The following is a 56,284-nucleotide window of genomic DNA, read 5'->3' on the forward strand; positions in this document are numbered from 1 at the left end:
GTGGGCTGGCGCGGCATCTGCGCTGTTTTGCAACGGCTAAGTCAGAAGCTCGCTACGCTCGCGCCCACCCCTAACCCCTCCCGTTTACGGGAGGGGAAAGTCCTGAATTGACCATTTCCCGACATTCCGAATTTGTCCACGCGGCATAGTTTGAACCGCGTTCCTGTGTAGGAGCAAGTCGCGCTTCAATCAAAGCATCGCTGACTGAGAGAGGCGGCGACGCCAATCCTATCAGCTTTCGGCAAGGATCAGGTCGGAACCCTTCTCCGCAATCATCATCGTCGCCGCATTGGTGTTGCCCGACACGACGGCGGGCATGACCGAGGCGTCGACGACGCGCAGGCCTTCCACGCCATTGACCTTCAGCGTGCCGGATACGACCGCATCCGGGCCGACGCCCATGGCGCAGGTGGAGGTGTGATGATAACCGGTCGACCCGCTCGCCCGCGCAAAGGCCAGCAATTCCTCATCGCTCTGAAGCGCTGCCCCCGGCGTCAGTTCATGGTCGAAATAGGGCGCGAGCGCGGGGCTTTCCATCACGCGGCGCGCCCAGCGCAGCCCGCCGACCTGAGCGCGGCAGTCCGCCTCCGCCGACAGGAAGTTGGGCTTGATCGAGGGCGCATCATGGAAGTCGCCGCTCATCACATGGATGGAGCCCTTCGACTGCGGCCGCATCACATAACCGCCCACCGTCATCCCCGGCAGCTTTTCCATCGTCATGGCGCCATTTTTGGCCAGCGCCTCGAAATCCACCGTGGCGGGGCTGGCGAAGAATTGCAGGTCCGGCAGGTCGAGCGCCGGATCGGACTTGAGGAAAGCCGTCAGGTTCGACCCGCCCAGCGCCAGCAGTCCGGTACGGCTCGCGGCGAAACGGATCATCTGCCCCACCAGCGGCAGGCCGCGCGACATGGCGTTGAAGCTGGAAGCACCCGGCTTGAGGCGAGCGCGGACCATCGATGCATAATGATCCTGCAAATTCTCACCGACGTTCGGGCTGTCCACCAGCGTCGTGATGCCCAGCGCCCGCAGACGTTCGCCCTGGCCGATGCCGGACAGTTCCAGCAATTGGGGCGAATTGATCGTGCCGCCCGAAAGGATGACTTCGCGGCGGGCGCGCACCTGCCGCAGCCGGCCGCCCTTCCAATATTCGACGCCCACGGCCTTCCTGCCTTCGAACAGGATGCGCGTGGCGTGGGCATGGATGATGACCTGGAGGTTAGGCCGCTTCATCGCCGGGTGCAGATAGGCGACCGCCGCCGATACGCGCAGGCCCTTATGGGCGTTGAGCCGGACCCGCGCCACGCCCTCCCGCGTGGTGCCGTTCAGGTCTTTGGCGACCGGGGCGCCCGCTTCCTCGAACGCTTTCGTCATGATGTCCAGCATCGGGTGCCGCATCGGCACGTCGCTGATCTTGAGCGGGCCTTCCTGCTGGTCGCGGCTGGCGCCTTCGCCCTGCTGGTTCTCGATCCGGCGGAAATAGGTTTCCGCTTCGTCCCAGCCCCAGCCGGTCAGCCCCCTTTGCCGCCAGCCGTCATAATCTTCCGGCAAGCCGCGCACCCAAAGGATGCCGTTGATGGAGGAGGAGCCGCCCAGAACCTTGCCGCGCGGGAAGAAATGCTGCCGGCCGTCCGAACCCGGATCGGGATCGGTCATGTAATTCCAGTTTATGCGCGGGTCTTTCAGCATCCTGGTGAAACCGGCGGGCACATGAATGTTCATCGTGCTCATCGCCTGCGCGGGATTGAAGATATTCTGCAACGGCCGGTCGTCGCCGCCCGCCTCCAGCAGCGCGACCTTGTGGCGGCCGTTGGCGCTCAGCCGGTTGGCGAGCACGCAGCCGGCCGATCCCGCGCCGACGATGACATAATCGGCTTCCGCCTCCACGCTGCTCTGCGCCTCGACCATGCTGCCTTTCTCCTTATCCTCAGCACCGTGCATAGCGGGGAGGGATGAAGGGTGCGCAAGCCTTATGTCGGACTTTACCGACGAACATCGCCCTTATGATGGCTTGGCGGATGCCATCGAAATCCGGGGGTCGCCAGCGCTATGACTGCATCGGAACGCAGTCTTGGCCAAGGATGAGGATAAGAATGACGGGGCTTTTCTCGCTCGCGGGACGCACGGCGATGGTCACGGGAGCCTCCCGCGGCCTGGGCAGGGCGATCGCGCTGGGGCTGGCGGACGCGGGAGCATCGCTGATCCTCGCGGCGCGGGACGGCGCGAAGCTGGAGGAAACCGCCGAGGAAATCCGGGCGGCTGGCGGGCGGGCGCAAACCATCGCGTTCGACCTGGCTGATCTGGATGCGGTGCAGGCGGCGACGGACAGGCTGAACGCCGACGGCGCGGCCATCGACATATTGGTCAATAATGGCGCCATCGGCGGATGGGGACCGCTCCACGAGTCCACCCTCGCCCATTGGGAGAATATGTTCGATGTGAACGTATCGTCCATGTATCTGCTGTGCCGCGACCTGTCGAAAGGCATGGCGGCGCGCAAATGGGGGCGGATCATCAACTTCGCCTCCTATGTCTCCGACACCGGGCGGCCGAACCTGTCCGCCTATGTCGCCAGCAAACATGCGGTGCTGGGCCTGACGCGATCCATCGCGGCCGACCTGGCGCCCCATGGCGTCACCTGCAACGCCATCGCGCCCGGATTCTTCGACACGGACATGGCCGCGCCCACCGTCGGCCATCCGGAGCGGGCGAAGATCTTCCGCAGCGCCATAGCGCTCCACCGCTTTGGCGATCCGAAGGAGATGGTCGGCCCCGTCCAGTTCCTGGCATCCGACGCATCGGCCTATATCACGGGCCACATGCTGCCGGTCGACGGCGGCGTCGCCAATATCCTGTCGCTGCCTGTCGTGGTCGAGACCTAAGCAGCCCCCTTTCTTTGCCGAATCCAGAAGGAAAATCGCGCATGACCGATACGCTTCTCCACCTCGCGAACCCCGAAAAGCTGTTCATCGGCGGCGACTGGTCCCCTTCTTCGGGATCGGACGGTATCGAGATCATCTCGCCCGCCACCGAGGAGAAAGTGGGCCGCGTCGCCAAGGCGACCACCGCCGACATGGACCGCGCCATCGCGGCGGCGCGCAATGCCTTCGACAACGGCCCCTGGCCCCGCATGACCGGGCCGGAGCGCGCCGTCTATCTGCGCCGCATCGCTGAGGAAATGGCCAGGCGCAACGACGATTTCGCCCGCGCCTGGTCGCTGCAGGTGGGCATGCCCTATTCGCAATCGTCGATGACGGCCCCCTTCATGGGCGGCTATTACACCTATGCCGCGGACCTTGCCGAAAAGGGGTTTGAGGAGGTGCGCCCCGCCCTGGCCGGCGGGCATGCCATCGTCGTGCGCGAGCCGGTGGGCGTCGTCGCCGCCGTGGTGCCGTGGAACGCGCCGCTGGCCACGCTCTCCTTGAAGGTCGCCTTCGCGCTGGCGGCAGGCTGCACGATCATCGCCAAGCCTTCGCCCGAAACGCCTCTGGAAGCGCTGATCCTGGCCGAATGCATCGCGGCGGCGGGCGTGCCCGACGGCGTCTTTTCCGTCCTGACGGCGGATCGCGAAGTGTCCGATTATCTGATCCGCCATGAAGGGGTGGACAAGGTCAGCTTCACCGGTTCGACCGCCGCCGGCCTGCACATCGCCTCGGTCGTCAGCGCCCGGTCGGGACGCATCACGACGGAACTGGGCGGCAAGTCCGCCGCCATCATCCTGGACGATGCCGACATCGGCAAGGTCGTGGAAGGGATCATGCCGAACCTGGTCGGGCTGTGCGGCCAGCAATGCGCCGCCTTCAGCCGGATATTGGTCCCCGCCTCGCTGAAGGGCGCGGTGGAGGAAGCGCTCGCCGCCGCCATGCAATATGTGCAGGTGGGCGATCCTTTCACCGAAACGACGCAGATGGGCCCGCTCGTCACCCAGCGCCAGCACGGCCGCGTCTTCGACTATATCCAGCAGGGCAAGGCGCAGGGCGCCCGCATCGTCACTGGCGGCAACCGCCCGGCGCATCTCGACAAGGGCTGGTTCGTGGAGCCGACCCTGTTCACCGACGCCAGCAACGACATGACCATCGCCCGCGAGGAGATTTTCGGACCCGTCGGCACGATCATCGCCTATGGCAGCGAGGAAGAGGCGATCGCTATCGCCAACGACAATATCTACGGCCTGTCGGGCGGCGTGTTCACGCAGGATGTAGAGCGCGCCTACAAGGTCGCCCGCCGCATCCGTACCGGCAATTTCGGCCATAATGGCCGCGTCATCGACTACACCATCCCCTATGGCGGCTTCAAACAGTCCGGCGTGGGCCGCGAGGGCGGTGAGGAAGGGTTGCACGGCTTCACCGAGATCAAGGCCGTCTTCATGCAGGACCTGCCTGCCCATCTGAAGGGCTGACCCCTTGCACGCGCGCGTGGATGACCCCGCCGACGCCCCCGCCCAGACCAGTCACTGGCCGGACAATTATGGTCCGGCCAGCGCCTGGTGGACCGTCTTCATCCTGATGATCTTCCAGATCGTGTCGATGATCGACCGGCAGGTCATATCGGTGCTGATCCCGGAGATGCGGGCGGAGCTTGGCCTCAACGATTTCCAGATCAGCCTGGTGCAAGGCCTGTCCTTCGCGCTCTTCTACGGACTGATGGGGCTGGTGATCGGCGGGCTGGTCGACCGTTATTCGCGGCGCGCGATCATGTTCACCGGCATCGTGGTCTGGTCGCTGGCGGCGGCGGGCACAGGGCTGGCGCGCAGCTACAGCCAACTCTTCGCCGGCCGGTTGCTGGTGGGCGCGGGCGAGGCGGCGGTATCCCCCGCCGGGCAGTCGCTCCTTGCCTCCATCTTCCCCCGTCATCGGCTGACGACGCCGATCGCCTGCCTTTCCGTGTCCGGCGTCATCGGCATATCGCTGTCCTACGCGCTGGGCGGCAACCTGCTCGCGCTGTTCAGCGCGGAGCCGTTGAGCGGTCCGTTCGCGGGACTTGCCCCTTGGCGGCAAGTGCTGGTGGTGACGGGCCTGCCCGGCGTGGCGGTCGCGTTCCTGGCCTTCGCCTTTCGCGAGCCGAAGCGCCGCAGCCAGCCTCCGCCCGACCGGCAGGCGGCAAGCTGGGGCGCCTTCTTCCGCCATATCGGCGCGCATCCCCGGCTGATGCTGGGGCTGATCCTGGGATCGGCGGTGATGGCCGTCGCCATTCAGGGGACGATGGTATGGACGCCGACCTATGCCCGCCGCGTGCTGGGCGTCAGCGCGGCGGAGGTGGGAACGATGATGTCGGTCGCGGTCGCGCTGGGCGGCATCGTCGGCGGCCTGTCGCTGGGCGTGCTGATCGACCATCGCTTCGCGCGCGGCACCCGCGACATGGCGCTGCGGTTGCTGTGCGGCTTCTGCATCGCGATTCCCCCGGTTCTGGCGGCGGCCTTCGCAGCCGGCAATTTCGCCCTGCTGTTCGGCGCGATCACGCTGATGATGATGACCATGGGGTCGAGCTACGGGCCGACCATGGCCGCCGTGCAGATGATCGCGCCCATCGAGATGCGCGGACGCTTCGCCGCGCTGATGGTTTTGGCGTCCAATTTGTGCGGCTATGCGCTGGGACCGATGCTGATCGGTTTCCTGACGGATTATGTCTATGGCGATCCCATGAAGCTGGGCTGGGCGATCATCACCGGCCTGCTGACCGCCGGACCGCTCGCGGCCTGGATGGTCTGGTCGGCGCGGGGCGATTTCCTGCGCCATCTGGATCGATGAAGCCAGCCATCACAACCACGGTGATGCCAAGCTTGTCCTTCCTTCGAAGGCGAGTTCGGCCCATGCTGCAACATGGCATCGGCACCAGAATCCTGACGAAAAGGCCATCATGACGACGACTATTCCCGCCCTCATGCGCAGCGCCGCCGCGCGTCACGGGGACCGCCCGGCCCTGGTTTCGCAGACTGACGGGGCGATCAGCTATCGCGAACTCGACCGCCAGGCCGATCTGGTCGCCAAGGCCCTGATCGCGGACGGCGCCCGGCCGGGCGACCGGGCCGCCATCTGGGCGCCCAATATGTGGGAATGGGTCGCCATCGCCATCGGCATCCAGCGCGCCGCCGGCGTGATGGTGCCGCTCAACACGCGCCTGAAGGGCGGCGAGGTGTCGGACATCGTGCGGCGGGGACAGATTGTCCGCCTGTTTTCCATCGGCAGTTTCCTGGGCCGCTATTATCCGGCCATGCTGAAGGACGAGCCGATGCCCGGCCTGCGCCGCCGCATCGTGTTGCGCGCCGAACCGCAGGAACTGGGCGAGGGCGAAATCGGTTTCGAGGATTTCGTCGCGCTGGCCGCAAACAGCAGCGACGCGCAGCTTGCCGAGCGCGAGGCGATGGTGAAGCCCGACACGCTGGCCGACCTCATGTTCACGTCCGGCACGACGGGAGCGCCCAAGGGCGCGCTGTTCGATCATCGCCGGTCGCTGGGCGGCGGTCAGGCATGGGTCGACATCGCCCGGCAGACGGCGGACGACCGCTATGCCGCCTTCGGTCCCTTCTCGCACAATGCATCCTATAAGGCGGGCTGGGTCGCATCGCTGATCGCGGGCAGCACGCTCTATTGGCCCGAAGCCTATGATCCGGCAAGCGTGCTCGACCTGGTGGCGAAGAACCGGATCACCGTTATGCCCGCGCCGCCGACCGTGTTCCAGGAAATGCTCGCCTTTCCCAACTGGCGCGACTGGGACATTTCGAGCTGGCGCTTCATGTCGACGGGATCGACCGTCGTGCCGATCGAACTGATGAAACGGCTCCAGGCCGAAACCCCGATCCAGGAGATCAGCACCGGCTATGGCATGACCGAATGCTGCGGCTCCGCCACGCACACCCGGCCGGGCGATCCCATGGAACGCATCGCCTATACGGTCGGCACGGCGATCCCCGGCACCGAAATCCGCGTCGCCGGGCCGGATGGCCGCTCGCTGGGGGTGGGAGAGCCGGGCGAAGTGCTGATCCGCGACGACAAGCTGCTGATCGAATATCTCGACAATCCGGAGGCGACCCGCGCCACGCTCGACGCCGATGGCTGGCTGCATTCGGGCGATGTCGGCTGTCTGGATGCGGACGGGTATCTGAAGCTCACCGACCGGCTGAAGGACATGTATATCGTCGGCGGATTCAACGTCTATCCGGCGGAGATCGAGAAGCAGATGACCGGCCTGCCGGGCATCCACCAGTCCGCCATCATCGGCGTGCCCGACCAGCGGCTGGGCGAAGTGGGCCATGCCTTCATCGTCCGGGCCGCCGGTTCCTCCATCACGGCGGAGGAGGTGATCGGCTGGGCGAAGGCCAATCTCGCCAATTACAAGATTCCTCGCGGCGTCACCTTCCTCGACGCGCTGCCGATGAATTCGACGGGGAAAGTGATCAAGTTCGCGCTGAAGGAATTGTATAAAAGCGCGTGACCGGGAAGAAGAGGCGTCAGCGCCGCGCGCCCCGTCATTTCTGGCGAACCGTCAGCTCAGGCCTCCGCCGGTCCCGATTTTTCGAACTGGCGGAGAAAATCGAACAGCCCGGGCGGGGTTGGCTTTTTCCCCGGATCGTACCAGGGCAGCAAGTTCTTGAGCAGTTGTGGGAAAAAGACACTGAGCTGGAAATTGTTGAGCGCCTTGATGTCGCGATCAAGCGCGGCTTGTTCGGCACGCGTCATGCTTTTCTTGTCCTGCTCGATCAGGTAGGAAAACATGCGGTCCATGAAACCCCGCAAATGAACCATGGCATAGAGGCAGCCATAGACACGGTAGAAATAGCCGTTCCAGATCCTGCCCCACAGGCCGCGGCTGTAAATCCGGTGATAGATCTGGAAGCAGACCTCCCGATGTTCGAACTCTTCGGCCATATGCCATTTCCAGAATGCCACGGCATTGGGGTCGGCGCCTTCGATCAGCGCATCCATCCGCTCGAACCAGATGCCGCCCTGCACCGCGCCCAGCGATTCGAAGCCGTCGGCATAGGCGAGCATGAATTTGAGCGAGCGGTTCTTCAGGAAAGCGTCCAGATCGTCGGCCAGCTTCTTCTCGAACTCGGCCAGCCGGGGATAGCCTTGCGCCGCGATCACCTTGTTGAACTTCTGATGCTGGCGGTAATGCTGCGATTCCTGGCCGATGAAGGCGGCCATGTCCTCGCGCAGTTGCTCCGAACCGGCGGGCAGGCGCTCCATCGCGATGTTCAGCACCTTGATCAGCCAGGGTTCGACCGGGGCGGGAATGATCGACGTCGCGTTTTGAAACTGGGCGAAGGCGATATTGGGCGCCCAATGCGCGCGCACCTTCGAAAAATCGATACGTGGATAGCGTATGATGATGCCCACGGACATCCCCTCTTTCTTTCGTTGTCATCAAGGATACGCCATCGTACCATCGGCCCGTTCTCCCGTCATGACTGCCCGGGAGTCCGATCATGACTGTGATGCATCCGCCCATGGATATTCGGTCAGGGGATGGAAGCATTATGAATCGGCCGATCATTGAGGAGAGGCCCTTTGACTCCCACCCCCTTCTGCATCGACGTGCCGCAGTCCGTGCTCGATCATATCCGGCACCGACTGGCGGACAGTCGCATCGGCTATATGCCCGACGATCCCGACCAGTGGAAATATGGCATGGATGCGCGCTATCTGGCCGAGCTGGTCGATTATTGGCGTTCGGCATATGACTGGCGCGCGGAGGAGGAGAAGCTCAACCGCTGGCCCCAGTTCATGGTCGAGATCGACGGCATCCCCATTCATTTCTATCATGTGCGGGGCAGTGACCCGCACAGGCCGCCGATCCTGCTGACGCATGGATGGCCGGGATCGGTGGTGGAGTTCCAGGAGGCGATCCCGCTGCTGGTGGAGGCGGGCTTTTCCGTCGTCGTGCCGTCGCTGCCCGGCTATGGCTGGTCGGGCCGGCCGCCGCGGCCGATCGGCCCCGCCCGCGTCGCCGCCTTGTGGCGCGTCTTGATGGTGGACGTGCTGGGCTATGCGCGCTTCTTCGCGCAGGGGGGCGACTGGGGATCGGCGGTGACGACGCAGTTGGGCATCAGCCATGCCGATGTCGTGGCGGCGATCCATCTCAATTTCTTCATGGCGCCGCCGCCGCATGCCGATGCCGATGCGGAACTGCTCGACTATTGGGCGCTGGTCCGCACGGTGATGGAGGCGGAAAGCGGCTATCATCACCAACAGGCCACCAAACCGCAGACCATCGGCCTTGCGCTGCACGACAATCCGGTCGGCTGGGCGGCCTGGGTGGTCGAGAAATTCTGGCGCTGGGGCGACACCAAGGGCGATATAGAGAGCCGGTTCAGCAAGGACCATCTGATCACCAACCTCATGTCCTATCTGGTCACCGACAATGTGATGTCGTCGATCTGGATGTATTACGGCCTGAACGGCGACGCGCTGGCGGCCGGCCCGGTGACAGTGCCCACCGCGCTCGCCCATTTTCCCGGCGAATTCTATCCCATGCCCAGCCACGCCCTGGCCAAGCGGCAATATCATGTGGTCCGCATGACGAAGATGGACGCGGGCGGGCATTTCGCCGCGATGGAGGAACCCCAGACGTTCGCCCGCGACGTCATCGCATTTTTCGAGAGCCGGATATGACGCTGGAACGGAATGACGTGCTGCTGGCCGAGGAAGCCGGCGAAGGCATAATGTTGCTGACGATGAACCGGCCGGCGCAACGCAATGCGATCGATCCCGCGCTGCTCGACGCCATGAACGCGGCATTCGATGCTTTCGTGCAGGACGACCGCTGGCGGGTGGGCGTGTTGACGGGCGCGCCGCCGGCCTTCTGCGCCGGGCTGGACCTCAAGACCTTCTCCGCCCCCGATGCGCCGCGCCAGGGCGTGACGGCGCTGATCCAGCGCGTACCGCGCCTGGGCAAGCCCATGATCGCCGCCGTCGGCGGTGCGGCCTATACTGGCGGGCTTGAGCTGGCGCTGGGTTGCGACTTCATTCTGGCCAGCGAGAATGCCCGGTTTGCCGATACGCATGCGAAGATCGGCGCATTGTCGGGCAGCGGCATGGGGTCGCGCCTGCCCCGCGCCGTAGGCGCGCGCTTCGCCCGCCAGATGATATTGAGCTGCCAGCCGGTCGATGCCGCCACGGCCTTGCGCGTGGGCCTGGCCAATGAGCTTCTGCCGGCTGAGCAATTGCTGCCCAGAGCCATCGAGATCGCCGGGGCGATCGCCGCGCACGATCCCGGCCTGATCCGCATGTCCAAGAGCGTGATCGATCGCGGAACGGAAGGCACGCTGGCCGACGCGCTGGCGATCGAGACGGAGGCGCTGCAACAGCGCAAGGCCATGGGCGCCATGGCGTGGAGCAGCGCGACGCCCGGCTGAAAGAAAGGGGAGCGAACCAAAGATCCGCTCCCCTTCCCTTACCCCTTATCCGATCAGATGCCCCAGAGCTGGGCCGCCGTTTCGCCCAGCACCTTGCGCGCGGCGGGCTCGCCCACCGTATCGAAGATGCGCTTCATGATGGCGTCGCTGCTGCCCATCACGCCTTCCGGATGCGGATAGTCGGTCGACCACATCACCCGGCCATCCCCGATGCGCGCGATATTCTCCATCGCGACATCGTCTTCCATGAAAGTGGTGTAGCAGTGGTTATGCCAGTACCAGCTCGGCTTCTGCGCCAGCTTGGGCCGCAATTCGGTCGCATAGTCGCGTGCGACCTTGTCGGCATTTTCCAGCGTGCCGGGCACCCAGCTCGCGCCGCCTTCGGTGAAGACGACGCGCAGGCCGGGGAAACGGTCGAACAGGCCGGAGAAAACCAACTGCCCGAACAGCCCGGTGAAGGGCATCAGATTGGCGTTCAGGTTCGCGCCCAATGAGCCCCGGCCGCTATATTGCAGATAGGCGCCGATATGGAAGGAGACGGGAAAGCCGCTTTCCTGGATCGCTTCCCAGAACGGGTCCATATCCTTGCTGTTGTAGCGCACGCCCTTGGGACTGACGGGAATGTCGATCGCCTTGTAGCCGAGCTGCTTCAGCTTCTGGAGATAATCCTTCGTTCGTTCCGGCCACAGGAATGTGGGCAGCAGCGCGACGGGGAACAGCCGGTCGGGCGCCGCTTCCTTCCATTCCGCGGCCCATTCATTGCAGACATCGACGCAGCGATACCAGAATTCCTTGTCCGGCATGCGGATCAGGCTGTTGAGGCGGCCATGATAGATGATGGCGGCGTCAATGCCCTCCGCATCCATGTCCGCCAGGCGCTTGTCGACATCCCAAAAGCCCTCGCGCCCTTCGGGGAAGGTCGGCGGCAGGCCGGGGACGTCATAATTCTGCCCGTCGACTTCGAGATGGAAGCCCGTCTCGTCCTTCCAATATTTAGGCGCGCGATCCTTGTCCGCGCCCTTCAGCCGGTTTTCCCACAGCCCCGGTTCCTCGATCAGATGATCGTCGCTGGAAATGACGCGCATGCCGGCGGGCCTCTCCCACGATCGGGCCGGCATGACGCGGTCCTTGGGCCACGGGGTCGCGGTGAAACTATTCATCCTTTTCCATTCCTTCTTGGGGATCTCGTCCGACACGGGGCTGCCGTCCGCCACCCCCGTCTTGCTCGCCCTTATAGCATGGCCGAAGGAATAGGCTCCGGTGTGGGCGGGTTCCGGGCGATGTCATCAGACTTCTGATGAGTTGTCGAAAGTCCATTCAAGATCATTGTTCAATGATATTGAATAGTTTTTTCGAAAATTGCCCGATTATAGGGGCAATGGATAAGGTTTAACATGAGCGCACTGGTCCGCCGTTATGGCCCGGCCGCATGCGCGAGGAGAGAATGATGCTGAAAGAAGACGAGGTTCAGGAAAGGGCCGGGCTCAAGGTCCGCGCGCTCAGCCCCGGTTTCGGTGCGGAGATCATCGGCGTCGATCTGTCGCGCCCGCTGGACGACAACATGGCAAACGCAATCCGCGACATATGGATCGAGGCCGGACTGCTGCTGTTCCGCGATCCCGATGCCGATGACGAAGCGCAGATGCGGCTGAGCCGCCTGTTCGGGGAGATGGAGCCGGCTGCGACCGCCGATATGAACGATCCCAATAACCAGTTCATGATGACGCTGAAATATGACCCGGCGGACGACAAGCCCCGCTTCCAGACCGATTATCATTTCGGCGGGCATGACCGGGCGGGCTATATCCCGTGGCATTGGGACCAGAGCTTCATGCCGACGATCGTGCGCGGCGCGGTGCTCCGCATGGAGAAGCCGGCGACGCAGCTTGGCCGGACCGGGTTCATCGATGCGATCGAAGCCTATGAGCGGCTGTCGCCCGGAATGAAGGAGAAGATCGACGGCATGGAGGTCGTCTATCATTTCGTGACGGACTTCATGCAGTGCAAATATGGCGTCCCGGCCGATCTCCGTGCCTTGGCGCGCGACACGCCTTCTGGCGGAACGAAATATGATTTCCCGCCCGTCGTCCACCCGATGGTCATCACCCAGCGGGAGACCGGGCGCAAGGCGCTGAAGATTTCGCCGCTGCAGGCGCAGTATATTCTGGGCATGGATCGGGCCGAAAGCGATTCGCTGCTCGCCGAACTGGCGGGGCATCTGACCGATGAGCGACATGCCTATTTCCACGACTGGCAGAAGAACGACATGCTGGTATGGGACAATTGGCGGATGATCCACCATGCGGAGGGCGTGCCATTGAACGTCCCACGCAGCGCCCGACGCACCACGATCATGGGCGACTATGCGGTGGGCCGCTATCTCGATCCCACGCTCGACCGCAACCGGGCCGTCAAGCGGATCGTGGATTGACAATCAGGGAAGCGCCTTGTCACCGCCTTCGGGCCGTGATGGGGCGCCTTTGTCCTATCGTCCCGAAAAATGCGGCGGCCGCTTTTCCATGAAAGCGGCGGTCGCCTCGCTATAATCCTCGGTCATCGTGCCCAGTATCTGCGCCCGGTTTTCCGCCTGGATCGCGGCTTCATAGCTGTTGGCGTCCAGATTGGCCCACATCAGCGCCTTGGTATGGGCGACCGAATAGGGGCTGTTCGCCAGAACGGAGCGCGCATAGGCGATGGCGTCATCGATCAGCGACCGCGGATCGGACAGCGATCGCACAAGGCCGATGCGCTCGGCTTCCTCCGCCTCGATCGCGCGGCCGGTCAGCAATATGTCGAAGGCTCGCGCCGCGCCGATCATGCGCGGCAGCAGATAGGAGATGCCGCTTTCGCCGCCGGTCAGCCCGATCCGCACCGCCGCCACCAGAAATTTCGCGGCGGGGGTCGCGATCCGTACATCGGCGCTGAGCGCGATCGCCATGCCCGCACCCACAGCCGGGCCGTTGACAGCCGCGATCACCAGTTTCGGCATGGACCGGATGCGTCCGCCCATGCCGGCGAACTGTTGTTGCCAGTGAAGTTTCTCGATGACGCCGCTGCTGCCCGTCTGGTTACGCTGGTTGGACGCCGCGAGATCCTGCCCTGAACAGAAGCCTCGCCCGGCGCCGGTGATGATGACGGCCCGGCAGGCGGCGTCGGCCGCCAGTTCGTCCATCAGCCCGTTGAAGCGGGCGACCGTCTCCCGAAGCAGGGCGTTCATGCGCGCGGGCCGATTGAGCGTTACGAGCGCGATTCCCTGGCCGTCCGTCAGCCGTTCGACGACAATATCCTCGGCCATCATCCTCTCCCCAACATGGCCATGACGGTGCCGCCGCCGTCGACCCGCTGGCAAGCCATGGCCATGGTCTCTACACATATGCGTAGAAATGGAATGCGGCTGTTCCCATCGCCCGCTTTCGCGCAGGAATGGGGCATGAGCCCGCACCCGCCCCCTAACGCCGCCGGTACATCCCAATTGCATCTGATCGCGCAGGAATGGAGGCGCGCCTGGCGTCCCGGCGTCGCGGCGCTGTTCGCAGGATCGCTGGGCTATTCCCTCTATTCTGCGGTTTCCAGCCTGTTCGTGGAACCCTTGCAGCAGCAGTTCGGCTGGTCGCGCGGGGACATCGCCTTCGTCCACAGCTTCGGCCTGATCATCGCTTTCATCGCGCCGGTCATCGGCCGAATGACGGATCGTCACGGCGTCAGACCGATATTGTCGGCGGGCCTGCTGCTGACCGCCATCGGTTATGGGCTGCTCGCTTCCATGGGCGGATCGCTCGGCTATTTCTACGCGGTGCATTTCGGCTTTGCGCTCGTCGGCATGGCGACGACCGGCATCACCGTCACGCGCATCCTGAGCGGCGCGTTCGAGCGGACGCGGGGGACCGCGCTCGCCATAGGCCGGTCGGGGCTGGCGGTCGCGGGCGCGTTGATGCCGATGGCGCTATACCCGATGATCCTGCGCTTCGGATCGTCGGGCGGCTATCTGCTGCTTGCCGCCTTCATCCTGTTGATCGCGCTGCCTCTCATCTGGTTCTGGGTGCCCTCACGCGCTGCGGAGCTGCGGTCCGGACGCACCGCGCTGCCCCGTGCTGACAGCGCGCTGTCGCTGCTGGCCAATGGCAAGGTCCGCATCCTCATCGCGGCGTCCGTTCTCAACTATGTGCCGGTGGTGGCGTTGCTCTCCCAGATGAAGCCACTTGGCGTGGAAAAGGGGCTCGATGCCGTCGCCGCCGTGGGCGCGGTATCGATGATGGGCGCGGCTGCCGCCATGGGCGCATTGCTCAGCGGTGTCCTGGTCGATCGCTTCTGGGCGCCCGCAATTGCCTTCATCCTGAATTTCGCGCCTGCGGTCGGTTGCCTGCTGCTGCTCCAGCACGATGTACCGCCCGCGCTTTTCTATGGCGCGGTGCTGATGATCGGCCTTGGCCAGGGGGCGGAGATCGACATCGTCGCCTTCATGATCGCGCGCTATTTCGGGCTGCGCAGCTATGCCACCATCTACAGCCTGTCGACGCTGGGCATCGCGCTTGGCGTCGCGGTAGGCGCCAGCCTGATCGGCATGGCCTATGATCGTTTCGGCAGTTACGACATTGCCCTGCTGGCTTGTTCAAGCAGCTTCTTTCTCGCCGCCTTGTTCTACCTGATGATGGGGCGTTATCCGGAGGGCGGCCAACCGGACTAGAGCCAATCGACATTCAGCCCTGACGGCCTGTAAATGACGCTTTTCCGTGCTTCCGGTGCTCACCTGCTTTGAGTAGGCTGCGCTCCGGGCCACGGAAAACCACTATTTTCGGCTCGTCATCTTCTGAATGTCGATTGGCTCTAAGCTCGCCTCAAGTCCGGAGGCGGCGCATCAGGCATTCCTGGGCGGTCGACGCGATCAGACGGCCATCGCGGTCGAAAATCCGCCCCGTCGTGAGGCCCAGGCCATCACCTGCCGACGGGCTGGACGTATGATGCAGCATCCATGCCTCGCAGCGGGCAGGGCGGTGGAACCACATCGCATGATCCATGCTGGTGATCAGGAATTCGCCGCTGTTGGTGGGCAGGAAATGCGGGATCGCCGCGGCGCCGCCCAGCCAGTAATCGCTGGCGAAGGCGAGCAGACACTGCTGCAACCGGCTGTCCTCCACAGTGGCGGCGCCGGACTGGCGGAACCAGAATGATCGCGCCGCTTCGGTCGGCCGTGCGAGGAAATAGTCTTCCGGCGCGATCGGGCGCATCTCTATCGCCAGGGCGGCGGCGAAGTTGTGCGTCACCGCCTGTTCCAACTCCGCCGCCCGTTCGCGCACGAAATGCTGGATCGGCGCGACCCGCTCGGGCGGCGGCACGACAGGCATCGCTGCGTTCTGATGGACGAATCCCTCCTCTGGCGCATGGAATTCGGCCATCATCGTGAAGATCGCCCGCCCATCCTGACAGGCGGTGATCTGACGGTTCGCGAAGCGACGGCTGTCGCGCAGGCGCGCAACCTGATAGTCGAGCCGCCGATCCGTGCGCCCGGCGGCGAGGAAATAGGCGTGGAAAGAGCTTGCGGGCAGCGCTTCCACCGTCTTCATCCCTGCCAGCAAGGCCTGGGCCAGCAATCGCCCGCCGAACACCGACCCGATGTGATTGTGCGCTCCGGCCGATCCGGTGAACCGGTCCGGTCCCGTTTGCGTGACATCGAGGATGTCGGAAATGGCATCCCGCGTCGGCAGGGGTCTATCGTCATGGAACGGCCCATCCGCCGCGATCATGCATCGAGTCCCAGAGCGCGCCGCACCGACAGGACCGTATCCATCTCGTCCAGACCGCTCAACGGCAGGTCATATTCCGAGCGGTCGTCGATCTCGCTGATATGGGCCGCGATGTCGTCGCAGCTCGGCGCGTCCGGGCCGGGGCTGTACCAGCCCCGCGTCAGGCCGACGAACAGCCGCGAATATTTGCCGCCCAGCACCGAATACATATGCTGGGAGGAGGTGCAGTCCCGGCTGGCCATATAGCAGGCCAGGGCGGCGACGAATTCCGGCTTCATCCCTTCGATGAAATGACGGGTCCGCGCGCCTGCGGCCTTGAGGAAAGCGATGTCCGGGCGCTGCTCGACGGGGGTGCCGCCCAGCCGCCCGCCCTGCGCATTGGGGAAGAGCGTGTTGACGACGATCCCTGCGGGAGCCTCCTGCGCGATGACGTTCATCAGGCCGATCAGCGCCGTCTTGGCGGCCCCATAATTGGCGCGATAGGGGTTGCCGAATACGCCCGATTGCGAACTGACCAGCACGATCCGGCCATAGCCCTGCTCCGTCATGGCGCGATAGGCGGGCTGGCATATGTTGAACGCGCCCTTCACATGAACGGCCAGCACGGATTCGATGTCCTCCCCGGTCAGTGCGCCGAAAGCTCCATTCCGCTGATTGCCGGCATTGGAGATGACGATGTCGACCCGGCCGAAGGCGGCCATCGCGGCATCGACGACGGCCTGTCCTCCCGTCTCGGTCGCCACCGTGTCGTAATTGGCGATGGCGCGCGCGCCCAGATTCCTGAGTTCTTCCACGACGGCATCGGCATAGCCGGTCGATCCGCCCCGCCCCGTCGGATCTCCACCCAGGTCATTGGCGACCACAGCTGCCCCTCTGCGCGCCAGTTCCCGGCAGAAGGCCGAACCAAGCGCGCCGCCCGCACCCGTCACCACAGCCACTTGCCCGTTGAAATCGATCGCCATCCGCGCCTCCATCAGGCGCTGACCATGGCGGCAGCCCGGCCGGCCGCCAAGCCGGGCGATGGAATTTCGGCCATGTGATGAATGGCGGCGCCGTAACTCAAAGCTGTTTGGGTTCGCTCGCCTTGAAAAGCATGCGCGCCAGAACGCTTTCCTCGACGTCCGGGTCCGGTCCGCCCTCGGGAAAGAACCAGTCGCCCAGCAGGACCGATCCGGCCAGCATGCCGAATCCATAGCGGACCATCAGTTCCGGCGGCACGTCGAATTCCAGCCCCGCCTGCTCATATTGCGATCGCATGCGGGCGACGGCACGCGTGAAATAGTCGTCCAGACCATGAATGGCCGCCGCATCCACGTCCCCCCTGGACTTGACCATCGCCAGCAACAGATCGGCATGGTCGCGCAGAAAGGGATACAGCGCCTGGACGAAGCGCATGCTGCGTTCCTCACGGTCGGGTGGCAGCGTGTCGCTATAGTCCAGGAATTCGCGGAAACGGGCATTGAACGGCTCGGTCACCGCTTCGGTGAACAAAGCCTCCTTGCTGCCGAAATTGTTGAAGATCAAAGGCTCCGCCACCTCCGCGCGGGCAGCGATATGGCGCGTCGTCGCGCCGGCAAAGCCCCGCTCCGCGAAGACCGCGCGGGCAGCGTCGAGAATGAGCGCCCGAATTTCCGCCGTCGACCGCCGGGCGCGGCGACGAGGAACGGCAACGTCCTGGGGACGATCGGAAATATCATGCATGCGTCACTAGGCCATTGTCCTGTCTTCATTGATGCTATAAATAGCACATACTATTTATATACGCGACTCCATTGCGTGGCGATTCTGAAAGGAGAGGCATGAGCAGTCAATTCGATGTGGTGATCCGCGGTGGCACGATCGTGGACGGCACCGGCGCCCAGCCCTATGTCGCGGATGTCGGCGTGAAGGACGGCGTGATCGCTGAAATCGGCAGGATCGAGGCTTCGGCTCCGGAGGAAATCGATGCGCGCGGCCTGACGGTGACGCCCGGCTTCGTCGATGTCCACACCCATTATGACGGCCAGATCACCTGGGAAAACCGCATGGCTCCTTCGTCCAATCACGGCGTCACCACCGTCGTCATGGGCAATTGCGGCGTCGGCTTCGCGCCGGTGCGGGACGGCGATCATCAATTGATGATCAAGCTGATGGAGGGGGTCGAGGATATTCCCGAAGTCGTCATGGCCGAAGGCGTGCCGTTCAACTGGAACAGCTTTCCCGACTATCTCGACGCGCTGGAACAGCGCGTGTCCGACGTCGATTTCGCCGCGCAAATCCCCCACAGCCCCTTGCGCGTCTTCGTCATGGGTGAGCGCGGCGCCAATCTGGAGCCTCCAACGCTGGAGGATCTGGTCGAAATGCGCCGCTGCGTCAGCGAGGCAGTGAAGGCCGGTGCGCTGGGCGTCGCCAGTTCGCGCAATCTGTTCCACCGTTTCCGTTCCGGCGAACTCGCGCCTTCGGTCACGACGGAACTGGACGAGGTATTGGCCCTGGCCGAGGGCCTGAAGGATGCGGGCGCTGGCACGTTCCAGTGCAACCCCAATCTCGACAATGATGCCGAGGTGGAACTGAAGATTTTCCGCACCATCGCCCAGCAGGCGGGCGTTCCCGTGACATTCAGCCTGATCGCCATGCCGACGCGGCCGGACAATTGGGGCCGCTATGTCGAAGGCGTGCGCCAGGCGGCGGCCGATGGCCTGACCATCCGCTGCCAGTTCATGCCGCGTCCGATGGGCGTCATGTACGGGCTGGAGCTCAGCTACCACCCCTTCTCGCTCAACCCCAGCTTCCGCCCGCTGGCCAAGCTGCCGCTGGAGGAAAAGGTGGCGCGGATGCGCGACCCGGAACTGCGCGCGCGCCTGATCGCGGAGGAGCCGGACGATCCCAACCCCGCCTTCGTCGGGCTGATCAAGTCGATCAAGGCGCTGTTCCGCATCAGCGATCCGGCCGATTACAATTTCGCGGCCGAGGACAGCATCCAGGCGGAAGCGGCGCGTCGCGGCGTCGATCCGCGCGAAATGATCTACGACGCGCTGCTGGAGGATGACGGCCGGGCGATCCTCTGTTCCTATTCCTCCGACGTGCCTGAATATCTCGCCCAGAGCCGCGACCTCATCGGGCAGGACAATATGATCGTCGCGCTGGGCGATGGCGGAGCGCATTACGGCATGATCTGCGACGCGGCCTATACCACCTATCTGCTGACCGGGCGGCTGGGCCGGGACGGTCTGGACCTGCCGACCGCGATCAAGGCGTTGACCAGCCAGCCCGCAAACTCCGTGGGCCTGTGCGATCGTGGCGTGCTGGGCGTGGGTTACAAGGCGGACATCAATGTCCTCGACATCCCCAACATGATCCTGCACCGGCCGCAGGTGATCGCGGACCTGCCGGCGGGCGGCAAGCGCCTGTCGCAAAAGTCGAAGGGCTATGTCGCGACCCTCGTCAGCGGCGCCGTGACCTACCGCAATGGCGAAGCGACCGACGCGCTTCCGGGCCGGCTGGTGCGCGGCGTCCGTGGCGCTCCGGCAACCGCGCAGGTGAGGCAGCATGAAACAGCCTGATAAGGCGTGCCCGCGCGGATAAGGGGCGCGTGGGCCCTCTGGGAGACCGGCACGGTTCTATCCGTGCCGGTCTTTTTCATTGCGGGCGGAGGAAGGGCCGCAGCAATGCGACCGCTGAGGCAATCCGTTTTCCCGTCTCCTGTTCGGAGCATTGCAGCAGGCCGTCATGGCCGCCGGTCACGAGCGCGCCGAATTGCCGCGCCAGCAAAGCCGGATCATGGCTGGCAAGCCGCCCCTCCCGCGCTAGCCCCTCCAGCCAGACGACGAGCGGCGCGGCCACGTCGCGGCTCTCGAGCAATATCTGCTCCGCCAGTTCGGGAAATCGAGGCGCTTCGAAAATGACTAGGCGAAGGAAGCGGTCGGCGGCAGGGTCGGCGGTCGCTTCGGCAATCGCGACGGCAAAATCGGCCAGCACATCGTCCGGCTCACGCCCCTCTGTCGCGACCGCCGCGAAACGATAGGCCGGGACGCGGCAGGCATAGCTGCATATCGCGCGGAACAACGTGGGCTTGTCGGGGTAGCGGGCGTAGAGCGTCGTCTTGCTGATGCGGGCGCGGCGCGCCACCTCCGCCATCGTCACGCCGGCAAAGCCATGCTGTTCGAACAGTGCCGCAGCGACCTCCATGACGGCCTGCTCGCGCGCCTGGGTCTCGTCCGCCGTGGGACGCCCCCGCCGCCGTCGGGCCTGGTGCCCAATCATCATATTCCTGATCCCCTTCCCGCTTGCGCGGGCTTCTTTTTAATTGGACACATAGGTTCAATTAAATCAAGGCGAAGGTGCAAGGCAATGGCGGATACACTCAGAGTCGGGATCATCAGCGCCAACTGGAGCCTCAAGGTCCATGGCGCGGCCTGGCGGCGGATCGACGGCGTGGAAGTCGCGGCCATCTGCACCTCCCGCCAGGAAACGGCGGAACGGGCGGCCCGGGAATATGACATTCCCAAAGCCTATTGGAATCATGAGGAGATGTCGGCCGATCCGGACCTGCACATCATCGATGTCGGCACGCGCCCGTCCTTCCGCTTTCCCATGGTCATGGCGGCGCTGAAGAACGGCAAGCATGTCTATGACGCCCTGCCCTTCGCGGTCAGCCTGTCCGATGCCGAAGCGATGCGCGACGCGCAGCTGGCCGCTGGCGTCGTCGGCGTGGTGGACGCGCAATTCCGCTGGTCGCCGCATGCGCAGAAGATGAAGCGCATGATCGATGAAGGCTTCATCGGCCGCCCGCTGGGCTTCAATGTTCAGTTGATGCTGCCGCTGATCGTCGCCAACGACAAGCCCTATGCCTATTGCGCCTATTCGGAACATACCGACCCCTATTATTGGCTGGCGGAAAAGAGCAGCGGCGGCAGCGCGTGGCGCAATTTCGCCACCCATTCGCTGCTGTTCCTGACGCATCTGATCGGCCCGGTGGCGGAGGCGACCGGCATGTTGACGACCGGCGTGCCCGAATGGTTCCTGCCCAATGGCGAAGTGCTGCGGCCGGAGACGCACGATCTGGGCAGCGCGGTGCTGAGCATGGAAAATGGCGCGATCGGCAGCCTGCAGGCGGGCTGGTGCGTGCCCGACACCGAAGGCTGGCGGGTGGAGGTGTGGGGCGACAGGGGCCGGTTGCTGCTGGTCGACGACAGCTTCGGCAATTTCCCCTCGGCAAAGCTCTATGCCGGCGATGCGCGGTTGTTGACCTATGGCCAGCGCACCTGCGAAGAGGTGACGGTGGACGACTATTATGCCGTTCCCGGCGTCGCGGGCGCCACGGCGGAGCCGCGTCCCTTCGCCGCGATGGACTGGATGTTCCGGCATATGGTCGATGCCATTCGCAACGGGACGGAAGGATCGCCCAGCTTCACCGAGGCGGCAGCCGTACATCGGGTGGTCGAGGCGGTCGAGCGCGCCAATGCCGAGAGGCGCTGGATCGCCATGAAGGACATGGGCTGAACCGGCGCGATCCAATAAACGAAACGATCCGCCTGCCCGGCCAGGGGATATTTGCAGGGAGAGAAGCATATGCTGAGAGTGCATAAGCGCATTGATGTCACTACGGCCGCCCCACAATTGGGAGACAGGGTCGAAATGGCCGTCACGCTGACATTGCCCGATCCGTCCGCGATGCCGGACCGGCCCGTCGCGATCTTCGCCTGTCCGGGCGGCGGATATTCGCGCCATTATTTCATGATGCGCTTCGAGGGTCATGAAGGCTATGACGAGGCGGAATGGCAAGCGCGGCACGGCCTGATCCACGTCGCCATCGACCATGTGGGCGTCGGGGAAAGCAGCATCCCGGACCTCTCCAGCATCGATTTCCAGACGATGGCGGCGACCCATGACGCCTGCGTGCGGCAGGTTGCCGCTTCCCTGCGCGACGGCACGGCGGCGGAGGGTTTTCCCGGCTTGCCGTCGCTCTTCCTGGTGGGCATGGGGCAGTCCATGGGCGGCGGCGTCAGCATATTGACGCAGGGCCGCTTCGCCACCTTCGACGCGATTGCGCCTTTCGGCGTCAGCGCGATCCACACCGCCTTGCCCCAGCGCGACAAGGCCGCTTTCGAACATGGCATGCGCCGCTTCGACAGGGTGGCGAGTGGGGAAGTCACAAGCCATCTGGAGCACGACCATGAGGGGGTCGATTATGTCTACCCCTTCCACTGGGAAGATGTGCCCGCCGACATATTGGAAGAGGATATGAAGGGCGGATACCCGATCCGGCAGACCGCTCCGATATTCGGCAGCCTCACCATCCCGCATTGCGCGGTGCGGATGATGCTGCCCGGCGTCTTCGCGGAAGATGCGGCGCGTGTCGCGGTGCCGGTGCTGGTCGGGGATGGCGAGCGGGATACCTGCCCCGAGCCTTATCGCGAGCCGTCGGCCTATTCCGCTTCCCGCGACGTCTCCCTCTTCATCGTGCCGCGCATGGCGCATATGCACAATTTCGCTTCCACCCGCGCCATATTGTGGCAGCGCCTCAATGACTGGTCGCGCATGGTCGCCGCTGCGGAAGGCCTGCACTGAAACATGCGATAGGCCCCGGCATCCCCCTGCGCCGGGGATGCCGGAAGAATATCCTACCAGCGCCTGCGCATCTGAAGCCCCAGATTGCGCTTGCGCAGGGCAGCCTCCCGCTCGTCCGGCGTCACTTTGGGCGTGTCGGCGGGCAGGTGGCTGGCGATTTCGGAAAGCGGAACTTTCTTGATCGTCGGCATCGGATAGCTGTCCGCGCCATGCCAGCGCCCCACCAGCATGCCCCGCCTGTGACCGCCGCTGTCAAGCCAATTGGCGACGCCCGGATCTTCCAACGCGATCACGGCGCGGAACTTGCCGTCGCTATCCAGCTTCGCCTGCATCGCGTTCAGGCTGCTCTGGCGATAGCCGAACTCTATCTGGTTCCAGAGTTCGTCGTTAAGCTGCACATTCCAATATTTGCAGTTCTTAGGCAATTCCGTCTCGATGATCAGCGCCTCGCCCGGCTGATAGTCATAGATGCACCGGAAATATTTTTGCGGCCATTCGCCGCTGTTTCCCAGATCTTCGAAGCCCGACAATTCCATGACGTTCAGGCCAAGATCATGGATGACCTTGTTCTGATAGCCGATGCAGATGCGCGAGAAACGCTCGACGAACCCGCCCATGATCGCGTCGAGCCGCGCCGCGATCTGTTCCTGCGTCAGACGGGGTTTCAGTGGCGGTTTGTCCAGCCGTTCGATGGCGAAGCGCGCATCCACGTCGACGCCCCAGTCACAGGCGAACTGGCGGATCATGATGTCGCCAGCCTGAGGATCGAGATAACGCCAGTCGCCGGTCCAGTCCTTTGGCCTTTCCGCGCTGAATATCACCTCGAAATAGCCGTCCTTGCCCAGCGTCAGGCCATCGGCATCATAATTGTTGAAGCCGGGTTTGGGGTCTTGCGTGCCGAACATGCCGCGGCCGACGGCGAAACCCATAACCTTGTTGGTGCCGCGATAGCCGCTGATCTTGTAGACGCCGTCGCCGCTGACCGGCGCGATATGATAAATGGCGTCAGGATTGGGTTGCAGCAGGAAGATGCTGTTTTCGAACGGCATCCAGTCGGGATGTTCGGGCGTCGACTGGAAATACCAGACATAGGATTGCGCGATGTTCATCACCAGTTGGCGATAAAGCTCGGCGCGGATCTGGCCATCCTCGGGAAAGCCGGTCATGGCGTTGAGCGCCCCTGCCGGTTTCAACAGGTCGGCATAGGCGCTCCAGTCCCTGAGCGCGGCGGCGGGCGCGGCGCCGCTGTTCATGGCCGCGCCCGATGCGGATGCCGGCAGCAGGCCGCCGACCGTTGTGCAGAGCGCGGCGCCCAGAAGGCCCCGGCGTGACAGTGCAAAGTCCTTCGCGTCCTCATCCGGCACTCTCCTTCTCCATATCGTCATTTCCTCGGGCGGCCGGGCGCCGCCCGACGGGCTGATGTCAGCTTCCGTGCCTGCGTCCGCCCGACACTTCGATCCCGCGCCCGGTGATCATCGATGCCTCGTCGCTCGACAGGAAGAGCACCGCATTGGCGATTTCGCGGGGATCGACCGCGCGGCGGATCACCTGATTCTCGCCCGCAATCTCCGCCTGCTCCTCGGCGGTGAACATGGATGCGATCTGCGGCGTCGCGGTCAGCCCCGGAAGCACGCTGTTCACGCGGATATTGTCGTCCGCATAGGCGCAGCTCGCATGATGGCTGAGATGGATGACCCCCGCCTTGGCCGCGGCATAGGAACAGGGCGCGGACGGCGTGTAGAGCCGCGCCGCCATGGACGCGGTATTGACGATGGTGCCGCCGCCATTGGCCTTCATCACCGGAATTTCATATTTCATCGCCAGGAAGGTGCTGGTCAGCGAAATGCTGATCGTCCAGTTCCAATCCTCCAGGCTCATCTCCTCGATGCTGCCGGGGCGCGACATGCCGATATTGTTGAAGGCGTGGGCGATAGGACCATGCGCCTCGTTGGCGGCGGCGATCGCGGCCTTCACCGACGCCTCGTCCGTGGCGTCGGTGGCGACGAACAGGGCGGTGCCGCCCTTGGCCCGGATGGCGTCGCGCACGGCTTCGCCCCTGGCCGGGTCCAGTTCGGCAATCGCCACCTTCGCGCCTTCCTCGGCAAAGGCATGCGCCGTCGCTTCACCAATGCCCGATCCGGCGCCGGTGATGAAAATCGATCGCCCGTCAAAACGCCGCCTGTCGCCCATCCTGAATCTCCTGCCGATTGTTTATCCGTCAATGTGCCGGCCGGTCGGTCAGGCGGCCGATGTCCTGCCCGTCCATGTCCGCCCAGAAACGCGCCCAACTGCCGAAATCCTGGGGAAGATCAGGCGGATTGTCATGCCCGGCCCAACCGGTGAAGGGGGCCGCCGGCCGTTCCTGCCAATCGGCCGAATACCAGTGTTTTTCCCGTCGACGGACGAAGAACCACTCGCCATCCCGCCGTTCATAAGTATCGAAATAGGCGATCGCCATGACCACCCATTTGCCCTGGTCCTCATGCTCGGCGCGGCAATAGACCACGCCATGCGCATGATCGGCATCGTCAAATTCGACCCGGTGCCCGCAAATCTGGTGGACGGACCGATAGAAAGTCCTGACGGCAGGGGTGATGACGGATTTGAGCACATCGCGCCCGCTGCCACGCCGCCCGCAATAGACGTCAGGGATGAACAGATCGACCCAGGCGTCCATATCCCGGCTGTCCACCGCGATCGCGTAACGGATCGGAAGCTGCTGGATCGCAGCCAGCGATTCCAGCCGGTCGATCCGCGCCTCCAGTTCGTTCATGCCAGCCGCTCCAGATTGGCGGGGTCGAACGGCAGGAAGGGTTCGTCCCGCTTCGCCTTGCCGAACCAGTCCGGATCGTTGAGGATCGCCCGGCCGACGCCGACCAGATCGAACTCGCCCTTTTCGAACCGCTCGATCAGCAACGGCAGATTGTTCACCGACTGCTGGCTGTCGTCGATATGCCTGGCCTTGCCCTTGGCCTTGTCCAGCGCGACGCCGCCCACGGTCATGGACGCCTTGCCCGTCAGCTTCTTCGCCCAGCCCGCCAGATTGAGCGGCGATCCGTCGAAGATCGGCGTGTCGAAATAGCGCTGGCTGGCATCGAACAGGTCGACCCCCGCATCGGCCAGCGGCCCGAGCAACGCGCCAAGGCCATCCGGCGTATCCGCCAGCATGGCGCGGTAATCCTGCATCTTGAATTGGGAGAAGCGCAGCACGATCGGCATGTCCTCGCCAATCTCTGCCCGGATCGCCTTCACCACCGCCACGCCGAAGGCGGCGCGTTCGCCCCATCGGTCTTCGCGCCGGTTGGTATAATCCCACAGGAAACTGTCGATCAGATAGCCATGCGCGCCATGGATGGCGATGCCGTCCACGCCCAGCGTCACCGCATTGCGCGCCGCCTGGCGGTAGGCGGCGATGATGTCGGCAATATCGCTTTCGCTCATCGGCGGCACAGGCGTCAGACTCTCCACCCGTCCCTCCTCACGGAAGGAGATGATGCCGTCCGGCGGACCCCAGATGCCCGACGGCCGCATCGGATTGCCGGTGCCGGTGCCGGCATATTCGACATTCCACATCGGCCCCTGATGCCAGAGCTGGGGAATGATCCGCCCGCCCGCATCATGCACGACATCGACCAGCTTGCGCCAGCCGGCCAGCGCCTCGACCCCGTCGATGCGCGGTATGTCCGGATGATCGGCCGCCGCATAATGGGGCAACGCCACCCCTTCCGTCAGGATTGCGCCCAGCCCCGTTGCGGCGCGGCGGCCATAATAGCTCGCCACGTCATCGGTCGGCACGCCCAGCGGCGAGCGGTAACGGGTCATTGGCGCCATCACCACCCGGTTCGGCAGGGTCAGGCCACGCAGAGTTAGAGGGCTGAGCAGAGGATCGATCAGGCTCATCATTCCCCCCTGAACAGGGGTTTGCGCTTCTCGATGAAGGCGGCCCGCTTTTCGGCGGTGTCGGCGGTCGACTGACTCATGAAGATCGCGCGATTCTCCATTTCGATCGCCGCTTCCAGGCTGGGCGCGTCGGCGTTGAACTGGAGCGAGCTTTTGGTGAGGGCGATGCCGATCGGGCTGTTGACCATCACCGCCTCCGCCAGCTTGAGCGCCTCCTCCATCAGCGCATCGTCGTCGACGCAGCGCAGGATGAGGCCGATCCGTTCGGCTTCCTCGGCCATCACGGGGCGGCTCGTCAGCATCAGCTCGGCGGCGCGCTGCAATCCGACCAGACGCGGCAGCAGGTAGGAAAAGCCCATTTCATGGCCCGTCCCCGCATTGTGGAAGGCGTTGACGAACCTGGCGGAGCGCGCCGCGATGGTCATGTCGGCGGCGATTGCGATCGGATAGCCTGCGCCCGCCGTCACGCCGTTCACCGCGCAGATCACAGGCTGCGGCAGGGCGCGCATCAGCAGCGGAATCTGGCCCAGCCTGGCCATGACGCGCTGCTGGAACTGCGCCTTGCCCAACCCTTCGGCCACCCAATCGGGCTTGCCCGCGCCGCGAATGTCATGACCCGCGCAGAAGCCGCGCCCCGCGCCCGTCAGCAGGACGACCCGCACGTCATGATCGTAGCGCACGGCCTCCAGATGGCCGATCAGTTCGGCATACATGGCATAGGTCAGTGAATTGAGCGCATCGGGCCGGTTCAGCGTCAGTCGGCAGACGCCCTCGACCGGCATGTCGCGCAAGATGTCGCCCATCTGGCTCCCGTCCTTTTCTTTCATTCCGCGTGGCTGTGGACCATAGTCGACCAAAAGACGGGGGTCGCGGAACCCCTGACAGCCTTCCGCGCAGAGCATATCATGGTTGTGAACAGGCGTGCCCCGATCTTGTCATCATGCCTGCCGATGGCATGGGAAAAGGGTATTTCAGCAAGGTGATCCATGGCCAGACTGCCCCTTGAAAAGATCCGCGTGCTTGACCTGACCCGCGTGCTGGCGGGGCCGTTCGGATCGCAGGTGCTGGCCGACATGGGCGCCGACGTGATCAAGATCGAACGGCCGGTCGTGGGCGACGACGCCCGCATCTTCGGCGAGCCTTATCTGCGCGATGCGGAAGGCAGGCCGACGCGGGAAAACGCCTTCTACATGTCGGTCAACCGCAACAAGCGGTCGGTCGCGCTCAACATCGCCAGCGCCAGGGGGCAGGAACTGGTCCGCGAACTGGTCAAGTCCTGCGACGTGGTGATGGAGAATTACAAGGTCGGCGATCTCAAGCGCTACGGTCTCGACTATGAAAGCCTGAAGGCCGTCAATCCCCGCATCATCTATTGCTCCGTCACCGGCTATGGCCAGGACGGCCCGCTGGCGACCAAGCCCGGCTATGACGCGGTGTTTCAGGGCGAATGCGGCCTGATGAGCGTGACCGGCGTGCCGGAGGGCAAGCCTGGCGCGGGGCCGATGAAGGTCGGCCCCAGCATCATCGACCTGTTCACCGGGCTGAACGTCGCCAATGCCATATTGGCGGCCCTCTATCATCGCGACGCGGTGGGCGGCGAGGGTCAGTATATCGACGTCGCCCTGCTCGATTGCGGCGTGTCGGCGCTGTCGCATTATGCGCAGATCTACCTGACGTCGGGCGAAGTGCCGGTCCGGCGGGGCACGCAGGGCAATGGCGGCATGCCGACCAGCATGTTCCCGTGCAGCGACGGCGCGATCATGATCACGTCGGGCAACGACAAGCAATATATCGCGCTGTGCGACGCGGTCGGCCATCCTGAATTGAAGAACGATCCGCGCTTCTACACCAATGTCGAGCGGGTGAAGAATCGCGACGAGATCACCGAGGTGTTCAACGCGATCTTCCAGACGAACAGCGTCGATTACTGGCTGCAGAAGCTCGGGGCCGCCGGCATCCCCAGCGGGCCGATCAACGATCTGGAGCAGGTGTTCGCCTATCCGCAGGCGTTGCATCGGGGCCTGCGCGTGCGCGCGCCTCATCCGCTGAAGCCCGATCTGGACGTGATCCGCAGCCCGCTGAACTTCTCGGAAACGCCGATCACCGACTATCGCGCCCCGCCGATGCTGGGGGAACATACGCGCGACGTGCTGGCGCAGGAACTGGGGCTGGACGAAACGGCGATCGACGGGCTGGCCGAAGACGGGATCATCTGAAAGAGATTGCGCGGGGGCCGATTTTTGAACGGGGCCCCGCGCAGATCCCTCAGATGCAAATCCGTCAGATATAGCCGCGCCGGGCGCGATAGGCGGCGAAGCGTTCCTCCAGCCCTTCCCGCGTCAGGCCGAAATCCTCCGGCCTGTGCTTCGGGCCCTTGCTCGGCTTGTGAGGATGCGCGTCCAGCCAGGCTTGCATCGCGCCCTCCGTCTCGGCCGTCAGCGTCAGGCCTAGCTGGTCGTAGATGGAGCGGATCGACGCCATCTGATCGCGGGTGAAGTCGCGGAACTCGACGTCGATGAACGTCGCGTCGCTCTTTTCGCGCACCGACTCGGCGCGTTCCAATGCCTGCGCCCACATCTCCGCCTCGCGCCGCCCGACATCGGCGCGATCCGCCTTGTCGCCGCAAAAGGCCCGGCGCGCCGAGAAGATGAGATTGCTGACCGAAGGCGTCGAATCCACCGGGTCGCGATGCGTCTGGATGATCTTCGCATCGGGAAAGACGTTCAGCACCTCCTGCAAGGAAAAGAGGTCCGTCGGGTTCTTGAGCAGCCAGCGGCGATCGTCCCCCGCGCCGATCAGGCGCAGCACATCGGCCAGCCAGCGATAGCTGTCAGTGTCGTCGCGCCCGCGATACCAGCGGTCATAGCGGGGGGCGTCCCACATGGACGGCCACATGTTGCTGGCAAAGCTGGCGCCCAGGATGAACAGGGATTCCTCAATCCCCTCCGCCGTCATCATATGGTCGTCGGCCGATTCCGGCGACGCCGCCAGATAGGCGTCCAGCGACGCCTTCTCCGTCCGATATTCGGCAATACCGTCCCACGTCTCCCGCGGCGGGCGCGGCATGGGATAGACGGTCAGCCAATGTTCCGGCCCCTGGAACTGAGGGTCCAGCGACATCAGCAGGTGCAGCGCCGTCGTTCCCGAACGGACGAGACCGGCGATGATGATCGGCTCCCGGATCGGCTGCTCCAGCACCTCCGGCCGTTCCTTCAACCCCTTGACCGCCAGGGCGCGGGTATCCAGCGACTGGCCGATGCGCCATGCGGTCGCCTGCATGCACGCGGGATCAAGGTCGAGCGCGCGTATGTCCGACAGCAGCAGGCCCAGCCCCTCGCGAAAGCCGGCGTCGCCAAAATCGTCAAGGCCCGTGCGCGCCGTCGAGGCAGCCAGCAGGGCGTCGAGGGTCAATATCCGCTGGTCCTGGACAATGGTTTCTGTGTTCATCAGGCCGCGCTCCACGGATCGACATGAATCTTTGTTTCGTTTGCCCCGGCGCGCAGTTGCTCGAACAGGTCGGGGAAGGCGTCCAGGCCGACCGTCCGCGACACCATCAGGCGCGGCTCGACATGCCCGGCGTCCAGCGCATTGGCGCTATGTTCGAATTCCCTGAGATCATAGGCGAACGAGAATTTGATCGTGACCTGCTTCCATGTGGCGAGCGAAGGCAGTATCGGGTCGGGCGAGGTGCAGAAACCCAGCGAGACGACCGTTCCGCCGGGCGCGACCAGTTCGACCGCTTTCTGCGTCATGCCGACCGCGCCGACGCATTCCAGCACGATGTCGGGCATGCCGCCCAGCGCGGCCGAAACGCGTTCCGCTTCGCCTTCGCCCAGCGCCTCGAAGCTGTTGGCGCCCATCTGCAGCGCAAGATCGGCGCGCCGTGACGAACGGGAAATGGCCACGATCTTCCCCGCCCCCAGCAACCGCGCCCAATAGATGACGGCGAGGCCGATGGACCCAGCGCCCAGCACCGCGACCTTCGCGCCCGGCGGCATCTGCGCGAGCCGTATGCCGCGCAGACCCACGGCGAGAGGCTCGATCAGAGCACCGTCAGCGGGCGTCAGCGTGTCGGGCAGCACGATAGAACTCATCGCCGCGATCCGCATATATTCGCCAAAGCCGCCGACAAGACCCTGCATCTGCGCGCAAGCCATGGGATAACCGGCCAGGCAGGGGGCGCAGCGGCCGCAGCCCGCCACGGGCATGGCGGTGACGAACTGACCGACCTTGAGATTGTCGACGCCTTTGCCCAGCGCGACGACCTCCCCGCAATATTCATGGCCGATCACGCTGTTGACGGGGAAATCATTGCCATGCCCGGAGGTCATGTGGAGGTCCGTGCCGCACACGCCGCAGCGCGTGACCTTGATGACCGCTTCGCCCTCACCGGGCTGGGGATCGTCCACGGTCTCCACGACCAGCGGCGTGCCCGCGCCCTTGAATAACGCTGCCCTCATCTCTCTCCTCCTTCTCCTACCGTGCCATTAAAGCTACTATTCAGTACCTAAAATGACAAGGCGGTGGCACTGGAACGGTCGGCCTGCGGCCGAACCTGCACGTAGCGGCAAGAGGTGTGAAGATCGGCGGCGAGTGATCGCAAACATGATGTCCGGGACGGTCGGCGGCATAAGCGCTTTCCGATCGCGCCAAGCCAGTCCAAAGGGGATCACCATGGTCCATGTCACCTTCATCACCCCTGCCGGGGTCGCGACCACGCTGGACGGCGATGTCGGCCAGTCGGTGATGGACATCGGCAAGCGCGCGGGCGTCGAGAATATCATCGGGGAATGCGGCGGCAGCGCCGCCTGCGCGACCTGCCATGTTCATGTCGATCCCGCGTGGATCGAACGGGTCGGTCCTCCATCCGAAGACGAATGGGACATGCTCGACTTCGCCCATGGCAAGCGGGCGGATTCGCGCCTTTCCTGCCAGATTCGTCTGCGCCCGGCGCTGGATGGCCTCATCGTGCATACGCCGGAACGGCAGGGCTGAGGCGCAACGGCGCGCCCGGCAAGAAACGTCAGCCCAGCGCCCTGAGCGCGGCGATGGCCGCCGCCTCCCCATCGATGTCCCGCAGCTTCGGCATCAGTTCCGCCTCGACAAGGCCGCCCCAGCCGATTGTCCGCAGCGCCGCCATGATCGGCGCAAAGTCGATCACGCCCGCACCGGGTTGAACGCGGCCTGGCATGTCAGCGATCTGCACAGCGGCGAGAATATCCGCCTGCGCCACAATCGCCGCCGCCATGTCCTCGCCGGCGCAATGGCAATGGCAGCTATCGAGGATCAGCCCCACGCCTGCCCACCGGGCGATAGCGCCGATGTCGGCCAGGCGCTCGACCAGGGCCAGGGGCACACGCTCCCGGCTGACCATCTCCACCGCCAGCGCCACGCCCCGCTCCGCCGCCAGCTTCGTGGCGGCAGCGAAATTCTCCGTCGCCCGCGCTAGCTGTTCCGCCAACGGTGCGCCGCAATCCAGCAGGACCGCGTTGATGCAGCCACCGCCCACATGCTCCGCTGCCGTCAGGCTGGACGCCATGGCCGCCTCTATATCGGTGATCGGCGCGCCCCAGAAGAAGGGCGGCTCCATCCCCAGAACATTATGGGTGAAGCTGCCCATCTCCATCCCATGGTCGCGCAACGCCACACCCATGCGCCGCTGAACCTCCGGCGTGCGGGCTTTCAGACCATTGTCGGTGATGCCGGCAAAGCCCAGCCGAGCGGCGCAATTTATCTGAGCGACCGGATCGACCGAGCCGGCCGTTGCGGCCAGCAACGGCGCGTCGGGATCGGCTATGCCAAGATGCGCCGCATACCGCATGAGCTGCGCCGTCAGCTTCCGGCCCAGCGCTCAAGCGCGGCATCCGCATCCGTACCCAGGGGCGGGTTTACATCGCCAATCCTGCCCGGCGTCTCCGACAGGCGCGGCGCGGGCGCGGCCAATGCCAGATCGCCCAACGCTTCATCCGCCACATGGATCAGGCTCCCGCGAGCGCGCATATGAGGATCGGCCAGCATATCGTCCAGGCTGTTGACCGGCGTCACCGGAATACGCCGGGCGACGAGCTGCTCCACCAGCGCAGCCTGCGGCACGGTGGCGATCCAGGCGGCGACGCAGGCATCCTGGTCGTCCCCCTGCCCGCCCGCCAGCGCCAGCAGATCGGCGGCATGCCGAGCGGTGCTGGCGGAGATAGCGACATATCTTTCGTCGGAGGTTCGATAGACGTTGCGCAGTACGCCGGGCAGTCGCGACCCGCAACGTTCGGGTGAGCGGCCCGGCTCCCATCTTTGCGCCGCATGGGCGACGATCTGCAATATCGGTTCGTAGAGGCTGGCGTCCACCTGTTGCCCCCGTCCGCTGCGGTCGCGCCAATAAAGGGCAGAGAGCGTGCCGATCACCGCGCTCATCGCGCCCACGGCGTCACCCAAGGCTACGGAAGGGAGCATCGGCGGACCGTCTTCCGTCCCCGTCAGGAAGGTCAGGCCGCCAAAGCCTTCACCGATCGTGCCCGATCCAGGCCGGCCCCGATAAGGACCGGTGGCGCCGAAGCAGGACACGGAAAGCATGACAAGCCGGGGATTGACCGCCGACAGGACTTCCCAGCCAATGCCCCGCCTCTCCAGTACGGCGGCGGGATAATTTTCCACCAGCACGTCGGCTTGCGCCGCCAGCGCCTTGAGCCGATCGATCCCCTCTTCCGAACGCAAGTCCAGCGCCAGGCAACGCTTCCCCCGCGCGACCAGCGGCCACATCTTGCTGTCGCGGAACAGGTCGCCTTCCGGCGGCTCGATCTTCAGCACATCGGCGCCGAAATCGGCCATGATCGTCGCCGCAAGCGGCGCGGCATAGAGCGACGCCATGTCGATGACCTTCAGCCCCGCCAGCGCGCCGGGCGGGATGGCGCCTTTCCCCGGTTCCTCCATCCGTCAATATGCTCCCATTTCCCGCGCTTCGCCGGCCAGGAAACTTTCCCGCAGCCTGCGCTTCAAGATCTTTCCCGTTTCCTCGCGCGGCAAGCTGGCGCCGACGACCAGATGACGCGGAATCTTGTAGCCGGCGATGCGTCCGCGCAGGAACGCTGTCACCTCATCGGGGATCAGCGCCTCGTCGCTCTGGAGATACGCGACCAGCACTTCACCATATTCGGCGTCCGGCACGCCGAAGACAGCGCAATCGGATACCGCGGGATGCTCCAGCAAGGCAGCCTCCACCTCCGCCGGATAGATGTTGACCCCGCCGGACAACACCATGTCCGCGCGCCGGTCGCACAGGAACAGATAGCCTTCTTCGTCCAGCCAGCCCATGTCGCCGCAGGTAATAAGGCCGTCATATTCGACGGCGGCGCGCTTTTCTGGATCGCCGTGAAAAGTGAAATCGGGCGTGCCGTGGATGCGCAGGTAGACGTCGCCCGTCCGCCCCGCCTCTGTCCATTGGCCGTCGTCGCCACGAATACGGACTTCACCAGTCAGGACAGGTCGGCCGACGCTGCCGGGTCGAGCCAGCCATTCCCGAGGACTGATCTTCGTGACGACGCCGGTTTCGGTCGATCCATAGGTTTCATACAGGACCGGCCCCCACCAGTTCAGCATCGCCCTCTTTACTTCCGGCGCGCAAGGCGCGCCCGAATGGACGACGTGACGAAGGGTGGAGAGATCATATCGGCGCTTCACCTCTTCGGGGAGGCGCATCAGCCTGACGAAAAGCGTGGGCACCAGCGCGCCATGGGTCACATGATGCTGCTCGATGAGCCGCAGGCACTCCTCCGGATCGAAGCGCTCCATCACCACCACCGTGCCCCCGGCGGCGAAAGTCGCCATCAGGATCGCCTGGCTGAAGAGATGATAGAGCGGTCCCGTCACCAGCGCGACATTGCCGGGCGCCGTGTCATGGATGACCGCCAGCACACGGGCGCGCTGCGCCGATTCCTCGCCTGTCGCGGGCAGGCGCCTGACCGCCTTGGGCTTGCCCGTGGTGCCCGACGTGTAGACCATGGAGGAACCGAGACCGTTGCCATGGCCCTCATGGGGTTCATGGGCAGCGATCCAGTCGTCATAATCCGGCTGCTCGCCCGTACCGCCGACGGCGATCACGCGCAGGCCTTCGGGAATATGGGCGCCCAGCCCGTCCAGCAGGTCGGCATGGCCGATCAGTAGCCGGGGCGTCGCGTCGCGCAGCACATAGCCGATCTCCGTCGGGTGCCAGTGCCAGTTGATCGGCACGCCATAGGCGTCGAGCCTGCGCACGGCCAGATTGGCTTCCAGCACGGCAAAGTCGTTGCGCAGCAACAGCGCCACCGCATCGCCCGCGCCGACGCCTGCCGCCGCCATCGCGCTCGCCAGCCGCGCCGCCCGGTCGAGCAGTTCGGCGCGTCCGCGAATGCGATCGCCGACGATCACATCGCCGCTCATGCTGTCTCGACGGGCCGGGTCACGGTGAGGCAGGTGCCCCAGCTATGCAGCATCGCGGCGTGCAGGCCGCCTTCCCCTCCCGCGACCATGACCAGCACATCGTCGGGCGTCGGCACCAGATGCACGCGCCCGTCGGGCTTGATCCGATCCAGATTGCCGATGGGATCGCGATATTCGGGTCGGAACCAGTCGATCGGCAATGCGCATCTGTCCCAGATATAGGCCTGCACATCCTCGATCCTGGGGTAGGCCTTCGCAATCACCTCCGCCCAGATCGGGTTGATGACGCACAAAGTCTCCGCAAAGGCCGAGGACGGCAGGAAGCCGTTTGCGCCCGGATAGGCCATGGATTTGGCGATCATGTCGAGGAAACCGTCGGCACTGTTCGCCACCACGTCGCAGATATTGGCCGTGCCCATCGCGCCGTAAACGGTGACGGCATCGCCTCCTACGCCGCGACGTTCAGCCAGCGGCGCCCAGGGAGAGCGCTCCTCCCATTCGCCAAAGACGATGCCGGCGACACGCCCCGGCGTGCCATAGACGCTTTGCGACGTCGAACCGATCGACTGGCCCGCCACATTGCGCATGATCAGACGGATCGCCCGGCCGATGGCCACCGCTGGACCGGCCACTCCGCCCAGGCAACCGGCCTGACAGGGAATGTTCAGCCGGTTGCGGATCGACCCGTTCACGATCATGGCGGGCACCACCGACCCGGTCGTGGCATTGAGGCCGGCCAGGTCGAACCTGGGGTCCGCCATCGCTTCTATCGCCGCGCACAGCAGCGGCATCGCGTTGCCCGTGCAGCCGGCCATGACCGCGTTGATTGCGATCTTCTCCACCGTGCATTCGGCGCGCAGCGGCGGCAGCACGGCGATCAACTCGTCCGGAAAGCGTCCACCCGCGATCAGGAAGTCCTGCACCCGCTGCTGCGTCGGCGGGATCAGCGGCAGTCCGTCACCCCAGCCCTGCGCCATGGCGAAATCGTTGAAGGCGACGATGTCATCCTCGACCTCATGCCGCCGACTGCTCAGCCAGTCTGCTTCGCACCCCGAAATTCCGCAGGAACGATCGATAGTGGTTTCGTGCAATGTCATGGACCTGTTCTTTTGGAAGAATGTCGAGAGGATAGGGAAGGATGTGAAGGCGCAGGCCCGACCGGCCGCCCCGTTTCGCCAGATTATGGGCCAGCCCTTCGAAATGCGCGGTCGCCACCGCGATGGTCGGGATGCCGGTGGCTGCCGCGGTCAGTGCGTCCGCGATGGTCCAACTGGTGCAGGACCCGCAATTGCCCAGTCCGACGATGGCCATGTCGCTTTGCGCCAGTAGCGCGTCATAGTCGCGTTCGGCTTGCTCGCCCTCCCGGCCCGTGCGGCCGCAACTGCGCCAGAAGGTCACTTCGGCGCCTTCGGCTCGCAAGTCTTCGGCCCAGATCTCGCTGACCCAGTCCCAGCTACGCCACAGCATATCGATGCGGATGGCGATCTTCTTGCCCCTCAGGACGCCGGCATCCGGACCCGGCTCAGCCAGATCGTGCACCAGCGATGCAGTGGGATCGAGAATGATGGTCATGTCGTTACCTCCGCCATCTTTTTGCATGTTGCATGCAAATTGTCAAATTGGGCATTTCAGAAGCGGTATTTCGGCTCCTCAATGCCCCGAACGCCCGTTTCGATCGCGAAAAGGCCACCGGCATGCCTGCCCAGGGGCTGATCGCCGGGAAGATGGCGGTGAGCGGCGGACGTCAGATAAAGCGTGGCCAGTTCCGGCCCGCCAAAGGCCACCTTGGTCGGTTGCAGAACCGGCACGGCAATCTCCCGGTCCAGCCGTCCGTCCGGCATATAGCGCGCCACCGCGCCCTTCATCAGCAGGCAGACCCAATAGCCGCCCTCCGCATCCACTTCCGCCCCATCGAAAATCCCGTCGCCGCGATCCCGCTCCGTGAAGACACGGCGGTTGGACGGCGTGCCGGTCACGATGTCATAGTCGAGGGCATAGACCCGCCCGGCGGGGGAATCCGCCAGATACATGATCCGCCCGTCGGGACTGAAGGCCATGCCGTTGCTGCACGTGATGTCTCCGATCACCTCGGCCAACCCGCCGCCGTCCAGCCGATAGACGGCGGCGCGGCCGGCCACCCCGGTCTGGAAATAGGAAAGGTCGACCGAACCGATCAGATAGCGACCCTGCCGGTCGCACCGGCCGTCATTGAAACGGTGGGTTTCGACGGGATAGGGCGGCGGCGCGGCGACCGGCGCCAACGTGCCGCTGGCCCGGTCGAAATCGAACAGGCCGGTACGCAGCGCCACGACAATCGGCTCGCCCGCGCCGCGCAGCGCAAAGCTGCTGACATGGGCGGGCATCTGCCAGCTTTCATTGCTCCCGCAGGCCGGATCGAAGGCATTGAGCCGGTGCGCCTCCTGATCCACCCAGAACAGCTTCCGCTCCGCCACGGACCAGACCGGGGTTTCGCCCGATTCCGCCCTGATGTCCAGCACGCAGCGCGCCGGGGCGTGACCCTCCTGCATCTTCTTCTCCTTCATCCGGCGGCTGTCAGTTCATGGTGGTTATGCCGAACCCGCTTCCGTTGATGGCTGCGGCCTTTCCTGCCAGGCAGCCATATCCTGTCGTTTCACCGCTTCAGAACAGGCCGGCTTTTCCGCCCGTCCAGGGAATGCGCGCAAAATAGCGCTCGGTCTGCGCCCAGAGCGTGGGAATCATGGTGGGTTTGCTCAGGTCACGAATCAGGTCGATATTGGCGGCTATGCTTTCAGGGGTGATCGCCGGATCGAACAATCCGTCATTGTCGAAGATCGCCAACCGCGCGACGCGCCCACCCCCGACGTTGAAGACTTCTCCGCAGAAGTCCAACTGCTCGCTGCTGAGATAGGCGATCAGCGCCGACACCTTTTCCGGCTGGAAATGGGTGCGATACCAGCGCGCCAGATCTTCGTGCGACGTTTCCGTAAGGCGGGAGGCGCCCGTGGGGAAGATGCCGTTCACCAATATATTATGCGGCCGCCCGTCAAAGGCCGCATCATGGGTCAGCCCCAGCAGCCCGGCCTTGCCCGCTGCATAGGGCCCCAGATGTCCCGCGCCCAGAACCGCCGACGACATGACGTTGACGATGCGTCCGAAACCCTGACCGCGCATCAGCGGCCAGACCCGACGCAGCAGCATATAGGGACCGATGAAATTGGTCCGCAGCACGCCCTCTATCTCTTCATCGGTGAAGGCATCGGGATCACCGATCAGCGATCCGCCGGCATTATTGATCAGAATGTCGACCCGGCCGAAGGCGTCCAGCGCATGTTCGACGATGAGCGGGGCGGACTCGCCGGTGCCGACCATCTCGCCGTCCGCTTCCGCCTCACCTCCCGCAGCGCGGATTTCATCCACAACCGCTTGGGCATGGGAAATAGTGCCGGGCGTCAATGTGGACTGCGCGCCGCCATAGTCGTTGACGATCACCCTCGCCCCCCGCGCGGCGAGCAGAAGGGCATGAGCCCGGCCCATGCCCCGCCCCGCCCCCGTGACGATCGCGACCCGCCCGTCCAACCGAATCATCCCGCTTCCTCTCGCCTGTCCATATACATGCAACATGCAGAGGGGCGGCGTCGCCATATCCGGGTCCAAAACATCGCCTATCCATTATATGGCGGCGTCCCTTCGGCGGAGCGGTGGCAATAGTCCACATAGGGCGGCCCAGCGCCACGAGCGGAGCCACAACCGGGATCGGCCAATACGGAGGGGTCGCAGCCTCAGTCCTGGCCGGCGGATTGCAACTGGAATGCGCGGGTGCGCTCGATATGCGCCCGCATATGCCGTTCGGCAGCGTCGGGATTGCCGGCTTCGATCGCGTCGATGATCGCCTTGTGATCCCGCAGCACGGCCCGTCCGCTCCAGCCACGGGCGCGAGAGAGCCGGCTGTTGAGTACCCGCAATTGCTGGTCGATCTGCACCAGTTGCCGCGCCAGCCGCATATTGCCCGCACCCTCGCGGATCATGCCGTGAAAGGCGGCGTCGAGTTCGACATGAGCGGCCAGATCGCTTTTCTCCACCACGATCTCATGCTGCGCGAACAACGCCCTGAGCCGGGCAACGCCTTCCGCATCCATGCGCTCGGCCGCACGGCGCACGGTCATGATCTCCAACCCTTCCCGAATGTCGAGCAGATCGAGAATGTCGGGCGTGCCGCCTGCGATCACCGCTACGCCGGTCCTGGCGCGGGGTTCGACCAGCCCTTCCCGCTCCAGCGCGATCAGTCCTTCGCGCGCAGGCGTACGGCTAACCCCCAATTGCCGCGCGATCTCCGGCACGCTCAAATGAGTGCCGGGGGCCAGTGCGCCTGAAAGTATGGCATTGCGCAGCCGCTCGGCAACCATTTCCGTCAGCGCCTCCGGCCGGGTCAGCGGTTCGAAATGCCCAGACGCCTCCAGCTCCCCGTCGGCATATTCATGTTCCTTCTGCATGCAAAGCTCCATGCTCCCAATCGCAGCTGGTTTCAACGCAAACCGGGCCGCCGTGCCAATTGCAGGCATGAGGATATGACCACGGCAATCTTCAGATAGGCGATGGCATGCTGAACGGATCGGATTCATTTTGTTTGCTGCCGGCCGGCATGATAGCGCGCGGGCAAACGATCATGAGGCATATATGAAGTATATTTTTGCTCTTGCGGCTGCCCTGTCCCTTTCCAGCCCGGCGGCCGCGCAGGATGCGCCCGTCATCAAGGCGCGCACGATGGTCAAGACGGCCGATGGCGTCCGCGTCGGCTTCATCGATCGCGTCAATGCGAATGCCGAGGGCGCCCCGACCTCCGTACAGATCATCTACAGGGGCCGCTTCGTGTCGATACCGGCGGCAACCCTGTCCAATGGGGAAAAGGGACTGGTCACCAGCCTGACCGCAGCCGACCTCAACAAGCTCTGACCGGGACGGAAAATGGCATGGCGCATCATGCGCGTCATGCCATTGCGTTCGGCATCTTATCCCGGCCCGGAAAAGCGCAACCCCTCGTCGGGCGCCAGATGGCGGAGCTGGACGAACTTGCCCGGCTGCCTGCTTGGGATGCCGGCCCCGCCTTCGCTCACCGCTCCGCACCGGGTTCGAAGACCGCGGCGGTCAGATGCTGGCCGCCGTCCGCCAGCACGCGATGGCCCAGGATGAAGCTGGCCTCGTCCGAGACCAGGAACATCGCCGCCCCGCCCACATCCTCCACCGGGTCGGCAAGGCGCGGCATCGCCATATTGGCAATCAGCGTATCGACGCTCTTGCCCTTCTTCGCGCGATAATCCGCAAAGACCGCAATGTCCGGCACCGCCGGCTGGAGGAAATTGACGAGAATGCCATCCTTCCCCCATTCGACGCCTGCCGACCGGGTAAGGCCCGTCAGCGCGAAGTCCATGGTGACGGCATCCGTCACGCCCTCATTCGCCGTCGGACCGTAGATCGAACCCAGGTTGACGATGCGCCCGCCGCCGGCCGCCTTCATGTGCGGATAGACCGCCTGCATCATGTTGAGCGCGCTCAGCAGCACGTCATTGAACGCTGCGGTGAAGTCGGGCGCCGCCTGCCTGTCCGCCAGCCGGTCCCATTTCAGCGCCGCGTGCGCGCCATTCAGCATTATGTCGATCCGGCCATGCGCCCCCACTACCGCATCGGCCAGCGCCCGCGCGGCTTCGGGATCGGAAAGGTCGGCGCTGCGCGCCTCCGCGCCGGGAATAGGGCGGGCGGCCGCTTGCGCCGCTTCGTGATCCTTGTCGACCAGCACCACCTTTGCGCCTTCACGGGCGAAACGGAGGGCGATGCCCCGCGTCACTTCATTGGCCGCGCCGGTAACGATCGCGACCTGCCCTTCGATCAATCCCATCCTGTCCTCCCCGCGCTCAGGCCGTCAGCTCGACGGCCGCCTGGCTGTGCCCCTTGTGGATGTCGGTGCCTTCCTCATGCATCTGGAGCGGCGCGGTCGCCCATACGCCGCCGTCGACGCAGAAGACCTGCCCGGTGATGAAGCGGCCATTGTCGCTGCAAAGCCCCAGCACCGCGCCGGCAATGTCGATCTCGCAATCGCCCATGCGACGCATCGGAAATTGGCGCACGCTGGCTTCGGCCATTTCCCTGTTCTGGTCGGCCCAGCTTTTATAGGCCCAACTGTCGCCAGCCGGCGTGATGCAGTTGACAGTGATATTGTCCTTGCCGAATTCCCGTGCGGCGCTGCGCGTCAGTGCTTCATTGGCGGATTTGGTGATGTTGTAATCGCTGGCATAGGGCTGACCCCAGATGTTCCAGTGGCTGGAGAAATAGATCAGCCGCCCGCCGCCAACCTTGCGCATATGCGGAACCGCCGCGCGGCTGGTCCAGAGCGACTGGTAGAAGCCGGTCATCAGCGTCATGCTGTAATCGGCGTCGGGCTTGTTCTCGATCGACCGGACAGGCGCGATCCCCTGCGCATTGTTGACGACGATGTCGAGCCGCCCGAATCGTTCGGCCGCATTATTGACCAGATCTTCCATCTGTTGCCGGTTGCCGACATCGGCGGCGACGAACTGCGCCTGTTCCGCAGCGCCGGAAAGCTGCGCGATCAGCGCTTCATTCTCCCGATTATTCTCCGGGCTGCGCGAGCAATAGACTACTGCGGCGCCTTCCTTCAGGAAACGCAGCACGATGCCCTGGCCAATGCCTTTCGTGCCGCCCGTGACGACCGCCACCTTGCCGCTCAGGCGCCCATGCGTCTGCATCATTTCCCTCCTCAAGCTGTTTCGATCAGCGGCTTGCCCGCCGTCATGCGCCACATGTCTGCGACTACCGGCAGGTGGATGGTCTGTCCGCCGTCCACCGCCAGCAACTGGCCCGTGATGTAACGGGCCGCGTCTGACAACAGGAACAGCGCGGCCTGCGCAATATCGTCCGGCCGACCAAGATAAGGCAGCACATTATTGTCCAGTGTCATCTGGAAGAACCGGTCGCCCATATTGCGTGTCGTGGGCGTGTCGATGAAGCCCGGCGCTATCGTGTTGCAGCGGATTCCCCGCTTGCCATAGGCGGTGGCGATTGATTGGCTCAGACTGTGCACCGCCGCCTTCGAAGCCGCATAGGCGGGAACGGTGCCAAGCGACAATATGCCGGCGGTGGACGAAATATTGACGATCGCCCCGCCGCCGCGCTTCAACATCTGCGGGATACAATATTTGGCGGCCAGCATCGGCCCACGCAGGTTGACCTCCAGCGCGCGGTTCCAGATGGCGACGTCCATCTCATGAATCTCGCCATCGGCGCCGGTCTGATCGGGCGCGTTGTACGACACGGTGTTGTCGAGCAGATCGACACCCCCAAAGCGCGCCACGGTCTCATCGACCATCATCCGGACCTGCGCTTCGTCGCGCATGTCGACCCGTAGCGCCAACGCCTGTCCGCCGGTCGCTGCAATGGCCCCCGCCGCGGAGCGTGCATTACCCTCGTCCAGATCGGCAATCACCACCGCCGCGCCTTGCGTAGCGAGCAACTCGGCCGTCGCCTTGCCGATGCCCGATGCGCCGCCCGTCACGACAGCCACCTTGTCCGCCAATATGGGCTGCACGGCTCTCTCCACTCGATGATATTTCACCAAGTTTATTATATGGCCATGAAGATGATCAATATTACAATATTACTGGTGATTCCATCACGGATATGAAGGTGAACGGAAATTCGCCAAATATATAGAACGATCGTTCTTATGAATTGCCTGTTATCGTGCGCGGAACTGCGTCGAAAAAGGCCTTGCCGGCCTCCTCCAGACGGATGAATTCCGACCATAGGCCCAGATCGCGGCGCGTATCGGCATAGCTATAGTCCAGCACCCCCGGCATGGAACCCGCCATCGGTACATCATAGCCCATGCCCCGAAGCCGGTGGAGCATCGCCTGATGATCGTCGATCAGATAACCGAAATGATGCAGCCGTATCGGCCCCGCCAAAGCGGGTACATGATCGTCATAGATTGTCCTCTGCATCGGATCGGGTTCGATGATCTCGGTCATCACCTCGTCGATCCATGCAAGCGCAATCCGCCGCGTCGGCGCCGGTCGGCCGTCGATCGCCGGCGGTTCGTTCACCATGAACTCGACCGAGCCGAATTTCGCGCGGAACGCGGCAACAGCGGCGTCCGCGTCGCGGGTGACATAGCCGAACTGGAAAAAGCCCTTGAAGAAATTCTGCACCCTGTCCTCCGCCACTGCGACCTTATGCCAAGATAGGTACTATCAAGAACCTATGCTGACAAGCGAGCCGGTCCCGGGCGGGTTCGGCAGCGCGACGCCCTGGTCCAAGCGGTCGTCCAGCAAGCGCGCATGGGCGACATAGGCGCGCCGTGAAATGGGGCGGTCCCAGCATCCTTTATCGCCCCTTGCCGTTTCAGAATAAGGGAGAGCATCGATGCATGGAGCCTTGGAAGCGGGATTTTGGGGCCTGGTGGGCGGATCGGCGCTGTTGATAGGCGCGTGCATCGCCTATGTGGCTGATCTTCCGCAACGGCTGATCGCCGCGATCATGGCGATTGGATCGGGCGTGCTGATTTCGGCCGTGGCCTTCGACCTGATGGACGATGCCTATGCTCGCGGCGGCTTCGATTCCACCGCCTTCGGATTTCTGGCCGGGGCGGTCGTCTACACGATTGCGAATGTGGCCGTGTCGCGGGCCGGTGCCCGGCATCGTAAACGGTCGGGTTCGAACCCGCACGAGAGCCAGGCGCCGGCTGCCGCGAATTCCGGGCTGTCGATTGCCGTCGGCGCCTTGCTGGACGGCATTCCGGAGTCCGTGGTCATAGGGGTGAGTCTGCTGCACGGCGGCGGCGTCAGCATGGTCACGGTCATCGCCGTGTTCCTTTCCAACGTTCCCGAAGGCCTTTCCAGCGCCGCGGGAATGAAGAAGGCGGGCCGGGGCCCCGCCTATATCTTCGGCGTCTGGGGGGCTATCGCTTTGGCTTCCGGTCTGGCGGCGCTGATCGGCTACATCACTCTGGCGGGCGCGGACCCGGATCTGATCGCAGCCACCACCGCCGTGGCAGCAGGAGCCATTCTGGCCATGCTGGTGGACACGATGATTCCGGAAGCGACGGAGGAAGCGCATGAATTTTCCGGCCTCATCGCCGTCGCGGGATTCCTGATTGCCTTCATATTGACGAAACTGGAGTGAGCGTGGCCACAGATGAACGGGAAAATGCCAGCCTCGTTCATCTCCGGTTCCACATGCAAGACCGACGCCCATGCACGACACGGCGTCCAACCCTCATGTTTGCGGGTAGTCGACGACTTCGCAAGGGAAGGCAGGCCCCCTGCCATAACAAAACGCCCCGTCCCTTTCGGGACAGGGCGCCAGCGCTGAATTTACAATCGGCCTTTATTCTTCGCCATTATCCTTCACGCCCACTGTCGGCACGTCGATGGTTTCCTTCTTTGTGCCGACGACGACCGCCTTGGAATCGACGTCCACCTTGGGAAGTTCGCCGCCCTTCACACTGACCTCCGGAACATCTCCACCGGAAACATCGGCTTTCCAGAAGCCGGTTGCGAACAATATTCCGACAATCGCCAGAACGATGATCAAGGCAATCGCAACGGTCCGCCCGCCGCGATGTTTATGAACCACGACACGGTCATCCGTATAGCGATCCCTGTGAACTTCTACCATCTCCATCCTCCTCCTTAAGAGACTGGGGAAACAATCAGGCCTTAATTCTTGTTCCCTTTCCATTCATTGTCTGGCCGTCCGGGCAATTTCCCGAAGCTGCGAACCGTCGATCCTGACATGGCGATACAGCGCTTCCACAATGCTGAACAGGCCGAACAGCGCGAGCCCGCTCGCCACGATGAAGAGCAGCAGCGGCCCATGCTCCTGATCGCGGAGCTGCCTGAGGGCCGCGCCCAACCCGCCCGCCTCGTCGGGATCGGCATGCAAGGCAGCGTTGATCACGAACCAGCCGATCATGGCGAAGACGATGGCGCGAGCCGCATAGCCGATCCGTCCGGCCCAGCGCACGGCTTCCGGCACCGGCACATCGGCCGCGAGTTCGTCGAAACGGCCCCGGCAGGCCTTTACCGCCTGTGCGAGCGCAATGAAGAAGAATATGACCCCGCAAATGACGAGAACGGCCTGACCGCCCGGCTGATCGAGCAGCCAGGCGGACCAGCCTTGCGCCGTCCGGTCGCCGGGACTTCCTTCGGCTGCCGGCGCTTTGCGAAGCACCAGGTTGACCGCCGCCAGGGCGAGTGCCCCGTACACGATTCCACTCATGGCATAGCCTGCCCGTTCCAGCCTTCCCTTCAGGCTGCGGCTGCGATGTTCGGGGTCGAGAGCGGCTTCGATCAAGCGCCAGAGCGCATAGCCCGCGAAACCCGACGCGCAGAGCAGGAGCAGGAACGACCCCAGGCTGCTTTGGGAAAGGGAGCCGAGAACGCCCTGATTGTCGCTTGGTTGGCCGCCGTGGCGCGCCACGTCTATGGCGAACAGTCCGATGAGAAGATACACCATCCCGCGCGCCGCGAACCCTATGCGCGCCAGTATCGTCAGACGTTCGCCATAACTCTCCGTGCCGTTCATCATCTTCACCATCGCATTGGAAGCAGGGTAACGCGGCATCGCCCGTGAAGTTGCCTCAGCCGCATTTGCCAGGCTGCACATGCGGAAGCAGGTCGGAACCCTGCCGGGCGCTCTCCATTTATCGCAAATCGATTGCCTTGCGCCCTCTCCCGCGCGAAGGAAGGCGACTGATAAAGAGGGGCGCATTCATGAAGCTTGGATCCTGTGCGTTGGCGCTTGCGATAGGTGCGGCCCTGCTGCCCGTGACGGCGCATGCGGACGACCCCAATGATCCGACGATGCGCAGCGCCGCAGCACGCGCACGCGACAGCGCGATCATCAGAAGGATGAATCAGCAGCAGCTCGCCTATGTCCGTCAGCGCGACGCCAGGATCATGCGCAACTACCGCCAGGCGCAAGGCGATCGCGTCAGCTATGCCGACGCCCGCGGCGAATATGCGCAGAGAATGGCGGAATGGCGCCGGGCCGTCGCGGCCTGCAATGCCGGCCGCTGGGAATATTGCGCCGACTGACCGAACAGGTCGTGCAGCGCTGACCGCGCGTCACAAGCACATTCGATCTGGCATGACGTGAGGGATCAAGTCGGCAAGGGTATCCGCGGCCGGCAGCGTTACCGGGCGGGCGCAATCGTCGCGAGTGCGTTGTTGGAATTGCGGATCGTCACCGGAACCGCAATCGAAGATCGACGCCGAAGCTGCGTGGCTGGGGGATGCCCCAGCTATTGGCCGGCGTAAGATCGCCGCCATTTTCCACCCCTCTGACGAAATAGGCGTCAAACAGGTTCTGCACATAGGCGACGATTTCGACGCCCCTGCCGCTGTCATAGCCCAGCCTCAGATTGATCTGCGTATAAGCTTCCCGTCGGGTGATGCCCCGCCAGTCGAAACTCTCCCTTCGACGCCCCTCGTGCATCCACTCGCCTTGCAGATAGATTTCGGCCGGGCCGATCGGATAATGGCCGGTCGCGACGCCCGCGCTCGACCAGATCGGGTTGGGCAGGCCGCCGCAGTCTTTTTGTCCACAGTCGCGGTCGCCCTGCTTTTCGGTTCGCGTCCAGGTCACATGGCCCGACAGGTCGAAATAGCGGCTCAGCCTCCAATTGAGGGCGCTTTCCACGCCATATCCGGTCACGCTGCCGACATTCACGACCTGCTGGGTCCGGCTTTCCGTGTCGAAATAGACCGTCTGAAGATTGCGATAGCGATAATGGAAGCCGGTTATGTCAAAGCTCAGCGTTCTGGCGAGGGCCAGGCCCTTTATCCCCAACTCCTTGCTCCATATCGTCTCCGGCGCGAAGGCGTCGGGCTTCGTTCCGTCGGGCACCAGCCGATACGCCTCGATCGGGACAGGCGCGGCGACCGTGAACGATCCGAATCCGCCCGCCTTGTAGCCGCGGGTGATGCTGGCGTAGAGGTTGATGTCCGGCCCCACCGCATATCGCACATAGGCGCGTGGCGTCAGTCCACCCCAGCTCTTGCTGGAAGAAACGGGACCATCGGTGAAATAGGTGAAGGTCCAGACATTGCCGAGGCTGCTTTGGCTGGGCAGCACATCGATGCTGAAATGCTTGCGGTCGCGCGCATATCGAATGCCGATGCCAGCCTCCAGCGCTTTCGAGAAATGAAAGTTGGTGTCCAGGAAAACGGACCATCCGCGGTTGCGGGACCGCACGTCGTTGATGTCGGTCAGCAGGCCGTCCGGCGCCGGCCGGTAGGGCGCGCCGTAAAGGTCCATGGTCATCCCGCCGCAATCGGCATAGCCATAGCCCGCCGCGCAGACGAGATCCTCGGCAGCCTGGTTGGTGAAGCGCGCCGCGACATCCTCCCAATAGAGCGAGACCCCCGCCGACCAGGTCAGGCGCCGATCGTCTCTGGACATCAGCCGGAAGTCCTGGCTGACATAGCGGGCATGCTGGCGCTGGTCGTAATTGCCCAGTTGCAGCGCCGTTCCGTCATAGTCCTCCAGATAATGGAAATCGGACTTGCGAAAGGCGGTCAGGCTGTTGAGGCGCGCCGATCCAAGATCGAGATCGATCGATGCGGTCAGGCTGGTGATGTCGCCATCGTCACGCGGCCTGAGGAGATCGGTATCCACGTCGCGGCGAGACCCCCGGATAATAATATCCCGCTGCAAGACTTCGCTGAGATAATCGAGAACTTCACGATCGTCATTGGACGCCCGATAAGGCGCGCCGTCGAGCCGCCGACGCTCATGTTCGGCACTCAGCAGGACATCGGCATCGCCGGCCCTGTAGCGCAGGGCGACGCGCCCGGCCTGCTTGTTGCCGGCCATCAGGCGATCATTGCGGCCGGCCGTGAAGGCATTGTCTATCCAGCCATCATAATCCGTCGCATAGCCCGCAATGCGAAGCGTCCAGTCCTCCGCCACCGGCAGGTTGATGGCGCCTTCCGCATCCTTGCGGTCGAAGCTGGCGACCCCGACATAGAGATGCCCGGAAATACGCCCCGGATCCGGCTTGTTGGTCACGATGCTGATCGCACCGGAAATGGCATTGCGGCCGAAGAGGAACCCCTGGGGCCCTCGCAAGGCCTCCGCCTGCGCGACATCGAACAGGGAGGTCACGGCGGCGCCTGTCCTGCCCTGATAGACCCCATCCTTGAAGATCCCGATCGAAGGATCGCCGCCAATGCCATAGTCGTTGGAGGTGATGCCCCGGATGGCGATGCTGTCGATATAGCTGTCGTCCGAATTGCCTGAAAAGCCGGGCGTGAAGGTGACGATGTCCTTGACGTCGTCCAGCCGCGTGCGGTCGAGAAAGGCTTCGCCGAAGGCGGAGATCGCCACGGGAACGGTCTGGATCGCTTCCTCCCGGCGTTGCGCCGTGACGGTGATCTCCGCCGCCGATATGGGGTTCGGCAGGTCCTCGGCAGAGGCGGAATGCGGCAGCATGACGGCACAGGCCGTCAGGGCCGGGAAGATACGAAGATGCATGATTACCCCTTCACGCCGCGCGCAGGCGGGCGATGACCAGATCGAACCGCTGCGTCAGCTCGCTGGCGCTGGACCGGACCGCGGCCCCTACATTGAGCGTATGTTCGGCGTTCGCCTTCACCGCATCCAGACCCGCGGCGATGGCGCTGATGGCGTCGTGCACCGCTTGCGCGTCGCCGCCGACGCTCTGACTGCTCGCCAGGATCGTACGGGCCCCCTGATGGTGCTTATCGGCGGCCAGGGACACATCCGACACGTTGCGCTCCAGTTGGCGGACGACGGTGTTCAGCAGGTTGAGCAGAGACGCGATCGAGGAGGCGGATGCGTTCACCGCCTCGATCCGCCGCTCGATCTGGCCCGCCATATCGCCGGCCCTGTTCGCCAGCGTCTTTATCTCGCCGGCGACGACCGCAAAGCCGGTTCCCGCCTCGCCGCCCCGCGCAGCCTCTATCGTGGCGTTCAGGGCCAGCATGTTCGTCTGGCCCGCTATTTGTCGGATGGTGCGGGTGGCAAGGTCGATCGCCTCTATCTCCCTTTGCAACTGGTCGTTGGCGCCCATCACCGCGCGAGCCTCGACCTCCGTCTTGTCCATGTTCCGACGGGTGGCGATCGATTGGGTGTGGATCTGGCCAATGGCGACGCTCAACTCCTGCACATGCGCCTCGATCTCGTGCACGGCCTGCGCCGACGCACGGCTGCGGTCGCGGACCAGGGCCGTCCCGGTGAGCTGTTCCGCGAGAGCGGCCAGCGTGTCGCGGGCGCTGGCTTCAAGCTGATCCGCCTGCCTCAGCAAGGATCCCGACAGGTCACCCACGCTGGTGGAGAGAAGATTGGCGACCTCATGCGCGGCGTTTCGCAGCGCTTCGCGATGTTCGGCCTGTTCCCGCCCTTCCCGCTCTGCAATGGCGGCGATCTGCTCCCTCGCCTGTTCCGCCTGTTGACGCGCCTCTTCCGCGGCCAGAGTCGCATTCTCCCGATCCCTGGAGATGCGTTCGGCCCGCAACCGGCCGGCGAGCAACGACGCATGGGTCCGCAACATGGCGCGCGAGACGGCGAGGAAAAACAGGATGAAGAGCGCGGCGGCCGATGCCAGCAGCCATGAAAGGCTCTTGAGCGCCGCTATGCCCGGGCGCACCGGCAACCAGTGGATATGGCCCAGATCGGTCCCGTCAGGACTGATCAAGGGATGACCAGGCGATGTCTCGGCATCCGCTTCCGGCGGGTTGAAGCTGATGTCCGCCAATGCATAGGCCTGTTCCCAACTGGCGAACAGCTCGGCATCCAGCAGGCGAACGACGACGACGTGGCGGAGCGGCCCGGAAGGGAGCGGCCGGTTGGCGGAAAAAGGAAGGATCGGGGCGCCGGCGAACAAGGCCGGACGACCCCGATAAAGCTGGATGAACGGGCGGATGGGGAAATTGCGGCGATCATCGACATGCTTGGGCAGCGTGCGCTCAAGATGCCGAAGCGCTTCCGGCGCATCCTTCATCAGCGTGGTTCTGACGGTCGATCGGGGCTGCCAGCCGAAAATGGTTCCGCCGCGCTCGTCGAGAATATATAGGGGCATGGCGCCGCCGAAGTTCGAGGCGGCCCATTCACGGTCGATCCGGCCGTATAGATGATCGACGGCGTCATCCCAGAGCGCATAATCCCGGGCCGTGGCTGCAAGAGCATTGGTCTCCCGCTTCATGGCGCCGTTGACCATGCGCGCCTTTTCCAGCGCCGCCGCATCGTCCATCCTCGAAACAAGCACGGTCACGAGGATGCCGCAGGTCATGAAGGTCACGAGCGTCAACGCGATGAGCGGCAGGATGGCGCCGGGCAGGCGGCGAAGTGCACCTGTCAATGGGGCTAGATGCCGCACGATGTAAGAGCCCCCGTCTGACCAGCCTTGTCTTGCCGTTTGACTGCGCCTCGAATGGTTATGATTGATTTAACGCTTCTGTCATTGGACTGAAAATTGTTCTGTGTTTAACCTATGTCAGATAACTTAGGTAATAGGGTCCGGCGACTTTGGGCGACCTGACAGGAATATCCTGTATCTGCTTGGTGGAAATCAGAGGATATGGTGCGAGGCATCTGCGCCAGCTTCGGTCAGGCTCGATAAAATCGATGGCTGCTCATTCAAGACTTCCGAAGATCGGTTCAGGACGATCCTCAGACCTGTCCGGAGCCGTGATTGGAGCGGGAAGCGCAGGCTCGTCCCGGCGGGCATCATCCGGTCGCATGGCCGCATGCTGCTCGGGCCAATGGAGGAAGGGCAGGACCGTACCGGAGCCACGCCACACATCAACCTGATCCAGCCGGACATCCGAGAACAGCCATTGCGGCCGGTTGACTTCACCGACCGCGAATACGCCATTATCCGGCGCGATGCCGTCGGGCGGACCGTAAATGGCTGCCGCGCCGTGATTGTCATCCAGCGAGGGCAGCCAGGGCGCCTGCCCCACCGTGGGCGCCTGGACGACATAGCATTGGTTTTCCAGCGCGCGGGCCTGCGCCCCGATGCGGACGCGCCAATAGCCCTGCATGCTGTCGGTCGCAGACGGCACCAGGATGATCCTGGCGCCCGCCTCGGCCTGTGCCCGCGCGATCAGCGGAAATTCGGCATCGTAGCAGATGGAAATTCCCACCCGACCGAAGGGCGCATCCAGGACATGAACGGCCTCGCCGCCCGTTATGCCCCAGATTTCCCGTTCGAACCGCGTCATGACGATCTTGTCCTGATAACCGGTCCGGCCATCGGGGCAGAAGAGCCGGGCGCGGTTGACGACCGCTCCCCGGGCGTCGCGGCACGGGCGGCTGCCGCCCAGGATCGTCACGCCATAATGGATGGCGAGTTGCCGGTGCAGTTCGTCGATCCGTTCCCCCAGCGCCACGACATGGTCGAGCGAAGCATGAAGATCGGCCGCCGCCGCCGGATCGGTGCCGGCCAGTTCCATGGCGGCATATTCCGGAAAGACAAGGAGCTGCGCGCGCCCGACCGCCGCCTCCGACACCCAGCGGCTGAGCTTCGCTTCCCAGGCGCCGTAGCTCGGCAACAGTTCGATCGGATATTGCGCGGCTGCAATGCGGACCTCGGTCATTCGGAGTCCCGTAGCGGCTTCCGCCCGAAGCGCGTCGGATGATCGCCCTCCCCGGCCTGCCTCATCCCGCCTTCACCTGATCCAGCCAGTCGGCCAGATTATAATGGTTGCTGACCCGCGCGATCGCGCCGTCGCGCAGTTCGAAGAAGGCGCCGACGCGCAAAATATAGCGCTGGCCGGATGCAGGAGGCAGATCGCCGTCCGTCTCCAGATATTCGCCCTCCAGCATGAATTCCGCGGCCGCCCGTTTTCCATCGGCGGAGGCCAGGAACACGGGATCGATGACCCTTTCCCTGTAGCAGCGGTTCATATGGTCGAGGAATTGCGCAAAGGCCGCCTTCCCTTCCCGCACCGAACCCTGCGAGGGTTCGTGCACGACATCCTGCGCCAGCAGATCGAGCATCGCCGCGCTGTCGCCGCGATTGAAGGCCGCATAATAGCGACCGAGCAGGTTCGCAGCCATGGCGTTCAATCCTCCGGCGCGATGGTGACGCGAAGACCGTCCAGTTCGACTGTCAGCGGAACCTGACAGGACAGGCGCGACCGGTCGATACGATGATCGCTGCTGTCGAGCAGGTCGTTCTCGTCAGGGCCGAGCGGCGGCAGACCGGCTGCGCGTCCGTCATCCACATGGGCATGGCAAGCATGTTCTGCGCCGTCGCGGCCGGTCACGAAAATCTGCACCATCGATCAATCCTTGCCAAGACGGGCCGCATGCCAGCGCAGATGGTCCGCCATGAAGGTGGAAATGAAATAATAGCTGTGATCATAGCCGTCGCGCAGGTTCAGCGTCAGGTCGATCCCCGCTGCCGCGCAAACCGCCTTCAGCAGTTCCGGGCGCAATTCCTGTTCCAGGAAATTGTCGGCCGTCCCCTGGTCGACCAGCAGCGCCGGAACCCGGGCGCCGTCCTCGATCAGCGCGACCGCGTCATGCCGGCGCCAGGCGGCCGGGTCGTCGCCCAGATAGCCGGCCAGCGCCTTCTGCCCCCAGGGCACCTGCCCCGGCGCGACGATCGGCGCGAAGGCCGATACCGCCTTGTACCGGTCGGGAAGGGCGAGGCCGACGGTCAGCGCGCCATGGCCGCCCATGCTGTGACCCATGATCGACTGGCGTTCCATGTCCGCGGGGAAATTGGCCGCGACCAGCGCGGGCAGTTCCTGGGTCACATAGGACCACATGCGATAATGGGCGGCGAAGGGGGCCTGCGTCGCGTCGACATAGAAACCGGCGCCCAGACCGAAATCATAGGCCCCGTCCGGATCGTCCGCCACGGCATCGCCGTTGCGGTCCGGGCCGCGCGGGCTGGTGTCGGGCGCGACGAAGATCAGGCCCAGTTCGGCGCAGGCGGCGCGGAACTCGCCCTTTTCGGTGACATTGGCGTGGGTGCAGGTCAGTCCGGAAAGATACCAGACGACCGGCAGTTTCGTCCCCTCCGCATGGGGCGGCACATAGACCGAGAAGGTCATGTCCGTCCCCGTCGAGGCGGAGGCGTGCCGGTACACGCCCTGCACGCCGCCAAAGGCCTTGTTGGCGCTCACCTGTTCCATGATCACCTGCCATCCGATCGCGTGGGAACGGCACCGGAAGTCACCGCCATAAATTTTCTCCCCGCCGGATCAGAACAGCACGACGCTGCGGATGCTCTCCCCCGCATGCATCAGGTCGAAGCCCTTGTTGATCTCCTCCAGCGTCAGGACGTGGGTGATCATGGGATCGATCTCGATCTTGCCGTTCATGTACCAGTCGACGATCTTGGGAACGTCGGTGCGGCCCTTCGCGCCGCCGAAGGCCGTACCCTTCCAGACCCGGCCGGTGACGAGCTGGAACGGGCGGGTGCTGATCTCCTTCCCCGCTTCGGCGACGCCGATGATGATGCTTTCCCCCCAGCCGCGATGACAGCATTCGAGCGCGGTGCGCATCACCTCCGTATTGCCGGTCGCGTCGAAGCTGTAGTCGGCGCCGCCGTCCGTCACCTCCAGAATCCTGGCGACGGTCTCCTCGCGCGACAGGCCCCTGCTGTTGATGAAATGAGTCATGCCGAACTTGCGGCCCCATTCCTCCCGATCCGGGTTGATGTCGATGCCGATGATCTTGTCCGCGCCGACCATCTTCGCGCCCTGGATGACATTGAGGCCGATGCCGCCCAGGCCGAAGACCACGACATTCTCGCCCGCCTGCACCTTGGCCGTGTTGACGACCGCGCCGACGCCGGTGGTGACGCCGCAGCCGACATAGCAGCTCGTCTGGAAGGGCGCATCGTCGCGGATCTTCGCCACAGCGATCTCCGGCAGGACGGTGAAGTTGGAGAAGGTGGAGCAGCCCATATAGTGGAAGATCGGCTGGCCCTTGTAGCTGAAACGGGTCGTGCCGTCCGGCATCAGTCCCTTGCCCTGGGTCGCGCGGATCGCGGTGCACAGGTTCGTCTTGCCCGACAGGCAGCTTTTGCACTGGCGGCATTCGGGTGTGTAGAGCGGGATCACATGGTCGCCGGGCTTCACCGAAGTGACGCCCGCGCCGACCTCCCGCACGATGCCCGCGCCCTCATGGCCCAGGATCGAGGGGAAAATGCCCTCGCTGTCGAAGCCGTCCAGCGTATAGGCGTCGGTGTGGCAGATGCCCGTCGCCATGATCTCCACCAGAACCTCGCCCGCCTTCGGGCCTTCCAGATCGACTTCGACGATCTCCAATGGCTTCTTCGCCTCGAAGGCGACGGCGGCGCGGGTCTTCATCTCTCATTCCTCGTCATGATCATTTGCGAGAAGAGAGGCCATGGCTCCCGCCGCGCCCTCTCTTTCCGCCCTCCCTAGCGCTGTTCCGCAATGGTGATAATATAGTGTTTCGGAAAATCATTATTCCTGAGCTGGTATAATCACATGTCCAACTGGGATGGCATAGACGAGTTCATCAGTGTCGCCACCGCAGGCTCCTTCACGCGCGGGGCAAGGGCGCTGGGTGTCTCCACCACCCATGTCAGCCGGTCCATCATGGCGCTGGAGCAGCGCGTGCAGGCGCAGCTTTTCCACCGGACCACCCGGACCGTCCGGCTGACCGACACCGGCCGGGTGTTCTTCGAACGGTGCGAGCGCATCGCCAAGGACAGGGACGAGGCCATCGCCCTGATCGGAGAGAGAAGCGAGCCGCAGGGAGAGTTGCGCGTCACCTGCTCGACGGCCATGGGGGAGCGCTTCGTGGCGCCGATCATCCGCCGCTTCGCCATGCAGCATCCCAAGCTGGCCGTGTCGATCGAATTGTCCAACCGGGTCATCGATCTGGTGGGCGAGGGATTCGACGTCGGGGTGCGGACGGGGACGGTCAACGACCCTCGCCTGATCGCGACGCGGGTGGCGTCGCGCACGCTCTACACCTGCGCCGCCCCCAGCTATCTGGCTTCCGCGGGCCGCCCCGCCGGCGTCGGTGCGCTGGCCGGGCATGAATGCATCGCGGGCTCCGCAGGCACATGGCATTTCAAGGTCGACGGCCAGGAAATGATCCATCGGCCCAAGGGGCGCTTCAGGTGCAATAGCGGACATGCCGTCATGGAAGCGTGCATTTCGGGGCTCGGCATCTGCCAGCTCCCGGATTTCTACATCCTCCCCTATCTGAAGCACGGCATGGTCGAACTGCTGCTGGAGGATGTCCAGCCGGACGATGAGCCCATATGGGCGGTTTATCCCCAGCGGCGGCATCTGCTGCCAAAGGTGCGGCAGGTCGTCGATTGCCTGCTGCATGAACTGGGGCCGGCGATGAACACCCCCAGAAGGGAAGCCGCGGTCAGGCCAGACCGATACGTTCCTTGAGCCGGTCGCGAGACGAAGCGAGGAAATCCAGCGCCGCGCCTTCATCCGACATCGCCCGCGCCAGCGTCATGGCCCCGACAAGCTCCGCAAGCAGCGAATGGGCGAGCGCCGCGCCATCGGACCGGCCCGCAATCTCCAGCGCCCGCGCAATCCCTTCTCGAAACCGCCTGACCCCCGCTTCGAACCGCAGGCGCGCGTCGGGTGGCATGCGTGCGGCCTCCCCCGAAAGGCCGGGCAAGGGGCAACCACGGTCCACCGCCCGATAGGCGCTTTCCGACAGATAATGGTCGATCAGGCCGGCAAGGTCCGGCCTTTCTCCCAGAAAGCGGTCCAATATCATGGCGCTTTCCTCGAACATGCGGTCGACGGCATGCGCCACCAGATCGTCCCGCGACTCGAAATGAGCATAGAAGCCGCCATGGGTGAGGCCCGCCCGCTGCATCAGCGCCGAGACGCCGATGCCTTGCACGCCCGCCATGCGCATGGCCCCGGCCGCTTCGCCCAGGATACGCGCGCGCGTCTTCGCCTTGTGCGCGCTTTTGTCAGCCATGACCGCTCGTCCTCCTCTTCTTCTGCGCCTTTGCCATGCCCTTCCCTCTGGACAAATGATAATCGTAATATATATGATGGTCGTCATATTCGCAACGGTGTCGGGAAGGGCGATGATGCAGCCCGAGATAATATTGGAATCCGCTGGCACCAGCCCGTGCTGGAGCCTGCCGCCTTTTCGATGCCGCCGCTGATGTGACGGGCCTCACCGGCTCTTTCGACCATCCCCAGGAGTATTGCCATGACACAGGCTGAAAAGAACATTGCCCTTATCACAGGTGCTTCGACCGGTATCGGCGCGGTCTATGCGGACCGCCTGGCCAGACGCGGCTTCGACCTCATTCTCGTCGCGCGGGACCGGCCGCGCCTGG

55 protein-coding genes (1 of these 55 cut by a window edge) are annotated in these 56,284 nt (G+C 64.2%); 18 read left to right on the forward strand and 37 right to left on the reverse strand.

Annotation, left to right across the window (positions count from 1 at the left end):
• Positions 1-231: 231 nt before the first annotated feature.
• Positions 232-1,905, reverse strand: coding sequence for a GMC family oxidoreductase (locus tag A0J57_RS03060; protein ID WP_061936587.1), 1,674 nt, complete (start codon positions 1,903-1,905; stop codon positions 232-234).
• Between the two features lie 185 nt (positions 1,906-2,090).
• Here A0J57_RS03060 and A0J57_RS03065 point away from each other — a divergent pair, with 185 nt between their 5' ends.
• The 4 genes from A0J57_RS03065 (at position 2,091) to A0J57_RS03080 (ending at position 7,428) form a co-directional block, all read left to right on the forward strand.
• Positions 2,091-2,879, forward strand: a complete 789-nt coding sequence (locus tag A0J57_RS03065) for an SDR family NAD(P)-dependent oxidoreductase (protein ID WP_061936590.1) — start codon at positions 2,091-2,093, stop codon at positions 2,877-2,879.
• A gap of 41 nt (positions 2,880-2,920) precedes the next feature.
• Complete coding sequence (locus tag A0J57_RS03070) at positions 2,921-4,396, forward strand: aldehyde dehydrogenase (protein WP_061936593.1); 1,476 nt, start codon at positions 2,921-2,923, stop codon at positions 4,394-4,396.
• 16 nt (positions 4,397-4,412) lie between these two features.
• Positions 4,413-5,744 carry an MFS transporter gene (locus A0J57_RS03075; protein WP_061936751.1) on the forward strand — a complete coding sequence of 444 codons (1,332 nt, stop codon included), beginning with the start codon at positions 4,413-4,415 and terminating at the stop codon, positions 5,742-5,744.
• A gap of 109 nt (positions 5,745-5,853) precedes the next feature.
• Positions 5,854-7,428, forward strand: a complete 1,575-nt coding sequence (locus tag A0J57_RS03080; RefSeq protein ID WP_061936596.1) for an AMP-binding protein — start codon at positions 5,854-5,856, stop codon at positions 7,426-7,428.
• A gap of 56 nt (positions 7,429-7,484) precedes the next feature.
• Here A0J57_RS03080 and A0J57_RS03085 read toward each other — a convergent pair whose 3' ends face one another.
• Positions 7,485-8,339 (reverse strand): metal-dependent hydrolase, encoded by an 855-nt coding sequence (locus A0J57_RS03085; protein ID WP_061936599.1) that lies wholly within the window; start codon positions 8,337-8,339, stop codon positions 7,485-7,487.
• Positions 8,340-8,504: 165 nt separating this feature from the next.
• Between A0J57_RS03085 and A0J57_RS03090 the strand changes: the two genes are divergently transcribed.
• Together A0J57_RS03090 and A0J57_RS03095 are read left to right on the forward strand one after the other, a co-directional pair.
• Positions 8,505-9,608, forward strand: a complete 1,104-nt coding sequence (locus A0J57_RS03090) for an epoxide hydrolase family protein (RefSeq protein ID WP_061936602.1) — start codon at positions 8,505-8,507, stop codon at positions 9,606-9,608.
• Positions 9,605-10,351, forward strand: coding sequence for an enoyl-CoA hydratase-related protein (locus tag A0J57_RS03095; protein ID WP_061936605.1), 747 nt, complete (start codon positions 9,605-9,607; stop codon positions 10,349-10,351). Before A0J57_RS03090 ends, A0J57_RS03095 begins: the two co-directional genes overlap by 4 nt.
• A 53-nt stretch (positions 10,352-10,404) precedes the next feature.
• Here A0J57_RS03095 and A0J57_RS03100 read toward each other — a convergent pair whose 3' ends face one another.
• The gene (locus tag A0J57_RS03100) at positions 10,405-11,511 is read right to left on the reverse strand and encodes an amidohydrolase family protein (protein WP_061936754.1); all 1,107 of its coding nucleotides are present in this window, start codon (positions 11,509-11,511) and stop codon (positions 10,405-10,407) included.
• Between the two features lie 284 nt (positions 11,512-11,795).
• Here A0J57_RS03100 and A0J57_RS03105 point away from each other — a divergent pair, with 284 nt between their 5' ends.
• On the forward strand, positions 11,796-12,782 hold the full coding sequence (locus tag A0J57_RS03105; RefSeq protein WP_235600769.1) for a TauD/TfdA family dioxygenase: 987 nt from the start codon (positions 11,796-11,798) through the stop codon (positions 12,780-12,782).
• Between the two features lie 54 nt (positions 12,783-12,836).
• Here A0J57_RS03105 and A0J57_RS03110 read toward each other — a convergent pair whose 3' ends face one another.
• On the reverse strand, positions 12,837-13,646 hold the full coding sequence (locus A0J57_RS03110; RefSeq protein ID WP_064232575.1) for an enoyl-CoA hydratase/isomerase family protein: 810 nt from the start codon (positions 13,644-13,646) through the stop codon (positions 12,837-12,839).
• A gap of 135 nt (positions 13,647-13,781) precedes the next feature.
• Here A0J57_RS03110 and A0J57_RS03115 point away from each other — a divergent pair, with 135 nt between their 5' ends.
• Positions 13,782-15,035: an MFS transporter gene (locus tag A0J57_RS03115; protein ID WP_061936759.1), complete on the forward strand. Its 1,254-nt coding sequence runs from the start codon at positions 13,782-13,784 to the stop codon at positions 15,033-15,035.
• A 151-nt stretch (positions 15,036-15,186) separates the two neighbouring features.
• Here A0J57_RS03115 and A0J57_RS03120 read toward each other — a convergent pair whose 3' ends face one another.
• The 3 genes from A0J57_RS03120 to A0J57_RS03130 form a co-directional block, all read right to left on the reverse strand.
• Complete coding sequence (locus A0J57_RS03120; RefSeq protein ID WP_025552031.1) at positions 15,187-16,092, reverse strand: acyl-CoA thioesterase II; 906 nt, start codon at positions 16,090-16,092, stop codon at positions 15,187-15,189.
• A complete protein-coding gene (locus A0J57_RS03125; protein ID WP_061936762.1) occupies positions 16,089-17,054 on the reverse strand; it encodes an SDR family NAD(P)-dependent oxidoreductase in 966 nt (321 codons plus the stop codon). The genes A0J57_RS03120 and A0J57_RS03125 overlap by 4 nt, the downstream gene beginning before the upstream one ends.
• Before the next feature lie 97 nt (positions 17,055-17,151).
• Positions 17,152-17,793: a TetR/AcrR family transcriptional regulator gene (locus A0J57_RS03130; RefSeq protein ID WP_025552035.1), complete on the reverse strand. Its 642-nt coding sequence runs from the start codon at positions 17,791-17,793 to the stop codon at positions 17,152-17,154.
• Positions 17,794-17,891: 98 nt separating this feature from the next.
• Here A0J57_RS03130 and A0J57_RS03135 point away from each other — a divergent pair, with 98 nt between their 5' ends.
• Positions 17,892-19,634 (forward strand): amidohydrolase family protein, encoded by a 1,743-nt coding sequence (locus A0J57_RS03135; RefSeq protein ID WP_061936610.1) that lies wholly within the window; start codon positions 17,892-17,894, stop codon positions 19,632-19,634.
• Positions 19,635-19,710: 76 nt separating this feature from the next.
• Here A0J57_RS03135 and A0J57_RS03140 read toward each other — a convergent pair whose 3' ends face one another.
• Entirely contained in the window at positions 19,711-20,337 is a 627-nt protein-coding gene (locus A0J57_RS03140) for a TetR/AcrR family transcriptional regulator (protein WP_061936613.1), read from the reverse strand.
• Positions 20,338-20,421: 84 nt separating this feature from the next.
• Between A0J57_RS03140 and A0J57_RS03145 the strand changes: the two genes are divergently transcribed.
• Both A0J57_RS03145 and A0J57_RS03150 read left to right on the forward strand, forming a co-directional pair.
• Positions 20,422-21,573 (forward strand): Gfo/Idh/MocA family protein, encoded by a 1,152-nt coding sequence (locus A0J57_RS03145; RefSeq protein ID WP_061936616.1) that lies wholly within the window; start codon positions 20,422-20,424, stop codon positions 21,571-21,573.
• Between the two features lie 69 nt (positions 21,574-21,642).
• The gene (locus tag A0J57_RS03150) at positions 21,643-22,641 is read left to right on the forward strand and encodes a hypothetical protein (protein ID WP_061936619.1); all 999 of its coding nucleotides are present in this window, start codon (positions 21,643-21,645) and stop codon (positions 22,639-22,641) included.
• A 53-nt stretch (positions 22,642-22,694) separates the two neighbouring features.
• On the opposite strand, the gene A0J57_RS03155 is transcribed toward A0J57_RS03150, so the two are convergent.
• The 5 genes from A0J57_RS03155 to A0J57_RS03175 are packed head-to-tail and all read right to left on the reverse strand — an operon-like array spanning position 22,695 to position 27,344.
• The gene (locus A0J57_RS03155; protein WP_235600770.1) at positions 22,695-24,005 is read right to left on the reverse strand and encodes a DUF1214 domain-containing protein; all 1,311 of its coding nucleotides are present in this window, start codon (positions 24,003-24,005) and stop codon (positions 22,695-22,697) included.
• A 58-nt stretch (positions 24,006-24,063) separates the two neighbouring features.
• Complete coding sequence (locus tag A0J57_RS03160; protein WP_061936626.1) at positions 24,064-24,831, reverse strand: SDR family NAD(P)-dependent oxidoreductase; 768 nt, start codon at positions 24,829-24,831, stop codon at positions 24,064-24,066.
• Between the two features lie 28 nt (positions 24,832-24,859).
• Positions 24,860-25,414, reverse strand: a complete 555-nt coding sequence (locus A0J57_RS03165; protein ID WP_061936629.1) for a nuclear transport factor 2 family protein — start codon at positions 25,412-25,414, stop codon at positions 24,860-24,862.
• On the reverse strand, positions 25,411-26,544 hold the full coding sequence (locus tag A0J57_RS03170) for an NADH:flavin oxidoreductase (RefSeq protein WP_235600771.1): 1,134 nt from the start codon (positions 26,542-26,544) through the stop codon (positions 25,411-25,413). The genes A0J57_RS03165 and A0J57_RS03170 overlap by 4 nt, the downstream gene beginning before the upstream one ends.
• Positions 26,541-27,344, reverse strand: a complete 804-nt coding sequence (locus tag A0J57_RS03175; RefSeq protein ID WP_061936635.1) for an enoyl-CoA hydratase/isomerase family protein — start codon at positions 27,342-27,344, stop codon at positions 26,541-26,543. Before A0J57_RS03175 ends, A0J57_RS03170 begins: the two co-directional genes overlap by 4 nt.
• A 183-nt stretch (positions 27,345-27,527) precedes the next feature.
• Here A0J57_RS03175 and A0J57_RS03180 point away from each other — a divergent pair, with 183 nt between their 5' ends.
• Positions 27,528-28,757, forward strand: a complete 1,230-nt coding sequence (locus A0J57_RS03180; protein WP_061936638.1) for a CaiB/BaiF CoA-transferase family protein — start codon at positions 27,528-27,530, stop codon at positions 28,755-28,757.
• A 64-nt stretch (positions 28,758-28,821) separates the two neighbouring features.
• On the opposite strand, the gene A0J57_RS03185 is transcribed toward A0J57_RS03180, so the two are convergent.
• On the reverse strand, positions 28,822-29,988 hold the full coding sequence (locus A0J57_RS03185; RefSeq protein WP_061936765.1) for a sulfotransferase: 1,167 nt from the start codon (positions 29,986-29,988) through the stop codon (positions 28,822-28,824).
• Positions 29,988-31,001: an alcohol dehydrogenase catalytic domain-containing protein gene (locus A0J57_RS03190; protein ID WP_064232577.1), complete on the reverse strand. Its 1,014-nt coding sequence runs from the start codon at positions 30,999-31,001 to the stop codon at positions 29,988-29,990. Before A0J57_RS03190 ends, A0J57_RS03185 begins: the two co-directional genes overlap by 1 nt.
• A gap of 214 nt (positions 31,002-31,215) precedes the next feature.
• Here A0J57_RS03190 and A0J57_RS03195 point away from each other — a divergent pair, with 214 nt between their 5' ends.
• Complete coding sequence (locus A0J57_RS03195) at positions 31,216-31,536, forward strand: 2Fe-2S iron-sulfur cluster-binding protein (protein ID WP_061936771.1); 321 nt, start codon at positions 31,216-31,218, stop codon at positions 31,534-31,536.
• Positions 31,537-31,564: 28 nt separating this feature from the next.
• On the opposite strand, the gene A0J57_RS03200 is transcribed toward A0J57_RS03195, so the two are convergent.
• From A0J57_RS03200 to A0J57_RS03235, 8 genes are all read right to left on the reverse strand, one after another.
• Positions 31,565-32,362 (reverse strand): sugar phosphate isomerase/epimerase family protein, encoded by a 798-nt coding sequence (locus A0J57_RS03200; protein WP_101756434.1) that lies wholly within the window; start codon positions 32,360-32,362, stop codon positions 31,565-31,567.
• An 11-nt stretch (positions 32,363-32,373) separates the two neighbouring features.
• On the reverse strand, positions 32,374-33,465 hold the full coding sequence (locus A0J57_RS03205; RefSeq protein ID WP_061936643.1) for a CaiB/BaiF CoA-transferase family protein: 1,092 nt from the start codon (positions 33,463-33,465) through the stop codon (positions 32,374-32,376).
• A gap of 3 nt (positions 33,466-33,468) precedes the next feature.
• Positions 33,469-34,950 (reverse strand): AMP-binding protein, encoded by a 1,482-nt coding sequence (locus tag A0J57_RS03210; RefSeq protein WP_061936646.1) that lies wholly within the window; start codon positions 34,948-34,950, stop codon positions 33,469-33,471.
• Positions 34,947-36,047 (reverse strand): hypothetical protein, encoded by a 1,101-nt coding sequence (locus A0J57_RS03215; protein WP_235600772.1) that lies wholly within the window; start codon positions 36,045-36,047, stop codon positions 34,947-34,949. The genes A0J57_RS03210 and A0J57_RS03215 overlap by 4 nt, the downstream gene beginning before the upstream one ends.
• On the reverse strand, positions 35,965-36,522 hold the full coding sequence (locus A0J57_RS03220; RefSeq protein ID WP_061936652.1) for a hypothetical protein: 558 nt from the start codon (positions 36,520-36,522) through the stop codon (positions 35,965-35,967). The genes A0J57_RS03215 and A0J57_RS03220 overlap by 83 nt, the downstream gene beginning before the upstream one ends.
• A gap of 56 nt (positions 36,523-36,578) precedes the next feature.
• The gene (locus tag A0J57_RS03225; RefSeq protein WP_061936774.1) at positions 36,579-37,478 is read right to left on the reverse strand and encodes an SMP-30/gluconolactonase/LRE family protein; all 900 of its coding nucleotides are present in this window, start codon (positions 37,476-37,478) and stop codon (positions 36,579-36,581) included.
• A 112-nt stretch (positions 37,479-37,590) separates the two neighbouring features.
• Positions 37,591-38,517: an SDR family NAD(P)-dependent oxidoreductase gene (locus tag A0J57_RS03230; protein ID WP_061936655.1), complete on the reverse strand. Its 927-nt coding sequence runs from the start codon at positions 38,515-38,517 to the stop codon at positions 37,591-37,593.
• A 194-nt stretch (positions 38,518-38,711) separates the two neighbouring features.
• Positions 38,712-39,422 (reverse strand): GntR family transcriptional regulator, encoded by a 711-nt coding sequence (locus A0J57_RS03235; RefSeq protein WP_082718674.1) that lies wholly within the window; start codon positions 39,420-39,422, stop codon positions 38,712-38,714.
• 184 nt (positions 39,423-39,606) lie between these two features.
• Between A0J57_RS03235 and A0J57_RS03240 the strand changes: the two genes are divergently transcribed.
• Positions 39,607-39,882, forward strand: coding sequence for a hypothetical protein (locus A0J57_RS03240; protein ID WP_061936658.1), 276 nt, complete (start codon positions 39,607-39,609; stop codon positions 39,880-39,882).
• A 157-nt stretch (positions 39,883-40,039) separates the two neighbouring features.
• Here the strand turns inward: A0J57_RS03240 and A0J57_RS03245 are convergent, their stop codons facing one another.
• From A0J57_RS03245 to A0J57_RS03260, 4 genes are all read right to left on the reverse strand, one after another.
• Positions 40,040-40,822: an SDR family NAD(P)-dependent oxidoreductase gene (locus tag A0J57_RS03245; RefSeq protein ID WP_061936660.1), complete on the reverse strand. Its 783-nt coding sequence runs from the start codon at positions 40,820-40,822 to the stop codon at positions 40,040-40,042.
• Between the two features lie 16 nt (positions 40,823-40,838).
• Positions 40,839-41,693 carry an SDR family NAD(P)-dependent oxidoreductase gene (locus A0J57_RS03250; RefSeq protein WP_061936663.1) on the reverse strand — a complete coding sequence of 285 codons (855 nt, stop codon included), beginning with the start codon at positions 41,691-41,693 and terminating at the stop codon, positions 40,839-40,841.
• Positions 41,694-41,701: 8 nt separating this feature from the next.
• Entirely contained in the window at positions 41,702-42,529 is an 828-nt protein-coding gene (locus tag A0J57_RS03255; RefSeq protein WP_061936666.1) for an SDR family NAD(P)-dependent oxidoreductase, read from the reverse strand.
• Positions 42,530-42,665: 136 nt separating this feature from the next.
• Positions 42,666-43,151, reverse strand: coding sequence for a VOC family protein (locus tag A0J57_RS03260; protein WP_158298498.1), 486 nt, complete (start codon positions 43,149-43,151; stop codon positions 42,666-42,668).
• A gap of 214 nt (positions 43,152-43,365) precedes the next feature.
• On the opposite strand from A0J57_RS03260, the gene A0J57_RS03265 reads away from it, so the two are divergent.
• Positions 43,366-44,124 carry a ZIP family metal transporter gene (locus A0J57_RS03265; protein WP_061936672.1) on the forward strand — a complete coding sequence of 253 codons (759 nt, stop codon included), beginning with the start codon at positions 43,366-43,368 and terminating at the stop codon, positions 44,122-44,124.
• Positions 44,125-44,328: 204 nt separating this feature from the next.
• On the opposite strand, the gene A0J57_RS03270 is transcribed toward A0J57_RS03265, so the two are convergent.
• Positions 44,329-44,625, reverse strand: coding sequence for a hypothetical protein (locus A0J57_RS03270; RefSeq protein ID WP_226870466.1), 297 nt, complete (start codon positions 44,623-44,625; stop codon positions 44,329-44,331).
• 57 nt (positions 44,626-44,682) lie between these two features.
• Entirely contained in the window at positions 44,683-45,567 is an 885-nt protein-coding gene (locus A0J57_RS03275) for a DUF1206 domain-containing protein (protein ID WP_061936675.1), read from the reverse strand.
• Positions 45,568-45,716: 149 nt separating this feature from the next.
• On the opposite strand from A0J57_RS03275, the gene A0J57_RS03280 reads away from it, so the two are divergent.
• Entirely contained in the window at positions 45,717-46,040 is a 324-nt protein-coding gene (locus A0J57_RS03280; protein WP_064232579.1) for a hypothetical protein, read from the forward strand.
• A gap of 148 nt (positions 46,041-46,188) precedes the next feature.
• Here the strand turns inward: A0J57_RS03280 and A0J57_RS03285 are convergent, their stop codons facing one another.
• The 7 genes from A0J57_RS03285 to A0J57_RS03315 form a co-directional block, all read right to left on the reverse strand.
• Positions 46,189-48,480 (reverse strand): TonB-dependent receptor, encoded by a 2,292-nt coding sequence (locus A0J57_RS03285; RefSeq protein WP_061936678.1) that lies wholly within the window; start codon positions 48,478-48,480, stop codon positions 46,189-46,191.
• Between the two features lie 10 nt (positions 48,481-48,490).
• Positions 48,491-50,326, reverse strand: a complete 1,836-nt coding sequence (locus tag A0J57_RS03290; protein ID WP_061936680.1) for a methyl-accepting chemotaxis protein — start codon at positions 50,324-50,326, stop codon at positions 48,491-48,493.
• 274 nt (positions 50,327-50,600) lie between these two features.
• Positions 50,601-51,566 carry a carbon-nitrogen hydrolase family protein gene (locus A0J57_RS03295; protein WP_082718677.1) on the reverse strand — a complete coding sequence of 322 codons (966 nt, stop codon included), beginning with the start codon at positions 51,564-51,566 and terminating at the stop codon, positions 50,601-50,603.
• 61 nt (positions 51,567-51,627) lie between these two features.
• Positions 51,628-52,029: a ketosteroid isomerase-related protein gene (locus A0J57_RS03300; protein WP_061936683.1), complete on the reverse strand. Its 402-nt coding sequence runs from the start codon at positions 52,027-52,029 to the stop codon at positions 51,628-51,630.
• A 5-nt stretch (positions 52,030-52,034) separates the two neighbouring features.
• Positions 52,035-52,253, reverse strand: a complete 219-nt coding sequence (locus tag A0J57_RS03305; protein ID WP_076605711.1) for a hypothetical protein — start codon at positions 52,251-52,253, stop codon at positions 52,035-52,037.
• 3 nt (positions 52,254-52,256) lie between these two features.
• On the reverse strand, positions 52,257-53,114 hold the full coding sequence (gene fghA, locus A0J57_RS03310; RefSeq protein WP_061936686.1) for an S-formylglutathione hydrolase: 858 nt from the start codon (positions 53,112-53,114) through the stop codon (positions 52,257-52,259).
• Between the two features lie 69 nt (positions 53,115-53,183).
• Positions 53,184-54,296: an S-(hydroxymethyl)glutathione dehydrogenase/class III alcohol dehydrogenase gene (locus tag A0J57_RS03315; RefSeq protein ID WP_048576202.1), complete on the reverse strand. Its 1,113-nt coding sequence runs from the start codon at positions 54,294-54,296 to the stop codon at positions 53,184-53,186.
• 144 nt (positions 54,297-54,440) lie between these two features.
• Between A0J57_RS03315 and A0J57_RS03320 the strand changes: the two genes are divergently transcribed.
• Entirely contained in the window at positions 54,441-55,364 is a 924-nt protein-coding gene (locus tag A0J57_RS03320) for a LysR family transcriptional regulator (RefSeq protein ID WP_061936689.1), read from the forward strand.
• Here A0J57_RS03320 and A0J57_RS03325 read toward each other — a convergent pair.
• Positions 55,339-55,914 (reverse strand): TetR/AcrR family transcriptional regulator, encoded by a 576-nt coding sequence (locus A0J57_RS03325; RefSeq protein WP_061936692.1) that lies wholly within the window; start codon positions 55,912-55,914, stop codon positions 55,339-55,341. The two genes, A0J57_RS03320 and A0J57_RS03325, sit on opposite strands and share 26 nt — an antisense overlap.
• A gap of 240 nt (positions 55,915-56,154) precedes the next feature.
• Between A0J57_RS03325 and A0J57_RS03330 the strand changes: the two genes are divergently transcribed.
• Positions 56,155-56,284, forward strand: the 5' portion of a protein-coding gene (locus A0J57_RS03330; protein WP_061936695.1) for an SDR family oxidoreductase. Its footprint extends 677 nt past the window's final position; the window shows 130 of its 807 coding nt (coding positions 1-130); its start codon is at positions 56,155-56,157; its stop codon lies beyond the right edge, outside the window.

Origin of the sequence: Sphingobium sp. 22B, from assembly GCF_001580035.1 — a bacterium.
Lineage (GTDB): Bacteria > Pseudomonadota > Alphaproteobacteria > Sphingomonadales > Sphingomonadaceae > Sphingobium > Sphingobium fuliginis.

Coding starts and splice junctions, on each gene's coding strand:
- A0J57_RS03060 (WP_061936587.1), bottom strand. CDS start 1,905: ATGGTCGAGGCGCAGAGCAGCGTGGAGGCGGAAGCCGATTATGTCATC.
- A0J57_RS03065 (WP_061936590.1), top strand. CDS start 2,091: ATGACGGGGCTTTTCTCGCTCGCGGGACGCACGGCGATGGTCACGGGA.
- A0J57_RS03070 (WP_061936593.1), top strand. CDS start 2,921: ATGACCGATACGCTTCTCCACCTCGCGAACCCCGAAAAGCTGTTCATC.
- A0J57_RS03080 (WP_061936596.1), top strand. CDS start 5,854: ATGACGACGACTATTCCCGCCCTCATGCGCAGCGCCGCCGCGCGTCAC.
- A0J57_RS03085 (WP_061936599.1), bottom strand. CDS start 8,339: ATGTCCGTGGGCATCATCATACGCTATCCACGTATCGATTTTTCGAAG.
- A0J57_RS03095 (WP_061936605.1), top strand. CDS start 9,605: ATGACGCTGGAACGGAATGACGTGCTGCTGGCCGAGGAAGCCGGCGAA.
- A0J57_RS03100 (WP_061936754.1), bottom strand. CDS start 11,511: ATGAATAGTTTCACCGCGACCCCGTGGCCCAAGGACCGCGTCATGCCG.
- A0J57_RS03105 (WP_235600769.1), top strand. CDS start 11,796: ATGATGCTGAAAGAAGACGAGGTTCAGGAAAGGGCCGGGCTCAAGGTC.
- A0J57_RS03110 (WP_064232575.1), bottom strand. CDS start 13,646: ATGGCCGAGGATATTGTCGTCGAACGGCTGACGGACGGCCAGGGAATC.
- A0J57_RS03115 (WP_061936759.1), top strand. CDS start 13,782: ATGAGCCCGCACCCGCCCCCTAACGCCGCCGGTACATCCCAATTGCAT.
- A0J57_RS03120 (WP_025552031.1), bottom strand. CDS start 16,092: ATGATCGCGGCGGATGGGCCGTTCCATGACGATAGACCCCTGCCGACG.
- A0J57_RS03125 (WP_061936762.1), bottom strand. CDS start 17,054: ATGGCGATCGATTTCAACGGGCAAGTGGCTGTGGTGACGGGTGCGGGC.
- A0J57_RS03130 (WP_025552035.1), bottom strand. CDS start 17,793: ATGCATGATATTTCCGATCGTCCCCAGGACGTTGCCGTTCCTCGTCGC.
- A0J57_RS03135 (WP_061936610.1), top strand. CDS start 17,892: ATGAGCAGTCAATTCGATGTGGTGATCCGCGGTGGCACGATCGTGGAC.
- A0J57_RS03140 (WP_061936613.1), bottom strand. CDS start 20,337: ATGATGATTGGGCACCAGGCCCGACGGCGGCGGGGGCGTCCCACGGCG.
- A0J57_RS03145 (WP_061936616.1), top strand. CDS start 20,422: ATGGCGGATACACTCAGAGTCGGGATCATCAGCGCCAACTGGAGCCTC.
- A0J57_RS03150 (WP_061936619.1), top strand. CDS start 21,643: ATGCTGAGAGTGCATAAGCGCATTGATGTCACTACGGCCGCCCCACAA.
- A0J57_RS03160 (WP_061936626.1), bottom strand. CDS start 24,831: ATGGGCGACAGGCGGCGTTTTGACGGGCGATCGATTTTCATCACCGGC.
- A0J57_RS03165 (WP_061936629.1), bottom strand. CDS start 25,414: ATGAACGAACTGGAGGCGCGGATCGACCGGCTGGAATCGCTGGCTGCG.
- A0J57_RS03170 (WP_235600771.1), bottom strand. CDS start 26,544: ATGATGAGCCTGATCGATCCTCTGCTCAGCCCTCTAACTCTGCGTGGC.
- A0J57_RS03175 (WP_061936635.1), bottom strand. CDS start 27,344: ATGGGCGACATCTTGCGCGACATGCCGGTCGAGGGCGTCTGCCGACTG.
- A0J57_RS03180 (WP_061936638.1), top strand. CDS start 27,528: ATGGCCAGACTGCCCCTTGAAAAGATCCGCGTGCTTGACCTGACCCGC.
- A0J57_RS03185 (WP_061936765.1), bottom strand. CDS start 29,988: ATGAACACAGAAACCATTGTCCAGGACCAGCGGATATTGACCCTCGAC.
- A0J57_RS03190 (WP_064232577.1), bottom strand. CDS start 31,001: ATGAGGGCAGCGTTATTCAAGGGCGCGGGCACGCCGCTGGTCGTGGAG.
- A0J57_RS03195 (WP_061936771.1), top strand. CDS start 31,216: ATGGTCCATGTCACCTTCATCACCCCTGCCGGGGTCGCGACCACGCTG.
- A0J57_RS03200 (WP_101756434.1), bottom strand. CDS start 32,362: ATGCGGTATGCGGCGCATCTTGGCATAGCCGATCCCGACGCGCCGTTG.
- A0J57_RS03205 (WP_061936643.1), bottom strand. CDS start 33,465: ATGGAGGAACCGGGGAAAGGCGCCATCCCGCCCGGCGCGCTGGCGGGG.
- A0J57_RS03210 (WP_061936646.1), bottom strand. CDS start 34,950: ATGAGCGGCGATGTGATCGTCGGCGATCGCATTCGCGGACGCGCCGAA.
- A0J57_RS03215 (WP_235600772.1), bottom strand. CDS start 36,047: ATGACATTGCACGAAACCACTATCGATCGTTCCTGCGGAATTTCGGGG.
- A0J57_RS03220 (WP_061936652.1), bottom strand. CDS start 36,522: ATGACCATCATTCTCGATCCCACTGCATCGCTGGTGCACGATCTGGCT.
- A0J57_RS03225 (WP_061936774.1), bottom strand. CDS start 37,478: ATGCAGGAGGGTCACGCCCCGGCGCGCTGCGTGCTGGACATCAGGGCG.
- A0J57_RS03230 (WP_061936655.1), bottom strand. CDS start 38,517: ATGATTCGGTTGGACGGGCGGGTCGCGATCGTCACGGGGGCGGGGCGG.
- A0J57_RS03235 (WP_082718674.1), bottom strand. CDS start 39,422: ATGCAGAAGGAACATGAATATGCCGACGGGGAGCTGGAGGCGTCTGGG.
- A0J57_RS03240 (WP_061936658.1), top strand. CDS start 39,607: ATGAAGTATATTTTTGCTCTTGCGGCTGCCCTGTCCCTTTCCAGCCCG.
- A0J57_RS03245 (WP_061936660.1), bottom strand. CDS start 40,822: ATGGGATTGATCGAAGGGCAGGTCGCGATCGTTACCGGCGCGGCCAAT.
- A0J57_RS03250 (WP_061936663.1), bottom strand. CDS start 41,693: ATGATGCAGACGCATGGGCGCCTGAGCGGCAAGGTGGCGGTCGTCACG.
- A0J57_RS03265 (WP_061936672.1), top strand. CDS start 43,366: ATGCATGGAGCCTTGGAAGCGGGATTTTGGGGCCTGGTGGGCGGATCG.
- A0J57_RS03270 (WP_226870466.1), bottom strand. CDS start 44,625: ATGGAGATGGTAGAAGTTCACAGGGATCGCTATACGGATGACCGTGTC.
- A0J57_RS03275 (WP_061936675.1), bottom strand. CDS start 45,567: ATGCCGCGTTACCCTGCTTCCAATGCGATGGTGAAGATGATGAACGGC.
- A0J57_RS03280 (WP_064232579.1), top strand. CDS start 45,717: ATGAAGCTTGGATCCTGTGCGTTGGCGCTTGCGATAGGTGCGGCCCTG.
- A0J57_RS03285 (WP_061936678.1), bottom strand. CDS start 48,480: ATGCATCTTCGTATCTTCCCGGCCCTGACGGCCTGTGCCGTCATGCTG.
- A0J57_RS03295 (WP_082718677.1), bottom strand. CDS start 51,566: ATGACCGAGGTCCGCATTGCAGCCGCGCAATATCCGATCGAACTGTTG.
- A0J57_RS03300 (WP_061936683.1), bottom strand. CDS start 52,029: ATGGCTGCGAACCTGCTCGGTCGCTATTATGCGGCCTTCAATCGCGGC.
- A0J57_RS03305 (WP_076605711.1), bottom strand. CDS start 52,253: ATGGTGCAGATTTTCGTGACCGGCCGCGACGGCGCAGAACATGCTTGC.
- fghA (WP_061936686.1), bottom strand. CDS start 53,114: ATGGAACAGGTGAGCGCCAACAAGGCCTTTGGCGGCGTGCAGGGCGTG.
- A0J57_RS03315 (WP_048576202.1), bottom strand. CDS start 54,296: ATGAAGACCCGCGCCGCCGTCGCCTTCGAGGCGAAGAAGCCATTGGAG.
- A0J57_RS03320 (WP_061936689.1), top strand. CDS start 54,441: ATGTCCAACTGGGATGGCATAGACGAGTTCATCAGTGTCGCCACCGCA.
- A0J57_RS03325 (WP_061936692.1), bottom strand. CDS start 55,914: ATGGCTGACAAAAGCGCGCACAAGGCGAAGACGCGCGCGCGTATCCTG.